Below are 49,379 nucleotides of genomic sequence, written 5' to 3'. Positions count from 1 at the left end.
CAGCAGGCCGGGATCGATGCTGATCTCGGCGGTGGCCTCGATGGGCTGTGCGGTCATGGGCTTCTCCTTCATGCGGCGTTCGCGGACGCCGGAAGGGCGTAGTGGGCGGCGGCGGTCAGGGCGTCGTTCAGGTGGCGCTCGCACTCCTCCTGCCATAGATCGAGGTCCATGGTCGAGTAGTGGTCGTCGCCGTCGTCGGCGAACAGCTCGCCTCCGGCGTAGGGGTCGGCCACTTGGCGGGCCCAGTGGGTGATCTCCTCCCACAGGTCCAGCAGCGCGGTGTCGACGGCGCTGATCTGGATGACCCCCCACTGGGCAATCCTCCGGGCCCAGGGCAGCTCGACGTCGGTCTGGCCGAGTTCGCGCAGGGCGGCCGACATCTTCTGCTCGGTGACGCCGGGGCGGTGGCCCCAGATGCGACGCAGTTCGGCCAGCAGGTCCTCCAACCGGACCGGTTCGGAGTCGATCAGCGCCTCCAAGACGGCGCGGCGGGAGGTGGTGTCCACGGTCGTTCTCCTGACTGCCGGACGTCCGCTCAACTTCCGACACATCTAATGTACGTCTACTTAGCGAGAGGGGCAAGGGGCTTCCCGGGATTCACCGGCCATGACAAGGCGAAACGCACCACCCCACCGTGGCGGGGGTGGTGCGTTTACGTCGCCGCCTCAGGCCACTGCGAGCTGACCCGACCGGCGGCGGGCCCGATCCAGCACGCTGGCGGCCAGCAACCGGGCCCGGTTCACGTCACCGGCCACCGGCGCGAACGCCGCGGCGTCAGGGTTCATCATCGGCTCGGCCTGCCCGGCCTTGACCCCGAGAACCTCGATCATCAGCGGGTCGGTGCCGCCCTCCGACGCCATGAAGTAGGTGACGACCTCGTTCTCCTGGCCCTCGCGCGCCAGACGGCCCTCACACTGGTTGTGCACGCCCGGCGACCAGTCCAGCTCACCGAACACCCCGACGTTGCACACTTCTTGCAGCCCATCCAGGCCGGCGCCGGACCGCAGCGACATGATGAGCACCCGTGAGCGGCCCGAGATGAACGCCTCGGCACTGCGCCCCTTACCCGCGGTCGTCTCGCTTCCGGTGTAGAGCACCGGGTTGAAGGCCTTCAGCCGCTCCATCCAGATGTCGTAGACCGCGCGGTGCCAGCCCCACAGCACGACCTGCCGCTCCGACTCCAGCAGCAGCCGCACGAACTCGGCCACATACGGCGCCTTGGCGATCCCGGTGGCCTCCCGCATCCGCCAGTCGATCTGACCGGCGGCGTGCCAGCGTTCCTTGGGGTCGCTGTCGGTCGACAGCAGCAGTTCCGCCATGGCCGACACGTCCCCGGCCACCTGGTCGATGATCGCCTGGTCGGTGTCGACCTCCTGGGTGACCCGGACCGGCTCGGAAAGCTCCCGTCCGACCTCGGCGCGGGTGCGGGCCACCAGCAGCCCGGCGTCACGCAGGTAGGTGCCCAGGGCGCGCGGATTGGCGACCTTCACGCGCCGGTCCTGGCCGCGCTCGCCGCCGCCCCACTCGCGCAGGAACTCCTCCCGGCTGCCGAGGACGCCCGGGGCGAGGATGTCGTAGATCTCCCACGCCTCGTCGCCGTAGTTGTAGACCGGCGTGGCCGACAGCCCGACCCGGTATCGGCTGTCATCCCCGAGCAGGGCCGCGGCCCTGCCCTTGGCAGTGTTGGTGCCGTTGCGCAGTTCCTGCACCTCGTCGAAGATCAACGTGTTGATCTTGCCGTGCAGGTGGTGCGCCCACCCGGCCAGCCGCGAATACGGGATGATCCACACGTCGGGCTGCTGGCCTCCGCTGCCGCGCCGGGTGGCCGGATCGTAGGGCTTGGTGCCGGTGACGATGTGGCCGTGCAGCCACGGCAGCGTGTTGCCCAGCTCCTTGAGCCATTGCCGCGGCAGGTGGGTGGGGCAGGCCACGATGGCGGGCAGTGCCGCCGGATCCCGCAGCACCAGCAGCGAGGTGAAGGATTTGCCGAGCCCGAGAGGGTCGCCGATCAGCACGCCGTGCATGGCGTGCACGATGTCGGCGGCCTGCTGCTGGTAGTCGCGCGCAGGGCGGGCCGGAGCCTGCCAGGAGTCCGGCGGCCGGTACCCCTCCAGGATCGCCGCGACCGTCTCCTCGGCCGCCCGGTGCGCCTCGGCCTCGGCCCGTAGCACGGCCGCGGTCTCCGGCGACAACTCCAGTGGGAAGCGTTCGAGCAGCCATTCCAGGTCGCGGGCAACCTCCTGGGTACCGCGCAGGTAGATGTCGCCCTTGCGGCCCTGCTCCACCCGCGGGAACATCCGCTTGATCCGCATCGCCACGTGCGGCTGCGCCCGGATTCCCCACAGCAGCCTGCCCTCATGGTCGGTGCCGTGCACCAGGCGGCCGTAGGTTCTCGGGGTGCTCACAGGGCCATTCCGTTGATCTGCACGATCGTCACCGGTGTGTCGTTGACCACGCCTTCGGTGCCGATGGTGCGCGCGATGATGCGGTGGGTGGCGCGGGTGGTGGCCAGCACCAGGGCGTCGATGTCCGGTGATGCGGCATACCGGGTGATCTGCCGCATCACCTCCGACGGGCGGCCATTCACCTTGATCTCGATCCCCACCCGGCCGGTCATCAGGTCGATTCGGCCGCCGGTGGACAGCGGCACCTCCTGCCGCACCTCGAACCCGCCCGCGACAAGCAGCCCGGCGATCGACTGGTGCAGCTCGTACTCGTCGGCCCAGAAGAAGCGGTTGCCGGCCAGAACGGTGACCACCTGCTCGGCGGTGGCCGCCGCACCCGGCGTCATGCGCTCCCCCAGCAGGTCGGCGAAGATCTCGGCCGCGGCCGTGGCCCGCCCGTCACCGTGTTCGGCACACGCCCAGTTCTGGGTGTAGGCGCACTGCGAATCCGGGCACACCCACCCCTCCTCGGTGGCCACCAGGGCGGGCAGCGGTTCGTCATGATCGGGCGCCTGGCAGCGGTAGAGGACGGCGTACCCCAAGGCCTGGTAGGCGTTCAGGCATCCCACGACGGCCGACGGCCAGGGCGCCGTGATTCTGTCCTGCGTCGAGCCGCTCATGCGAGCCACCCGCGGGTGTAGTGCAGACGCTCGATCAGGTTCTCCTCCACCGCCTCCAGCGGGAAGTAGCACACCTCGGCCAGCCACTTCCAAACCGGGTTGCCGAGTGTCGCCCCGGGGCGGCGCAGGATCAGGGCGACGCTGTAGCGCTGCTCGGGCGGCATGGCCGGATGGTAGGTGATGACGGCGATCCGGCCGGGGATGACGGCGTCGTCGAGGTAGATGTGCAGGCGCGGGTGCGTCTCGTCGCGGATGATCGACGTGGGCGTGCCCATGCCCAGCCTCGACCGGGTGGCCGGGCTGATGGCGTCGTAGGCCGCCTCCAGGGCGGGGTGGTCGATCGGCATGCCGCAGCCAGCTTGATCCACCAGGCGCATCAACGTCTCCCCCAGCGCTCGGGCCGTGACGTCGGCGGCGGACCGCTCAACATGCCACTGGCGTGTGGTGGGGTTGGTCTGGCCGACCTCGACGGCGTAGCGGTTGCTGGCGCCGGTGATGATGATCTGCCGGTTGATCGTGGCCGCGCCCACCCGGAACTGCATCAGGTGGGATGCGGGGTCGAAGTACGGCTCACGGGCGCCGAGGTAGGTTCGGACGCTGCGCGGGATCTGGTCCCAGAGCGTGGTGGAGGTGTCGGTCATGAGCACTCCTGGGGGTCGATGGCTTCCCCATCGATGGTACGGGTACTTAGTAGGCTGGGCAAGCTACCCTGCGACCTCGAACCACACGATCGTGCCCGTCCCCGGCGCGCGGCCGTGCCCCCACCGATCGGCCAGAAGGTTCACTATGGTCAGCCCCCGCCCGTCGAGCCCGTCGCTGTCGCCCGGCCGACGACACACCATGGGGACGCCGTCGCCCCCCGCGTCGTGTACCTCGATCCGGATCCTGGCGCTGTCGACGGGCCGGATCACCACCTCGAACCCGACCCCGGGGGTTCCGGAGGCGGTGTGCCGGACGGCGTTGGTCGCCACCTCCGAGGCCATCAGTACCGCATCGTCGCGTCGGGGGTGCACCTCCAGCGCCTGGGTGACGAGGTCGCGTACCGGGCCGACGGAGGAGGGAAGGCCGTCGAAGCGGGCGATGATGGGGGAGGCGTCCATCGATTCTCCAGATCCAGGCTGGTGTATACGAGATGTGCCAGGCACTCAGGACCCATGTGACTGTGCGCGCAGGGTGGTGTACCTACCGTAGGTCGTGACCTCTGGTCATGCTGGGTTATCCCAGAGATCCGTCAGGCTTTCTATGCCTTCAATCCCGGAGAGGGGCGGCGCCCGAAGGGTGTCGGGCGCCGCCCGCGCCAGCGTTACCTCGCTCCCCATCCGGGCCTGCAGACGGGGCAGTTCGTCTGCGTGGTCGTCCCCGCGTTCCAGACGACTCCGTTGGTGCACGCCCCTATCGGGCACGGCGGCAGGTCGGGCATAGCGCTTTCGGGCTTCATGGCGCCTCCTGGGTGAGTTGAGGCCGGTCCGCTCCAAACCGGCCACCTCCCATGGTTCGCCCCCCACCAACAGCATGGCAACCATTGGACAGATACTTAACAACACATGGCCATTCAAGATTGAACGTACAGCTACTTAGCACTTACCGTTAAGGCAGCCTCCGAGATGCAGGCGACGGTTACATCACATTGCAAGTGGTGCCCCTTCGGGCGCTGTCACCGCCGCCACCCCGATTCGGCAGGCCCTCGATGGACACCACGACGGTGCGTCCGAGATGCAGGTGACGGCTACATCAACAGGTTCGATCCCTGTACCTGCGGGGCTTTTGACGAGGAAGCCCGGGGTGTTAGTGGCAACGAGACCGCCACCGACCCTGATTCGGACGTGCCGCCGTGGCCCCCGGGGGCTTCCGGCCCTAGGAGCCACATGTCCAAGCTGAACCGCCCCACGCCCTCAGGTCCCCTGCGCGTTCTCGCCGGGCCGCCAGCCGCCACCACCTACGAAGGCGCCCCGGCCTTCACCCACGACCCCAAGGCCGCGCTGTTCCTGCTGGGCACCACCGCCTTCTACGGCGAAGGCACCCACTACGAGAGCGGCGACATGCGTGCCGACCGCTTCCGCGCCCTGGTGCGTGAACAGGCCGTCGAGGACCCCGCATGGCTGACCGCCTTCGTCGGCTGGCTGCGCGGCACCGCCAACATCCGCAGCGGCGCCCTGGTCGCCGCCGCCGAGATGGCCCGCGCCCGGCAGCTCCGCCACCTGCGCGGCTACTCCCGGCAAGCGGTACACGCCGCCCTGCAGCGCGCCGACGAGCCCGGCGCGATCCTCAACTACTACCTCACCCGCTACGCCTCCCCCCGCCCCCAACGGCGTGAAAACGGCCTGACCCTGCCCATCGCGCTACGCCGCGGCGTGGTCGACGCCGTCATCGGCCTCTACACCGAGACCGCGACCCTGAAGTGGGACCGAGCCGAGGACGCGGTGCGCTTCGGCGACGTCGTCGACCTCGTCGAGCCCACCCACGCCACCCACGGCAACACCTACCTGCGCGGCACCCCCAAGGGCGACCTGTTCAAGTACCTCATCGACCGCCGGCACGGCCGCGACACCCTAATCCCGGCCACCCTGCCCATCCTGAGCGCCCGCGCCCAGCTCGGCGCTGTTCCCCGCGAGGCCCGGCGCGCACTGCTGCGCAACCTCGGCATGACCAACGCCACCCGCCTCATGCAGCAGACGGGCATGACCCACGAGGCCCTGGCGGGCTGGCTGAAGGAACCGCTGACGGCCGCCGACTGGGAGATGATGCTGCCCACCATGGGGTACATGGCCACCCTGAAGAACCTCGCCAGCCTCGACCGGGCCGGGGTGAGCGACGAGACCGCCGCGAAGGTCGCCGCCCGCCTGTCCGACCCCGCCCAGGTGCGCCGCTCGCGCCAACTGCCCTACCGCTTCTTGTCGGCCTACCTCGCCGTCCCCTCCGACCGATGGCGCGTCCCCCTCGGCGAGGCGTTCCAGACCGCGGTCGGCAACGTCCCCTATCTGTCCGGCCGCTCCCTCGTCCTGGTCGACGTCTCGGCCAGCATGCTGACCAAGATGTCAGCTGACTCCGCCGTCTCCCGCATGATGATCGCCGCCCTGTTCGGCGTCACCCTGGCCTCCCGTGGCGCGAAGGTCGACCTGTGGGGATTCGCCAACACCACCTTCCAGCACCAGGTCCCCCCCGGCACCTCCGTGCTGCGCTCGGCCGAGCAGTTCATCCGCCGCAACGACAACGGCGCCTACGGCCACGGCACGCAGATCGCCGCAGCGATCCACGCCACCTACCGCCAGCACGACCGGGTGATCGTCATCACCGACGAGCAGACCAACGCCGACGACCACTACCAGTACGGCAACGTCACCGACGCCGTGCCCCGCTCGGTGCCCCTGTGGTGCTTCAACGTCACCGGCGAGCAGGGGGCGGTCGTCGATGCTGGCACGACCAACCGCTACACCATGGGCGGGCTGACCGACCACACCTTCACCCTCATCCCCACCCTGGAAGGGGGGCAGCAGGGGCGATGGCCGTTCGAGACGGCGGCCTGAACGGCGGTCCGGAGTCCGGGGCGCGGGTCATGACGTATCACGAGTACTTCACCCTGCAGCACTGGAACGATCTCGAACTGCGGCGCCACACCATCCAGCGTGCGCTCTATGATCTGGAGCGCTGCACCATCGACGCCGGATACCGGATCAAGGGCAGCGTCACCGTAGCGCTGACCGCGATGCGCTGGCGGCGGCACTGGAAGCGACGCAAGGCACCCGGGCCCCTGGTGTGGAGATTCTCCCTGACAACCTGCACGCCGCTGGTCGAGTGCTCCGCCGGCCAGGCACAGATCATACGGATGACGCTCCAGCTCAACGCCGCCCCGAGAACGAAGCGACGTGGCCCGACGGGGACATGAGGACATTCTGACCTCGCTGAAACACCAGGGCCCCGGGATCTCTACATCCCGGGGCCCTGATTGGGTGCCTTGTTGCGTGATCGACTACTACGCGGCCAGTCGCTCCAGGAGCCGGTTGCCTTCGGTCGCGGCCCGGCGGATAGCCTCGGCCGCCTCCTCCTCCGTTGCCCCCTCGGAGAGGGCGGCGGCCAGCGCGGCGGTGGTGAGCGTCTGGACGGCCATGTCCAGGCGGCCCGCCCGGGCGTAGGCACGGGCCTGCACACGCGCCTTCTCGATGAGGGTGGGGGCGTAGGCGTCGTTGAGCCAGAAGACCAAGGCTGGCTTGGTGCGCTCGCTCCACTCGGTGTGCTCGGGGTAGATGAATCCCCGCGCGGCGGCCAGGCGGCACCGCTCCTGGTGCGACATCGCCAGGTAGAACGTCTCGTTGTTGAACACCAGCGCCTTGTGGACGTTGGTCAGCTCCGGCGCCAGGCGCTCGTCGAGGTGCATGCCGCGGGCCTGCTCCAGGCAGTCGCGGGCAGCGATCGACAGGAGACGGACGCCAGGCTCCTTGTCGGCGTCGTCGGCCTCGTAGTCGACGATCCCTTCCAGGGCCAGCACGTATTTACGTGCCTGCTCGATCGCGTCCAAGGCGGTGGCGAAAGTGGGGGTGGGGGTGGTCATGGGCCCTCCTGAGGTAACCGGCCTCGCTCAACCGGACTACACTCTATAGTACGTCTACTTAGCATGCTGGACAAGGGGAAGGGGCGACGTACGGAACCGCCCCTCAAGGCCTCCTCCTCGCAACCGAAGGCGTCCCCAGCCCCAAAGTAGGCCGATCGTTCAAGGAGGTGCGCGAGGCGAGGGGTCACCGGGCCAGCTCGGCGCGGATGCTCTCGAACCACGCCACAGGGTCGGCCGGCGCCGACACCATCCCGCCGAGCACTCGCTGGTATGCCTGCTCCACGGTGTAGTCCATGGCGTCGAGATGGGCGTGGTCCTCCAGGACGACGGCGACGGCCAGCTGTTCGCCTGTCGACCACGCGCCGGACGGGTGGCCCTCGTTGTGCTTCAGTGCCCAGCGGCAGCGGCGCAGAATGTCGTCGGGAGTCAGGGGATCAGTCATCCCCTCTTGGCGGTACAGGTCGTTGAGGGCTTGCGCCCATGGGGTGTCGTTGGGAGCCACGGGATCAGCCCTTCCTTTGAAGTGCCGGGCCCTGCGAAGGCGGGCAGGTGTGGTCGATGGGCTCCTCGTTCCTCGTGATCACCTGTCCGGCGTGACGCGGGTCGGTGTTCACCCGCACGGCAGGGATGCACCCGCACGGATACCGGCTGATGTAGACGCCGTATATTCCCGGCTGAGCAAGCTCCTCGGCGCGGTTCGCAACGAGCTTCCGGGCACGGCGTCGTGCACCGCAGCAGACGTGATACCTAAATCAGTTCTGGCGACGATCGAACGCCGCGGAACGCCCAGAGCCACGATGGCGTCCTTGATCTGCTTTGTTGCGGTCTCCATGGTCATTCCTCATGAGTTCCTTGCGTCCGGCCGCAGCTTCGGGTGCGGGTACTGGGCCTCATCGGCGCCGCGCCGCCGGGTCGCTGGCCGCCACGTGCCGTGCCAGCGCCGCCTCGCTCGTGCGGATATAGGGCTCCAGCGAACGGAACGACGAATGCCCCGACCGCGCCATCAGCATCGGAATCGGGGTCCCCTGGTCGGAGTCGTGCGACAGCGCAGCACGCCGAAAGTCGTGCAGCGTCCATCCGGTCATCGCGTGCAGGACCTCGTGAGCGCGCCGGTAGGACAGGCGGGCCCGGCCGGTGACCGGGCACAGGTCCGCGGTGGCCACCGGCCCCCGCGGCTTACGGTCGGCCAGGAACACCGGCCCCCGCTGGCGCCCCTCCAGCAGGCGCGGCAGCAACCGGGCCGTGCCGGTCTGCCAGAACACCCGGTCGATCGTGCCGCCCTTGCGCCGCACCCGGGCCCGCTTGTTGGGCAGGTCCAGGTCCTCGACATTCAGCGTCAGGATCTCCTCACACCGGGCCGCCGTTTCATAGAGCATCCGCCATAGCGTCTTCTCCCGGAGCGGCACGTCCTGGCGCTCCCACAGCGCCTCGACCTCCTCCGTGCCGTGCACCCGCGTCCGGTCCCGCGGGATGGACGGCCGCGTCAGCCCCTGGGTGGGATCGGTGACCATCCACCCCTGCAGGCGCCACCAGCCGAACGCCGACTGCAACGCGGCGAGCTTGCCCGCCCGCGTCCGCGGCTTGGCGCCGGCGAACGCCTCCCGGAACCAGGCACGGAACCGCTCCCCCGCCGCCGGATCGTCCAGGACGCCCAAGGTAGCCTGGGCGCCGAACCGCTCGATCATCTGGTTCAGCGCGATGCGGTAGACGCGCCGGGTGCCGTCGGAGCCGATCTTCTCGTAGTTGTGCAAGAACGCCCGGGCGGCATCGTCCAGGGTGGGGGCGACGATGAGCGCGCGAACTTCACCCATGCCGACCTCCGCGCAAGGGGATGACGGCGCCGCTGCCGGCCGGGCTGGGCAGTCTGTCTCCGTGGAGCATCACCGCGGTCGTCATTGCCAAGCCGACCACGGTCCGGACGAACTGCCCACCTGGGAACTGGGCCCCGACATAGTCCTTGTCCTTCGAGATGCACCCGGCATCCGGGCCGGGCCAAAACCGGCGGGAGATCCGGCGCGGCAGGTCCCGCCGACGCTCGGCCATCCAGAACCGGCGGTCGATGTCGGCCGCCATGACGTCGCACGTCTCGATCGCATCGGCGCGCTCGCGGAACCGCCGCTCGACGCGGTCCCGCCGCATCCGCACCGCGTCGAACTCGGTCGCCGTGCGCGGGTCGTGGAGCACCTTGTGCGACTCGGACACCAGCATGAAGGCGTACAGCGTCGGCTGCTGCCCCGCCTCGATCATGTCGCGCTGCGGTTCCGTCTCCTGCCCCGCTAACCTCATCAACTTCTCGGGGATCGCATCAGGGAGAACGCTGAGGGGGATGATGTGTTTCTCCCCCGCCCACATGCGCTGTCCGTCCCAGTGCACCGCGACGAGCCCGTGCGGCAGATCCCACACCGGCTCCCCCTCGTGCTCGCGGGACCTGATCAACCGCGTCATCTCCCGCTCGATGTGCCCCGGCGGGGCGTTCCGCCGCGGGGCATCCTCCAGCCGCCTCATCCAGCCCCCTCTCATTCACCGATCTTCTCGCGGTGGCTGCGCCTATATATAGGTGCAGCCACACGTGGCGGGACCTACACTCAGCGGTTCACGGGCGGAATGGCGTGATAGTCCAGGGCGGCCCCGGCACGCGCCAGGTTGGCGGTGGCCTCCTCCAACAGCTGGGCTGCCTTCGCTACGACCGCCGCCGGAGCGAGGTGGTTATTGCTCGGCGGGGATGTTGGCAGGGCTCGGCCGGTGGTCTGCTTGGTCAGCGTGGTCAGCGACGAGCCCGCCAGGTGTAGCGCCCAGACGATGCGGGCCGTGTCGATCGGCTCGGGCGGCGGAGCGTCCTCCTGAACGTCCCAGGACGTGATCTCGTCCTGGGACAGGCCGGACCGGTTGGCCAGCGTGCGCGCCGGGATGTCGGCCAGCACGCCGGCGGCCACCGCGTCCCGCAGCTCCTGGTCGGAGGCGTTCAGCAGTTCGCGCAGCGGCTCCAGCGCCAGGGCCACCTGGCGGGCCTCGCCGATACGGCCAAGGATCGTGGTCTCGTTGGTGGGGGTCGTCATGGGTTCTCCGATCGGTCGGGGGGCGGTGCGCCAGAGGCGACGTTACGTGGGTTCAGGTCTGGATGACGGGCTTGTTGATGTCCCGGTGGATGATCTGGACTACCGGGTTCTCTTCGCGGCGACCAGGGCGAGGGCGGCGGCCACGGCGTCGTGAAGGGTCTCGCAGACCGGCACACCGTGTCGGCGGGCGACGTAGATCAGATAGCGGTTGCGCTCGGGGTTGGGGCAGTCGGGCGGGCAACCGAGCACCGCCCGGCCGGTAGTGACGTCCAGACCGAACTCCACGTTGGTGGTCATTCCCGGGAGGGTCCGCAGGTCGCGGGGAATCCAGAACAGGATCGCTCCGGCGACCGCGCGGGCCTCGGTCTCCCAGTCCACCTGGGTCTCATACCTGTCGGCGCGCTCGCCGTGCCGGGACTCGGGGCTCAGCACGGTGAGCGGCTGGTCGCCGGTCCACTGCGCGGCCAGGGCCGCTGCGGCGGCAGGGCGCCAGGACGGCACGGGGGCACTCTTGTCCGGTGTGGGCCCGGCGAGGAACACGGACAGTCCGACTGGGAGCGGTTCGCGGGCCATGACGAGATTGACGGTCACCGGGCGGCTCCGTTTTGTGCGGCGGCACGGGCGGCGTGCTGCGGGGTCCAAGGCAGCGGCAGGCCGTCGTCGGCCTCCCGGGGCACCACGTGGACGTGAAGGTGGTAGACGGTCTGGGTCGCCGCCTCTCCTTTGGAGGTGATCAGGTTCGCGGCGGGGTGCTCGGCCATCAGCTCGGCGGCGCGGCGCATCACTGTGGCGGTCACGTCCGGGTCGGTGCCGGCGTCCTCGACATGGATTCGCGGCAGGACGAAGACGTGCCCGTCGTTCACGCCGCCGCTGCGCGGGCGGACCGCGAGAGCGTCGGGCCATTCACGGACGATGACGGCCGGGGCTTCCCCGGCGGCAATGGCACAGAAGACGCAGGTCTTCATGTCAGGACTCCTCGGTCCGATCAACAGTGCGGTTCGGTTGGGTCTGCCGGATCGGCAGCCATTCACCAATGATGGTACGGTCACTTAGCATCCCTGTCTAGTTGCCGCAGAAAACACGTGCGAGTCGCCCCGGGGGGCGCTATCCGGCATCGCAGGTCGTGTGGTCACACCCGACGGGTTACCGCAGAAAATCCGGCGTTTTCTGCGACACCTCGACAGGTGAGCTAAGTACCTGTACTTTAGACGCACGGACCGACTCCCCCAGGAGGACGCCATGGAAGTCAGCACCATCCTGCTCCTGCAGATCAAGGAGGGCAGAAATAAGGGCGGCGTAACGCTCCAGATCAACGATTGGGATGTTTCGGGGGGCCTTGACAAGGAGGCGCTCCAGGAGCAGGCCATCCAAGCGACGCTCAACACGCGTGAATACCGCACCCTCGGCTACGCCCGCGAACACGTCGAAGTCAAGGGTTTCTTCGTCACCACTCGCTTTCACCAGCTTTAACCCCGGCCAGGAGGCACTTATGACACTCACTCCGATCGAGCGCACCGACCTACAGCGAGCCTTCCGCGCCGTCGCCAACGGCGGTAGCGACTTCGACCAGGCCCGACGCACCGCCGAGGAGATGCTGCGCATCCTCACGGTCGACCTCCACATCTTCGACGAGGAGACCGCGGGCCGCGTGCTGTGGTTCGCCTCCGGGCTGGTGCGGACCCTCACCGAACGGGGCCACACCCCTCCGCAGATCCACGAGGCGTTCGCCGTCGCTGCCCTCCGGCTGCTCGATGGGAATTTCTAGCCTCGCCTCCCGCTAAGTTGCCGTACATTTCTAATCGCTGACAGGAGAACGCTGGTGAATGCTGACCGATGACCACGATCTGCACGTCCGGGAACCCGGACTACACACTCATCTCTGCGGCCGATATCCCTGAAGGGGCGCTCATCGTCGACAAGTGGGTCTTTGGCCGGGGCGCAGCACTCAGCGTGGCGTTCACCCGCCGCGTCCTGGAGCCTCTGCGCCGCGGCGGCACCTTGCACGACCCCAACTGGGGCGTACGGTGCCGGGGCGATGTCTACCTAGGGCCAGGAGAGCCGCACGCTCTGCCAGTCCTCACTCTTCACCAGAGCTGACCAAGGAGAACTGCATGGCACGAGACAGTCACGAGATCAAAATCGTCCTGAGGCTCGAACCCGGTGAGCACCCTGCCGAGGGAGCGGCCTGGGACGAACTCGTCGCGCGAGTCCGCGCCCTCGTCGCCGAGGCCTCTGCCGATCCACGCCTGGCCGTCCTCGACCTCGACCCCCGATACGACCTGGAGGTGGAGGACGGCCCCTACGGGATCGACCCCCGGGTCCTGAACTTCCGGGAGGGGCAGCAGGTGACCTTCACCAGCTCGGCCACCGACCGCTATGGCACCTTCATCACGCATCCCCCGCGCAGCGGTGTCGCCACTGATGAGCCCCGGCACGGTGAGCACGGCATCATAATCGAGATCCGCACCGGGGGCGGTGCCACCTTCTATGTCCCCCTCGACAGCATCTCGGGCCCGTAGTAAGCCCACCAGATCGGCTTGGCGCGACTACCGCGCCAAGCCGATCATCGTTTAGTGGCGTTCGGATGTGTTCCCGGATGTTCACACTCGTCCACGGCGCTTGGTCGGCGCGGCCAAGGCCCGCGATACTGGACGGGCGGAGTGATATGCGGAACCGCGTAGGCGGTGTGTGCACCGCCGGGGCCGATGGGAGGCAAACCATCGGCCCCACCTTGACTTACGGTAGGTCGGTACGGTGCCCGCTCACACCCCGGAACGCACGCCGTGTTCAACACCTGGCGGTCCGCGACCCGCCGACAACCAAACGGACAGACGGCTCTCCCAGCCACACCTCCTGGTGGCCATCCGCGGTGACGGTGAGTCCGAACTCCTCATGCCCCGGCCGTCCCCGCTCGACCCACCAGCGGTAGGCGTGCTCGACCTCGTCCCACAAGTTGCGCGGCCCGCCCTGGGAGACCTGCGAGGCCGAAGGGTCGTCGGCGTTGAAGTACACCGCCGCCCACGACAGGTCACCCAGGCCGTACAGCCATACCGTCATGGTGCCGCGCGGAGAGCGGCCGTAGGTGTAGACACACTCGGGCATCAGCAGACCGAGCACGAAGTCCACCGCGGCGTAGGAATCATCGGACAAGACGTCGGACTCGGTGAGCGAGGTCGTGGACTCGCGGGTGTCGGCGGGCCAGCCGTCGGGCAGGTAGTCCCGATGCCGGGGCCAGGTGCCGCGCTGGGAACGCATGTGCATGAACCGGGTGGGGCCGACGAAACGCCCGCTGGCGGTGCCATCGTCCTCGACGACCAGCCGCACGAGGGCATTCTGATCGGTGAAGGCCGGCCCCCACGGCATCACGATCACGCCGCCGGGCCGGGCCTGCTCGATCCAGGCCCGCGGAACCTCCCGCACCCCCGCCGTTACGAGAATCCGATCGTAGGGCGCCCGCTCCGGCCAGCCGAGCAGCCCGTCACCGACGACGAGCCACGGATGCCACCCGGCGGAGGCCAGCGCCGTACGCGCCGACGTGGCCACCGCCTCATCGATCTCGATCGAGGCCACGTTGTCCTCACCCAGCCGGGCCGACAACAGGGCCGCGCACCAGCCGGTACCGGTGCCCACCTCCAACGCCCTCGCCCCGTCGAAAACTGACAGCTCCCGGAGCATGTCGAACACCACACCGGGCATCGAACTAGAGCTTGTCGCCAGCTCGCCATGCTCAGGGCCGTCGTGATGGCCGTCGTCCCACTGCGTGGTGAGGGGCACATCCGCCTCAGCCCATCGCAGCCATTCGGCGGGGTCGTCGGCCCTGGAGACCACGATGCGCTGTCCCTCGACGGAGGGCCACATCACCTCGGGTAGGAACAACTCGCGGGGGACGGCGTCGTAGGCGGGGGCCCAGTCCGGGGACATCGCGCCGGAGGCCAGCAGGCGCTCACGCAGACGCCGCCGTCCCGGCCCCAGGCCTGCGGTCATTTCGAGCTGGGCTTCGCGTGCTTACCGTCGTCGGGACGGCCGTCGGACTTCTCCTTCGTCAGCGGCGGCAGCACGAAGTCCTTCTCTTTATCGCCGGGCTTGCCCTGGTGATCTCCCATGTGTCTCCCTTTCCTCGCCGGGCTCCTGACGTGGAGCGTTGTGGGTAAGGCTAGAGATCGACAAGGCGGGGTAGTAGCTGTTCGCGGAATAGGTTCATGCATCCAGTCCCTTTATTCGCCCTTCGCGGCGCGCGGTGCGTTGGGCGTCGAGATCGGCCTGCCACTGGCTGAGGGTCTGGTTCCCCTGGAGGCGCTGGAACCGCGGGATGTTGTTGGCAGGGATGCCGACCGGCGCCGGGCCCAGCACGGCCAGCAGGTCGGAGGCGTCCTGAGAGTGCCACCCGGCGGCGTGGATCGCCTCCTCGTCGGGGAAGACATCGGCGACGCGGTCGCCGTCACGCAGGAGTGCGTCCTCGGTGCCGCCGTAGGAGTAGACCCACTTGAAGTTCGCGGGCGGGTCGGGCTCGACCAGGCGCCGGAACCGCTCGACCTCCTTGGTGTAGCAGTAGAAGTTCACTCCCGGGCAGGAGCGCATGATGCGCAGCCAGGCGGCCAGGTAGCCGTCGGAGAAGAAGTCGCCCGCGTCGTGGACGCGGATCCACCTGCCGGCGAAGCGCGTGCCGTTCAGCTCGGCCGTCATCTGCCGTTCCCAGCCGTCGGGGTCGTCCAAGACGTAGGTGAGGTTGGCGACGTGCCGGGCCCGCACCGAGGGGATGTTGTAGGTGCCGTTGCGGGCGTAGCAGACCCGGGCGCAAACGCCGGCGGCCGGGCAGGTGCGGATCGTACGGCCGTTGGCCAGCCGTGCGGCCAGCGCCGGGATCGACCAGTTCCATACGCCGATGCGTCGTAGATCGGAGTTCTGGGTGAGCAGCCGCTTGGGGCGCGGTGTCTGCTTCGCCGGGTCGGGAGGGGACGGTTCGAGGTCGCGCGAGGTGTCGGTCATCGTGCCCTTTCAGCCCAGAGGTCATCGCGGCCCCGTGGGGCCGGTGTTCTGGGGGTGGCACGGCGCGCCGGTTTCCCGGGGTGCGTGATCGGGGGTCAGCATGGCACCGGCCCGGCGTTAAGAGCGCGCCCTATGTCCTAGGGCTCCAGCACCTCGAGAGAGTGGATCTTGAATCGGGCGGGTAATGCGGTGTTGGCTAACCCTCTAACCGCCGGACACCGGAATCCGTTGACGCTCCCCACTAAGTATCTGTACCTTCACCCGCGAGGCGAAGTAGCTCACTGGAAGAGTGCACCTCTTATAAGGGTGCGGCGTCGGTTCGAGCCCGACCTTCGCCACGGGGGCCGGCCGTACGCTGCGGGCGGTCGGGCCCCTTCCAGGGGCAGGAGGACGCATGGACCTCGCGGAGATGATCGTCGGGCTCGTGGGCGGCATCGTCTCGTGGGTTCTGATCATCTACCTGGCGTGCAGCAAGCAGAGGCGGCTCCGGCGGGCGGCGGACCGGCGACGGGAGACCTACTACCGGAGGTGGTTGCAGGCGCGGCCGACCGACAGCGAGCGGCAGCTGGCCATCGTCACGATCGGGGACGCCCATCGGCTGGGGCGGATCGAGCTGGTCGAGCATGACCGGCGGGTGGCCGCGGTCCTCGCGGCGACGCGGAACGCCGAGGTGCAACGCCAAATCGAAGATCTAGAAGATATTGACCACCCGTAGAACTATCGTGGCGGTCTGTAACGTCTGGCTAGCTCAAATGGGAGAGCGCCCGCTTTAAAACCGGGAGGCCGGGGGTTCGATTCCCCCGCCAGGCACGTGATTGACACCACCACCACGGCGGCCCTGGGGCGTTGGCGTGTCCAGGTCGGCATCGACGGCCTCACCGCCGGCCAGGTAGCGCAGCTTGTCGAGCAGTCGGACCTGGTCCTCACCGGCTTCCTGGGCGATGGGCACCTGTTCGTCGCCGAGCTGGCTGCCGTGTCTGCGCCGGAGGCGGTGAGGCTCCTGGGAGGATGCATCCGGGACGTCGTGGAGGTCGACGTCGCCGACATCGCCACGGTGCTGGTGCAGCGGAGCGCGCGACCGTAGCCCCGCGACTACTCGTGGGCGCCGTCGGGTCCGTCGGCCTGTCCCGGGGAGACGGCCACCATGCCCAGGGCGCCGCCTGCCATCCAGGTCATCTCGACCAGGTCGGCGATGGTCATTTCGGGCTTCATGGGCCCGGGCGGGCCGACCATGAGCAGACACATCCCGGCCTGCAGGGCGGCCTGACACCAAACGGCGCTGGTCATTCTCCCGTCGTAGACCAGGTCCCCGTCGGGGCACGGCCACCTGACGGTGATCTCCTGCTGGTCGCCGATGGCGACGCTCCACTCCCCGCAGGCCGGTTCCAGGACCAGCGTGGCGTGTTCCTCGGGGCCGTCGAGCTTCAGGATCGGCAGGCCGTACCGTTTGACGGTAGGGATCAGGTAGTCCCGGGCGCGGCTGTCATTGGTCGAGACGTACAGGATCGGGCCGGGCAGCCCGGTCTCGCTGCCGTACAGGAGGCCGCGAAACCAGATCTCCGCTGTCTCGGCGAGGTGTGTCATGCCGCCTATCGTCTCAGGCGACGGCCCGGAACAGCCGCCGGATCTTCCACCGGCGGCGGACCTGGAGCGCGCCGACGTCGTGTAGGGCCTCGATGGCGACGCGGGCCCGGTCGGCGTCGCTGACCCGGTCGGTCCACATCTCCTCCAGGGCGCGGGTGACGACGAGCACCGCATCCTCGACGGCGTCAGCCATGGTCGGGTCGGTCGCGCGCTGCCGCACCGCCTCGTCAAAGTGGCGAAACGTCGGGCCGTGGCCGATGACAGGGCGGGGGCAGACGCGGCATTCCAGCAGTCCGGTCGAGTCGTTGACCCACGGGACTGCCACGTGACTGTAGGGCTTGTTCACGTTCATCGCATTCGGACCTCTCGACCCCTGAAACGATCTTATCAAATGCGATGGAAAATGCACCCACATATGGGCTGTCCTGGCTGGTCAGGCCGCTTTCTTGCCCTGCTGCTGGCGCTTGAGGGATGCCTTGAGGGCGCGTAGCTCTCGTACGGCCTCCTGAGGATCCATCGACGGGTCGGAGTGGTAGGCGGCCAGGATCCGCATGACCTGCCGGGCCTGCGTGGTGCAGTCGCGGCGCAGGATCGAGGTGCTGGCGCCGCCTCCCGTGCCGCCGATACCGACGAAGTGGAGGCCGACGCCGGTGCGCCACCGCTGAACCTGGGTGTCGTCAACGCCGAGCTTTTTGCCGATCGCGCCAGCCGAGATTCCCTCCTCCAAGCTGAGGCGCAGAGCCTCCAGGTGGTTGCGGGCGGTCTGCTGAAGGGCCTCCTCGCGGTCCCGGCGCGCGGCGTCCTTATCCCGTTCACGGACCGATCCGGGGAGCAGCTGCCCGGCGTTGTTGTAGCAGGCCAGGGGATGCCACCCCTGGGCACGCGCCTTCCCCGCGCTGATGAGGTCGGGCCCCCAGGTGCCCTCAACGCGTTCCGCCAGGGCGAAGATCTTTTTAGCGTCGGCGGCGTAGATGGTGCTGTAGCACCCCCGGGCCACGCCCCTGACCCAGTGGTAGGTGCGGCCGTAGTACTGGCTCTGCCACTTCGTCCCCCACCCTTGCACCTGCATCGATCGAATGAGCTGGACGATCTTTTGTGTGACCGGCACCCGGCACACCTGCTCCATCACCTGCTCGCGGGTGACAGCCCGGATCTTGCGGTCGCTGGCGAGCCGGATGCTTGGGTAGTTGCCCGCATGGATGGAGGTCACCACGGAGTTGGCGAGTCCGGCGCACTCCGCGATCACCCCGCAGGAGGCACCCGGGACCTTCAGGAGCATGCGCAGGTGCTTGCGGGCTGCGGCGGCGGAGACGATGTGCCTGGGGGATCGGTGCCGGGCCTCGAACTCCTTCGTCTGCCTGAGGTCTGCGACGGCGATCGACTTCAGGGCGTCGGCCGCGTCCCACCGGCAACCAAAGCCGCGGACGATGCGCTGCACGGTGAGCCTGGCGACCCCCGATGCAGTGCAGATCTCCTGGAGACTCCAGCCCGCCTGGAACAGCACCTGCAGGTGATCGCGCACGTCGTCGGCGGGTACGATGGCCGACGGCCAGGGGCGGCCGAGGTGGCGGTTCAGCTCGATCTGCTTGCGGCGTGTGCTCTCCGCTTGCGCGCAGGTCGGTGTGGCGGGGCAGGGGGAGGCGGTCCGGCAGCCGAGGTTGCTGCCCCGGGGGGTGCCGTGCGGGAAGTCGGAGTGGTCGAACTGGCCGTATAGGCGGTAGTTAGGGTTCACGGGGGCTCCTAGGTGTTCTTGGTGAGGTAGGTGGCCTGGGCGGCTTTCTCATCGGCCAGGCCCTGCAGCAGGTGGTGGTAGCCGCCCATCGCGTCGCGCAGGACGGCGGCCATCTGCCGGGCCTGGCCGATGCTGTAGCCGTAGCTGGGGGGCGGGCCGGGCAGGCAGTGGATGGCCGTCCAGGTGTGGTCCTTGGGAGGCGCACCCAACGTGATGGCGGGCCGGGTGAGGTAGATGGCGATCCTGCGCCGCCAGGGCCGCCAGGGCTGCGATCGGGCCTGGGTGACCCCTTCGGTCAGGGCGTCGTACATCTCCGAGACATGCATGAATCGGCTCCCTTTTGCGGGCGGCGCTACATAAACTATCGTACGTCTACTTAGCTTGTTTGGCGAGAGAAACACCTGATCAGAGTGGAACTCCCCATCCCTGGAACCCAGCGATGGCGGGCGCCTGGCGGGTCACTTTGAGGACCGGGTGCCCGTGCGAGAATCCCGGCACGCCGTCCAGGGAGACGGTGGTGCCGGTGACCGTCGTCTGGTTCGCGCCGTTGCCCGTGAGGTCAACGACGGCCTGCGTGGTGGCGTGCTGGTCGAAGACCCACATGCCGCCCGGCGCCAGCGACAACCACGCGGTCAGGCCGCCCGCCAGCGTCTCCACTTCAACGTCGGAGAGGGTCCTGCCGGTCCACGCGGCGGCGGCGGCCATCGTTCCGGCGGCGAAGTCCACTGTTTGCCACTGGCCGAACCGCCACCCGCCGGACGCGCCCGGAGTGGTGGTGCCGTTGGCGAGGGTGGACGCCCCGCTGCTGTGGGTCCACACGCCCGTGCTCAGGACGTACTTGTGATACCTCGGCGCCACGGTCCCGCTCGCTTTGCCGTACGCGATGATGCACCAGCCGTCCGCGACCGAGACGGTCGGACCGTTGCTGGCCCCCGAGTCGTTGCCCCCCTGCATCACGCCGGCAGCGTCCAGCTCCAGCGCCCACGTCACCGCCCCAGCGGAGGTGTAGGTGCCCAACAGGCCCTGCAGCTTCGCGGAATTGATCTTGTAGATGCAGGCCATGGTGCCGAACGCCGTCGCGGAGGAGAACGCCCCGATCGACGCGCGCAGGTTGTCAGAGGTGCCGTTGAACGTACGCGGCATGTCAGGTGGTCTGATACTCGACCGCGACCGTCACGACCTCCATGTCGCCCGCCGCGGTGTCGGACACCGACGCGCCGTCACGCCCCAGGTAGACAACAACGAAGTCACCGGCCGCCAGCCCGTCATCAGTGGACAGGGGCAGACTGATCTCGCCGAGCTTGCCCGCCGTAGTGGCCGGTACGGCGGTGGCCGCCGACACGTTGGCACTGGCGAACGTCTTGGCATCGACGTCGGTGGCATCTCCGACCGTGACGGCCGCGAGACGACCGTTGATGATGACGTTGCCGCTGGTAGCGCCGGTCATTTTGTACTGCACCTTCATGACCGGCGCCGATGCGTAGTCGGCCGGCATCCGGAAGCTCCAGGCCAGCCACTCCAGGTTCGCCGCGTCGAAGTTCGCCTGAAGGAGGTAGACGCCCGGCGCGGTGCCGGACGATTTCGTTCGGACGATGCCCGGGAACAGGTTGCCCGTAGTCCCGTCCGGGAGCACGGCGGCCCCGATCGGCAGTAGAACGGTACCGGTAGCGATGGCACACCCCTCAGACCCGTGGGGGTGGGCACCTCATACCGTGCCGAATAAGGCGAGCTAAGGTCGCGTCCTCAGCCGTCTTCCTGTGCGCGTAGACGCCCGACGCGGCGCCACAACACATAGGCGAAGATCTCGGCCTTTTGCGCGGCCGTCGCCGAGCTGCGGAACCCGACGGGAAGCGCGAGGTTAAAGGAGGCCATGTTGAGCTCGATCCAGTCGTCCGTCGCGGCTACGGCCAAGGTGAGGTCGTCCTTGGTGAAGGTCGTCGTGGTGAGGTTGTCGCGCATCCACTGGGCGGCCACGATGCGGCGCGCGGCGGTTCCGAGTACGGCCATGCTGCTCCTAACAGAGAACCTGGACGGTGAGGTTGGCCCCGGCGACGACGCTGCCGACCTGGTCGACGTCCACGCTGAAATACGAGCCGTCGGCGATCGAGGTGGTCGACATCGCGGTGACCTTGCCGGAGGTGTTGGTGCCGATGGCGATGGTGGGCCGGTTGGCCTGTGTCGCAAAGATCGTCGATCCATCGACGTTGATGTCCACGAGGATTGGCGCCCCGGTGGGGGCGGTGCCGACCGACGCCCGCACCGCCTTGATCGTGAGCGCGTTTCCGGTGTCGTTGTACAGCCTGTAACTGCCGATCATGACCGCGAGCGTGCCCGAGGCAGAGAACGGGAACAGAATGCCCGGCTCCACCAATCTCTCCACCCCGGCGGACGTCCGCGCCCACAACGCCCCGCCGGGCTTGGCGAACAAGCTCACCCACCCCGCCGGCGGGTTCGCCGGGGACGTCTGCTCGGCCAGCTGGAGCGCGCTGCTGAACTTGGGCACTAGGCGTCCTTCGTCTCCAGCTCCTCCGGCCGCCAGCCGATGCCCGAGCAGTGCTGGCACTGCACCAGCCGCCGGGCGGCGGCCAGGCCCCGCAGCCGGTGCGGCTGCGCACGTGGCTCATCCGTCGAGGTGGCGTAGCAGTCCTGCCCCGGCGCGACCAGGCAAGCCGGGCACATGACGTCGAGCGGATTCACCATCGCCATCACGCCCTCGCCTGCACGACGACCCGCAGCGTGCCGGACCCGTATGCGATGTCGGACTTCACGCTGATCGTGTTGCTGTCGACAACGGCCTCGTCCAGGTAGACCCGCGCGCCGCCGGTGATCTCCCGCACGTACACCTGCACGTCGGTGCTGTTCAGGCTGTGGGTGATGTTGGCGGCGACCCCGGCCGTCAGGGCGGGGGCGTCGGCGCTGTAGGCGGTGACGGCGACCAGGTTGGTGCGGGCCGCCGCCGCGGTGGTGGCGTTGGTGCCGCCCTTGGCGATGGGGACCAGGCCCACAGTGAGGTCGTCGGCGTTGACGACGATGCTGCCGTCCGCGGCGCCGACGTTGAACGTCGAGCCCGACAGGGCCAGGCCCGCGCCCGCGCTGTAGGAGGAGCCCGCGGTGTTGTAGACGGTCCAGACCATGCTCCAGGAGCCCGGGGCGCCGCTCGCGACAGAGGTTTGGATGTACTGGCTTCCGGCGTAGGTGCCCTCGCTGACGGCCACGAGCGTGCCGTCCTGGATTTCTCCCGCGGTGTCGGCATCGGTGGTGCGGGTCATGGCGGAGGCGGCGCCGTTGAACTGGTAGATGCCGTTCTGGGTGCCGGTGGACTGTCCGGCGAGCAGGACGCGGTCACCTGCGGTGAGGGTGACGCCGTCGATGGCCGCGCCAGGGGAGGCGATGGTCACGTTGGCCTGGGTCGCCACTCGCACCGGATCCTTGACACCTGCGATGCCCGCCCGCGCCGCGTCCACGTACGCCTTGGTGGCGGCGTCGGTGGACAGCGTCGGGTCGGCCAAGCTCGTGATTTTCTGGCCGTTCAAGATGACGGCCGCCGTCGGCGTGGCCATCTGGTCCAGCCGCGAGGTGCGCACTTGCGTGTCGAAGTTGGAGATCGTGGCCGCGAGCTGAGTTCCGGTGTGGTTCGCCCTGGCCAACGGATCGGTCGCGAGCTTGCTCAGGCTGATCCCGGCCGCGGCGGCGATTTTCGCGTTGGTGATCGTCGAGTCCGGGATGTCGGCGCCGTTCATCCGGACCCACGTCGAGCCATCCCAGTACTTCGGGACCGGCGTGGCGCTGGTGTCGGTCCACTGCTGGCCGTTGCCCGGGGTCGCCGGTGCGGTGCCGCTGGCCTCGGCGATCAGGCCCTTGATCGGGATTCGCTGGGTGTCGATCTGGGCCGCGAACTTGGGCATTCCTCGCCCCTTCTAGGTGGTGACCACGAGGTGGCCCGCCATCGGCCAGGCCCACTCGACTCGGACAGAGGAAGGGGTGGGATAGGAGACGTCGCCCTCGACCAAGGCGCCGCCGGAGTCGTAGCAGTACACGGAGGGAGTGACCGGTACGGCGTGGGCGGCCTCCCACACCGCGGCCGGGGCGGCGAAGGCGGTCGTCTCCTCGACGGCGCCGCCGTGGGGGCCGGGCGGCCCCTGCTCGCCCTGCGGGCCCGTGGGTCCTGGTGGGCCTGCAGGCCCCTGAACGCCGGGGACGGCCAGCTCGATCTCGTGCACGGGTGGGCCCTCGACCACCAGGACGGGACCGCCGTTGTCGACCTCGACCAGGACGGGGCCGTCGTTGTCGACCTCGATCAGAACGGTGCGGGCGAGGTCGACTTCGACCAGGATGGTGCGGGTGAGGTCGACGGTGAGGTGGATGGCGGGCTCGGTCACCGCACCACCTCGCGGTCGAGCGTGACTTCGCCTTTCAAGATCCGCTTGACCTTGCCGGCGGGCGACTCGATCTCGATGGAATAGACGCCGTAGCGCCAGGTCCATCCGCTGGTGGCGCCGTCGTCAATGGAGATCGAAATTGTCCCGGCGGGGCCGTCCACGATGATGCCGCCGGTGGGGCTGGACGTCAGGGAGACCAGCGGCTCGGGGGCGTCCACCGATTCGCGGATCTGCATCCGCACCATGTAGCCGGTGAGGTCGAGGGGGGATCCGGAGCCGCCCTGCTCGCGCAGACGCAGCAAGACGTCGAAGGACTCGCCCTGCTCCATGGAGATGTTCCAGATCGCCGCCGGCACGCAAACACCCCCGGATGGTCCCGTTGGGGGTGGGTCTCCGGGGGTGAGCGTGTCAGCGAGGCGGGGCTAGTGTCGCGCCCTAGGTCAGCGGTTTGGCCTCCCGGCGGGGCCGGTAGGTGCGCGGGGCGGCGCCTCCGTTCACAGCGATTCGGCTGACCATGGCGTCGCTGACACCCGCGGCCTTGCCGATGACGTCTAAGTTGAGGGTCCGGGCGTTGTCGGCCAGCGCCGTAATGAGTTCGTCGCGCGTCTGCCTCGGAAAGCTTTGCCCCCTGCAGAGCTTCCGGAGAGCGTCCAGCGCGAGATCGACGGCCTCATCGGTGGGGTCCTCCTGAAGTCGGGCGATCAGGTTGTCACTGCCGGTGAGGACCTCGATGAGGTCGGTCAGTGCGCGGGCTCGTGCCGGAGGAGTATCCAGCCCGTTTGTGTACGTCAAAATCGCCTCCTAGGCGGTAGAGCCTTGCCGCCCGATAAGGAGTGGGTCGAAATGCCGGAAAGGCGACATAGGGGGTATTTTTATTTTTCGGGGTAAAATGCTAGAAAACGATCGCGGTGCGGACGCTAGCCGGAATGTAGGGAAGGTGTTGCCCTCGGTCGGTGCGCGCGGCTGTGACAGCGGTAATCGTGTCGCACGCTGCCATGACGCCCCTTCGCTCATAGTAGAAATATCAAATAACGCAAGCCGAAACCGGCCATTCGGCCTGTTTGGTGACACGGGGAAGGGGTGCGCCGAGGGCGCGTTGCCCGATCCAGGAACAACGTGCGCGCCGCACCTGAATTATGTCCGACCCTTTATCGAAGGTTGACGGTTCAAGGCGTACATCACTATTTACAGTCCGGGCACTTAGCTATAGTTTACTGCCTGACCTTCGCGAATCGCTGTAGGCACGCCTCACGTCACCTCCGCCTCCCATGACGTTCTCCACGTCACCGCCCCCACCATGCCATCAACGACCAGCCCCTTTTCCTCCTGAAAGGCCCGGGCGGTCCGCTCCGACGCTCGCCCGTAGATTCCGTCCACGTCGATGGACCACCCGCGGGCACGCATCTGCCGCTGCCACCGGCGCACGTCGTTGCCCTCCATGAGCGGGGTGGCCAGGCGCAGCACGCGGCCGGGCCAGGTCGGCGCCGTTACCGTCTCCTCCTCAGCGGGAGGCTCGGCGTCCCCGAGGTACGTGTGTACCAGCGCCAGGAAGATGCCCCACGGGAAGTTGGGGCCCGGGTCGGTGTGGTCGCTGCGCTGGTAGACCTCCGAGACATCGACGTGGCTGGTGATCCCCCGGAGGCCAGCCCGTAGCTCGGCGCGCGTCAGTTGCCGCGGCGGCAGATCATGCAACCGGCACCACTCGGCGACCTGCTGGGCCCCCTGGTCCAGCGCCCCCCGGGAGTACTCATCCAGCCACTGCTCGCGGCTCTGGCGCATGTAGCCCGCCAGTTCGAGCTGCAACCCGTCGGCATTGGCCCCCGGCGCAGCCCAAGCGGTGTACACATCCGGCACGCACCGGACGCGGGAGTTGTTATCGGCGCAGACGTGCGCCGACGCCTTCGTGTCGGTGGAGGCGAAGTACTGCGCGACGTTTTCCGCGGTGAGCGGCCCCTCGGGGGCCTCCATGTCGTGAATGACGATCAGGCGGATGCGCTCGATCCGACTAGGGGTGAACCAACGGGCGGTGATGGTACGCATGCCGCCGACGGTGCATAACGGCATGGGCTACCGTCGCGCCCTTGAAACGGGGCGACAGCAGCCCATGAAAAGCGGAATTGATCTTTACCGTAAGTTTGCCGACGAGCTACTTGATCTCCAAATCCTTGGCCGACCGTGGAGCCTTCACCGGCTCCCCCAACGCCTCACGGATGGCGGCCACGGCCGAGGCCGGATCCTCCTCCGAGCACAGCCTGCGGATCTCCTCCAGAAGACCCGCGTTCCCCGTTTCCTGATCGTTCATGGCCCCCCCAGGGCAGGCGAGATCCGATAAGGCGTAGACATCGGCCAGCGCGGCGAGCCAGGCGCGAAACACCACGCTGCGGTCGTCCACGTAGGCCAGAGCGGGCACCTTGCGGTTGGTGACCAGCACCTCCCCCGGCCTCCATCGCCTCACCCGCTCCCCGAGCGGCTCGACGACCGCGCTGATGCCGGTTCGGGACCGGATCCAGGAGGCGACCCCGATGACGTCCAGGCGAGCGGTGAAGATCACCACCATGAAGTCGCGCATGAGGGCGTGCAGGGCCTCGACGGCGCCGGGCACCAGGTCGCCGTAGATGCTGCCGTCCTGGTAGCCGTGCAGGTAGTCGTGCACGACGCGGTCGAAGTCGACGGCCACGGTGTGCCGAAAGCGGCCGGCGGACATCAGCAGCCCCCGGCGGCGATTTCCTGGGCCCGGAGGACCGCCGCGGCGCACACCAGGCAGACGTCGCCGTCCCAGGCCGAAAGCAGCCGGTAGCGGGCGCTGTAGGCGCCGCACATCCAGCGGACCATGGCCCCGACCAACTGGCCGCCCTCCCAGGCGGTGTAGACCGCGTCGACCAGGTGCACCAGCCGAGCCCGGCGGTGCGTCGAGGTGCCGAAGGGCCAGGTGCGGGTCGACCGGTAGACCGTCCGGCCGTAGGCGGTGCACACGCAACCCGGCCGACGACAGCCGCGGCGTTTCCTGCGCCGCCCGTCGAAAGCGGCGGTGAAGGCCCACCGGGTCTCGCGGTCCATGACCGCGCTGCGCCCGCTCATGGACCGCCCCCGAGCAGGCGCCGCCAGGTCGTAGCCAGACGGTCGGCGTGGAGCCAGGCCGGACGCTCGTCCTCGTCCCGCTGGGTCCACACCACCAGCTCGCAGGTGTTGCAGGTCTCGAACCAGGCGTCGCAGTGGTGCGGGTCGTGGTAGCCGCGAATCCAGCAGTAGGGCCGCCACAGGACCGCCAGAGCGGGGTCGCGGTCGGTCATGGCGCGCCACAGACGGCGCCGAAGTGATCGGGCAGGCATGCCGACCACATTCGGGCACCGTCCCTGCTATGGTCGCGTCCTGCTCAGGGGCACGCCTGGCCGCAGTTGCCATGCTCGGGGGCGTCCCGGCCGCCGATGAACGTCACGCCGGCCAGGCGGTGATCGGCGTAGTCACAGGCGGCGAGCATGGCCATGGCCATGGCGATGCGGCGGGTGGCGGCGATGCGGGTGGCGTCGAAGTCGCTGGGGTGAAACGCGCCCGGCGTGGTGACGTACACGACGTCAGGCGTCGAACCGCTGTCGATGACGCGGATGGTCCAGTTCGAGGCGGGATGCCAGACAGGGCCGGGAAGGCGGTGGTCGTCCGGGTTGACATGGTCGGGGGTCGGGCGGCCGGTGGTGTCGATGTGGGCGAGCAGGCCGGAGACGTGACGACGTAGTTCGGCCATCATCTGCAGCGGGTCGGTCAGGGTGGGGGCGTTCAGGGTCGCGATGAACGTCTCCCACTCCGCGGCGGTCGCCACCACGGCGCCGCCGCCTGCTTCGCTGTCGGTGGTGTTGCGGATCGTGACGTCCCCGGTCATGGGGTCCTGGCTGTACTCAAGGCCCATCGGGGTTCTCCCGGGTGTCGGCCCATTGGCGGGGCATTGCATCACCGCCGCTCGAACAGGGCGAGGTGGACATCGCCGAGGACGTCCCAGTTGACGTGCCCGGAGCTGGCGTCCGCCGCCCGCCACCCATCGCGCAGGGCGCGGAGGAAGAGTTCGTCGCCGGCGCACGGGTCGCGCCGGAACTCGGTGCACACGATGATGTGGTCGCCGGTGTAGGCGGTGAGGGCGTCCATGGCCATGGAGGAGACGGCGGTGCCCATCGGCGGCCACAGGATCATCAGGGCGGCGTCACCAGCCTGTGCGGCGGCCTCGGGCGCCGACGTCTGCTGGACGGGGACGAACGTGCGGTGTTCCTCCGGCGGGCTGATGTCGCTCGCCTCCACGACCACGCCGAGCTGGCCGAGCTGCCATGCCCAGTAGCCGAGACCGGCGCCGACCTCTACTACCGGGCGGCCGTCGAGGACCTGGACGATCCAGGCCAGGGCGCGAGGGGCGGGGATGAGGTAGGCGAAGCGGTCGATGAGCTGGGTGCGCCAGGTGCCGTACTCCGGCAGCACCTCGATGCCGCCGCCGTAGGGGCGCTGGGTGTCGGCGTAGGTCGGCAGGCGGCGGGCGATCTCCCACATGGGGTTGATCGTGGTGGGCTCCTGGTCGGCCTGCTCGATCAGCGGGACGCCGTGGTAATAGCCCTGCACGCCGTAGGCGAGCATGCGGCGCTCGGTGAGGCGGTAGGCGTCCAGGGCAAGGCGGGCGGCCTCGTGCCAGGACAGTGTGCCGTCCTCGGTGGGCGGGATCATGGGAGGCGGCAGGGTGATCGTCATTCCGTTTCCTCCGTGGTGGGGTGTGCCGCGCGGCTTTCGCGGAGTCCGGCCAGGCGGCCCTGCAAGTGAGCGTCGGTGACCCGGCGCTCGGCGATGGCCCAGCAGAAAGCGATCACCGCCGTGATGCACCAGGGCAGGGCGAGGTCGTCGAACAGGGTCGGGATGTAGCGGAGGGTGTAGTAGGTGAGCGCGAAGGCGTAGCCGGATGCGATCACGACGATGACGCGGGAGGTGTAGTAGAGGACGGCGTTGAAGCGCTCGACCTTGGCCGCCGGGTTCTTCATCGGTCCGTCGCCCGCGCTGCGCTGACAGGGGGCGTAGAGGACGGCCTGGTCGGCGTCCCCGGCGAGGTGCTCGCGGGGTCCCGAAACTGGGTGGCCTTGATTTCGTGCGCTTTGTGGGCCATACGAGGCGCCCTCCGAGGGATTATCGACGCAGCAACCGTACATGTACTTAGTCATTTGGGATGGTGGAACACTGACGTTCACCCGCGCCGCCCTCCTGGCCCTGCGGGTGGTCGGCGCGTTCGAGGAGGACGAGCCCGACCCCGATGGCGCCGAGCGTCATCGCCAGGAAGCCGATAGCGGCCAGGATGATGTCGTCGATCCATACGGCGACAGCCAGGGCCGTCCCGCCACTCAACAGCAGGATTCGTGCGAGCAGTTCGACCGTGCGCGACAGGAGCGTGCGGCCCGGATGTGCGCTCCTCCAGCCCATCGCTGTCCTCCCGGTTGCGCCATGGTGTCTCGCCTATGGTGGCGCAGCGGCCCGGAGACCTCACGGGGACACGGCGGGGAAAGGCGTGCGGGGCGGGCTTTCGCCCGCCCCGCGAGGGATCAGATCCAGCTGATTCCGGCAGCCATCAGACACACTCTCCCGGTCATCGCATTCAACTCAGCGCCACTCTATGAGGCTCCTACTTAGCGCGAGAGGAGTTTGGTCGAAATCGCGCTGCCCACGACGCTAGGCGGCGGCGTCGGCGTGGAGGGCGCCGTCGGCGTAGAGGCGGAGGGTGACCAGCGTCTCCTCGCGACGGTTGATCAGCTCCTCCATAGCCGACCGGTAGGCCGCGGCGGCGGCCAGGTAGCCGGCGAGGTACTCGGCGGCGTGCTGGTGCGTCTCGGCGCGGCGGATGGCGAGGCCGAGGATGACGTCGGTCATCGGCTGCTCGCTGTTGTGGGCGTAGCCGGTGAGGACACGCAGGAGACCGGTGTAGCGGCGGGCGTCCTCCCGGGCCTGGGCGGCAACGGCGCGGAGATCGTCGGAGGTGGGGGTGGTGTCGACGGTGGTCATGGTCATCTCCTTGGGTGTGGCGCGAGGCGGCTCGCTCATACCGCTCGCGCCATTGAATGTACGCCTACTTAGCATAAGGTCACTGATGGACCGCGAACAAGGACCCCTGCACTCCAACCGGTACGGCGACTCCGGCGGGGTAGATGCCCTCCAGGTACTCCCGCACCCGCTCGCGCCAGGGGATCTCCATGGCCGTCGCGAGGACGGCTGCGGCGACCGGCGGAGCGACCACGTCGGCGATCTGAAGAAACCTCTTCGACCGGCTTCCCTGCCACGGGTGATCGGCCGGGAAGCCGTTCAACAGCCCGGCCTCGGACTCGGTGAGTTGCCGCCCGTCGGACACCCGCCGCCACGACCGCGCCTTCTCCGTGAGACACCAGGCGGGCCGGTCCGCGCTGAACTCGTTGCCGCCGGACGTCCTGCGCTGGCCGCGCGTGTTGATCCTCTCCCCCGACGGCCAGCCGAGCGCCATGGCCATGCTGATCGGCGGAAGCAGAGGCTCGGCGGCGGCCAGGTGAACCGTCGGGGGATCGATAAGACCGCAGCTCCAGTGCTCGCGTACCGGCAGATCGGCGATGAGGTCGGGGGTGTGGTGGCGGGTGGCGAGGAGGAAGGCGCGGCTACGGCGCGACGGTAGGCCCAGGTCCTCGCCGTGCACGGTCACCACGTGGCAGGACCGGTATCCGGCAATGGCCAGCTCCGCGGCCATCTCCATCCAGACGGGGCGGGCGGCGGGAACCTGCTCGGCGACGACCCACCGCACGTTCGGCATGCGGAGCGCGAAGCGCAGATTCTCCAGGATCAGGGCGGTGCGCGGGTCGCGGACCCGGTCGTAGGCCGTGGCGTAGTCGTCGTCGCTACGGAGGCCAACCTCGCTGTCCCCCAGGCTGCAGATGCCGGTGCTGATGATCTCGGGATCGTTGCCGGTCACCCCGGTCCGCTTACCGCCCCGGCTGAAGGTCGGGCATGGGGAGGAAATGATCGCCATTCGCGTGTCGCGGAAGTCCGCGGGGTTCAGTGAGCGCACGTCGGCCTGGGTGCGTAGAAACCCGGCCGCGCGGGCGGTGGCGCAGGCGTCGGCGTCGATGTCGAAGCCGTACACGTCGGGAAAGCTCAGGATCCAGGCGGCCATGTCCCAGCCGCCGGGCCCGGCGAACAGGTCGGCGATGAGTCGTTCGGTGCTGCGGCTCATGGTTCATCTCCTGCCAGTCAATGCGGGGGGATGGCCCCCGCATTGACTGTACGCCTACTTAGCATGCTCTTGGAAGGAGGGAGTTCAGGAAGCGCGGCGCAGACGCCGGCAGAACGGCACGACGTCGCGGGTGCCGTCCTCGCGCTCGATCAGGACATTACGGGGGCCGCCGCCCGGCCCCCAACCGCACAGGACGGTGACCGGCTCGGCGGGATCCCGCCGACCCGACAGGCGATCACCGGGGTCGAGGTAGACCCGGCCGACCATGCTGCTTTTCCTACCGGCCACCCGAGCCTCCCAGGTTCCGCAGGGCGTGGGCGAGCGCGGCGACCTCGGCGGCGGCCTGCTCCTTGTAGGCGGCGCGGGTCACCACCTGGGGCGTTCGCCCACAGGAGGACGAGGTGGTGCCCGAGGCGGCGTGCTTCCACCCCTCGACACCCCAGGCGTAGACGGCCAGGCCGCACCTGCCGCATACGTGCTCACTGGGCTTTCGGGCCATCACCGGTCCCCCTGATCCGCATCGCTGACGGCCCGGCGCGGCGCGTCACCCAGGACCCGCACAACCCGGAAGGTGCTGCTGCCGCACTGGGCGTGGTGGGCGCACAGGTCCACCTCCTTGGAGGTCGGCTTCCCGCGCCGGGAGACGATGAGGCAACGCTTGTCGGCGTGACCGTGGCACTCATACGCCCGACACCAGGTGCGGCCCTGCGGGTCCACGCACGGACTCCCACAGGCCAAGCAGTTGATCACGAGGACTCTCCTTCCCGGGCTCGATAGGGGACGTAGGGACGGATGACCGCGGTCCGGCCGCGATTGTTCGTGAACTGCAGGTCACCGCTGTCGAGGGTGCCGGCGAAAGTGCCGGTCCCCCGCCAGCCGTCAACCAACTCCTGGGCGTGGTCGCGGGTCAGGGCGTAATTCGGATCGTGGCCCGGCCTGCCCCAGGTGAGCAGGAACTCGTAGTCAGGGGTCACCGGTCATCGCCTCCCGGTGCCAGGCGGTAGCTCTCGATGCACCCGCGCACGTGGCGGCGCAGCTCCTCGGCCTCCATGAAGTGGCCGTCGCTGCGACAGACACGCGCGCCGGGATTGCAGTAGCCGATCTGGCCGAGGTAGTAGTCCATCAACTCCGTGGCCGCGCTCCGGTCGCCGTTGTGCTGCTCCAAGGCGTCCCGGTTCTCCACCCCGAACAACCGCTCCCGATTACCCCGAAGGTCGGCGTAGCGAACCAGTAGGGTGCGTTCGACCAGCCCGGCGAGGTTGGTGCGCTCGCCGTCCTCGATCGCCGCGAGCGCCTGCATCCAGAACGCGGCCGGGGTGACCGGCTCCGGGCACGGGACCGGAAGGGTCGGCGCCGCCGAGCGCCCGGGGTGGCCGACACAGGGGGCCTCTCCGCTGTCGATGTGGATCCACCAGTCCGCGCTGCGCGGACAGTTGATGGACTGGCCGCACCACACGCACGGGTACGGCTTCCACGTGCCGCTGGCGGCGTCGTAGACGGTGACGAGGATGCCAGAGAGCCTGGTGCTGGACATGTGCCCCGCGCCGCGCTCGGCCTGCTGCAGGGTCTGGCATCCGGCGTACTTCTGCGTGGGGACGCCGGTGCGGCGGGTGCAGTCCTTGTCCCACGGGTTGGGGTCGATGTACTCGATACGGATGGGATAGGCGGTGGAGTCGCCGGGAATTTCCATGGAACCTCACATGATTGTACGGGTACTTAGAAACGTTTTCCGGGGAAAAGCCACCCCGCAGAAAAAGACCCCCACCGCGCGGCGCGCCGCGAAGATCCGAACTTTTGAACGACCCCGGGGGGTCCGGGCGGGGCGGGGTGTGCGCCCCGCCCCGCCTGGGGCTAGTCGCCCAGCCGCGTCTGGGTGATGGTGATCACCTGGTAGCCGTTGCGGCACCTGGTGACGGTGGTGCGGGGGGCGAGGGTCTCGACCATGAACGAGCCGAGGTGGTCGGCGATGCCGCCCTGGAACCGCTCGCTCACGTCACCCGCGCTCGTGTCGATGGTGATCGCGATGGCCGGTGCGCCCTTGCGGGTCACCCCCGCGATCCTGATGACGTCGTCGTTGAGTGCGGCGAGGTCGAGGATGTCGCGAACCTGGCTGGTGGGGATGGTGAGCATGGTGGCTCCTTCGGTCGTCGGTGTCGCCCTACACATTTACTGTACGTCTACTTAGCAACGGCGTCGAGAGGCTTCCGCGAAGTCCGCCCCGGAAAATCCTGCGCGCCGATCACGTGTGGACCACCACCCCGGGGGGCCCGACCCTATGGGGGTTCCGGGCCCCGTAGTGGCGCCAGCCGCCCCGCACGTACCCCGGGGCGGGGGCCCCGCCCCGGGGTACGGGGTGCCCCTACTCGGCGTCCAGGGCCCGCAGGAGCGGGGCGACGTCAGACACGAAACGGCGCATCCCGTCGTGCTTGGCGATGGCGGCCTCGTTGGCTATGTGCTGGCTGGTGACCGAGATCCCGAACCGGAGGAGCGCCTGAGTGATCATGTCGTGCGTGCGTCGCACGGCCTCGATCAGGGTCTGGCCGTCGTTCTGGTAGCTGGCCACGTGGTGCCACGGGTCGGCCTCGGCATCCTTGTGGATCACGGTGCGCATGGTGGAGACCAGGTCGCCGGGGGCTCCGGTCTTGACCTGCTCGGCGATCTCCTCGGCGAGCCGCGCGCGGACCGTGGTCTGGGCGTCGAGCGCGCGCTTCATGGTGGCGGTGAGGAAGGTCTCGGCGGTCTGGGTCTCGATGGTCTTCATGGTGCGCTCCTTGTGCCGGCGGGGGCGGCCGTTCCGCCCTCGCACTATTGACTGTACGGCCACTTAGCATCGACGTCGAGGGGCTTCCGGAAGTCCGCCCCCTCCGGGACGGGGAGACCCGTCCCGGAGGGGGCGGACGCCTAGGAGGCGGCTCGCAGGATCGGGGCGACGTCGGCAACGAAACGGCGTAGCCCGTTCTGGTCGGCTATCGCGACATGGTTGCTGATGTGGTCGCTGCTGATCGAAATGCCGTGCTGGATCAAGTACTCCATGGCCAACGTGTGGGCGCACCGAACGGCCTCGAACAGGGTCCGGCCGTCCTTCCGGTAGGAAGCCACGCGGTGCCACGGGGCGGCCTCGGCGTCCTTGGCGATCACCGTGCGCATGGAGTCGGAGAGGTCGTAGATGGTCCCCTTCTCGACCTGCTCGGCGATCTCCTCGGCGAGCCGCGCGCGGACCTTGGCCTGGGCGTCGAACGCGTGGTTCATGGAGGTGGTGAAGAGGGTCTCGGCGGTCTCGACGGGAATGGTGCTGGCCATGGGGTTCCTCCTTGGCGCCGGCGGGGGCGGCCGTTCCGCCCCACACCATTGACTGTACGGATACCTAGCATCTATGTCGAGGGGCTTCCGGAAACCTCTCGTGCGGGATCCGGAAGCCCCTGGGATTACAGCGGGAGGAGGAGCCTGAGGGGCACGTCGGCGGTCTGGATGGCCGTGCGCACCGTAGCGAAGAGGAGGGCCCTGGCGACCACGTCAACCGCCGAGGCGGCCGTGCGTGCCGTTACGAAGTGGGCTGCCCCCTCGACCAGGTGCCGCATCTCCGAACGACGCTGCACGCGTCGCATGGCGTTGCTCGCGTCCGCCTGCCGGTGTCCGCGGGCGAGCGCGGCCAGGTGGAGGGCGACGCGGTCCCGCCCAGCGGGGCCCCCCTCCGTCTCGGCGTCAAGGAGGACGGGCCCGCACAGCCACAGGCGGACCATGTCGACCACGTCGCCCATGCGGGGGCGCAGCCCCTCCCGGAACGCCTCGACGAGCATCGGCGCCAGGCGCTCGCAGACGCGGTCGCGCTCCTCGGCGGAAAGGGCCTGGGCGAGCCCCTCGGCGAAGTGGAGGAGGGCGTTCATGCCCTGGCTCTCATAGCCCCAGGGGAAGTCGATCCCCTCGGCACGCAGGGCTTCGACCGGGCTGGGGGTGGTCGGGATGCCGTTCATGGGGTTCCTCCTTGACGCCGACGGGGGCGGCCGTTCCGCTCCACAGCATTGACTGTACGTCTACTTAGCATCAAGGTCGAGGGGATCCGGGAAGAATCTTGGTCCGGAATCCGGGGCCCATACGCCCCGCAGTCGCCCCCGCGCACGCCCTCGCCACCATGGGGCCTCGTGCGCCCCCGTGTGGCCTACGGGCCCGCACGGTTGGCCGTACGGGGGCGGCCTGGGCGACCGATCACCCCGTAACGGTGATGGCCCCGGGGTCCGGCACGGTGCCGGACCCCGGGGCCAAGGATGCGGAACGGGCCCCCGGGGGTGTCGGGGGCCCGTTCGGGGTGCCCTATGCCGAGATGGCCGAGATGAGCGCGCAATCCGCACCCAGACCGAATGCCGTATTGAGCGCCCGCATGGCGTCGAGGGGGAGGTGGGACGGGACGGGCGGGAAGTTCTCCATGATCACCCGGTCGCTGCCGTCGAACGTGGCGACCACACGCGGGGTAGGGGTCCCGTCAACCGACACCAGCCGGAAGTCGTAGGCGCGCTCCCCGACCTCCAGGGGGGTGCCGTGCTCGTAGCCGCACGCAACGGCCTGGACGAGCGCCGCGGCGAGGTCGGTGGCAACAGCCGGGGTCAACCGCCGGCAGAGGGGCCCCGGGTTGGCCCCGCTTATGGAGTACGTCACGGTCGAGCCGTCGACCTCGAAGGCGATGTGTATGGGGGTGGTCCGACGGCCGAGGGTCATGGGGATGGTGATGGTGGTGCCGTTCACGGTGTAGGCGCCGGTCATGTGTTCCTCCTCGCGGTTCGGGGCGGGCCGTTCCCATCGCCCCACACCATCGACTGTACGGCTACTTAGCATCAAGGTCGAGGGGATCCGGAAAGAATCTCGCCCGTCGACAGAGGGCCGGTACGGCAAACGGGCCCCGGGAACCCCCCCCGAGGCCCGTTCACCGCGCCGTACCGCCTTCCGGGGCGGACGATCCGCCCCGCATCATCTAGGGATCCCGCAGGTTCCCGGGCGCCAGCCCCATGGTGGGGATGGCGCCCGGGGCCCACCTTCTAGGCGACCCTCTCCAGGTACGTGTTGGCCGCGGCGAAGAAGTCGTGATCGTAGAGCTCCTCACCGCCACGGTTCTCGATCAGGAGCGCCATGCCCAGGTGGCGCCTGGCCGTCCACGCCTCCTCCACCTCCCCCGCGGCCTTGCGGTCGCGTGCGTCGACCACGAGCTGGGCGGTGAGGTCGTCGAGGTCGGAGGCGCGGTTGGCCATGTCGATGTGGCACCGGGCTGCCTGCGCGCGGCTGGTGTTGATGGCCACGCGCTCGGTGCTGCCGTCCCTCTCGGCGTCGGCCTTCCAGTGCTCGGCCTCGGCGACGTTGGCCTCGAACATCTCGACGAGGGTCTGCAGGGTGGCGTTCATGTGTCCTCCTGGTGGTCCGGGGCGATCCGCTCGCATCGCCCAACAACATCTACTGTACTCCTACTTAGCATTTGCGTCGAGTGGAAGACGCAGATCCGTTCACACGCGACGCCACTCGGCCGCGCCCAGACCGGCGACACCCCAGCCGAGGGGGGAGGCGGCGCCCTTCCAGTAGCGCAGGACCATCCGTACGGCCTGCTCGCGGTTCCGCGCCTCGACGGGGACGTAGAACGCCTCCCCCTCCCCGCGCATGAACGCCTCGCGGTCCCGGTAGGCGACAACCGTCCAGCCCCGCGATCCCCTGGTGATGCCACCGATGGTGACCTCCGCCGGCACGGTACGGCCGTAGAAGCACGCCGTGCTGGGGTCGATGCTCACCAGGTACACCGGCGGCAGGCCGTGTCCGGGGTCAACGGGGGTGAGGGTCGCCGGACAGGGGGCGCCGATGGTGCGCTGGTCCGCCTTGCGGACGTCGGCGAGGGTGATTGGCGCGGTCGTGGTGGTGGTCACGGTTCCTCCCGGTGGCCCGTTCGTTTCCCTACATCAATTACTGTACGTCTACTTAGCGGCGGTGTCGAGGGGAACCCCCGACACCGCCGCCATGCACGTCAGGCCTTGACCTCGCGCCATCCGTTCCGGAGGGCCCCCGCACGCCCCGCCCGGTACGCCCGGTAGGCCTCGGCGTACTCCACGAATCGGCCACGTATCGAGCCGCCCAGCGATGCCCCGTTGGCAGCCCGTCGTTCGGTGGAGACGACCCACCTCCACGCCGTGCAGTGCTCGGTCACCGGCTTTACGGGCTCGTAGACCAGTTCGATCGTCCAGCGCTCCCCCTTGCCCTCGCACTCCATGACGGCTCGGACAGCCGCCTCGTTGGGGGCGGTCATTGGGTCCTCGTCGGGGATCGGGGCGAGGGTGGCCATGTAGGCGTCCTGCGCCGCGGGGGGCAGCTCCTCCCAGTCGATCGGCGACTCGAATCGCTCCCGGTCGGCCCTCGCGTCCGCCCCCATGCCGGCGAGGATCCGGGCGGCATCGGCCAGCGACTCCACCACCTCCCCCTCGTAGGAGATCGCGAAGTTGGTGTAGGACGCCCAGGTGAATCTGGCATCTTCGTCGTAGTAGGCCGTGAGGGACTTCTCTCCGTACCGGTAGGAGACGGCGTCCGCTATGGCGACGTCACACCTCATGCCGACGGTGCGAGCGGTACGGGAGAGGATGGCGCGATCGGTGGTCACGGGGGCTCCTTGGGATCATACGGGCCTGTCTTCCAACACTTTTACTGTACGCCTACTTAGCAACAGTGTCGAGGGGAATCCACAGCCGATCCGCAGAATCCTCCCCGCGCACGCCATCGGCCCGAACCCCAGCTGGGTCCGGGCCGATGGCGACCGGTCACTCCTCCGGCATGTCGACGTAGCCGCCGAGGGTTTCCCCGACGTTCCAGCCGTCCTCCTGGATCCAGGCCACCGTGCGCCCATTGGCGCCCTCGACCTCGAATAGCGTCTCGGTGTCGCCAGCGATGCCGTGGAAGCCGAGGGTCGCGTACCGGCCGGTGAGTCGCGCACCCTGGACCCCCTCCTTGCCCATGTAGATCTCGAATGCGATCTCGGCCTGCTGGCGGGTGGCGTTCACGGGTCCTCCTGGGGTCCGGCGGGGGCGGCCGTTCCGCCCCACATCATTGACTGTACGTCTACTTAGCAGTGTGGTCAAGTGAGCACGGGCCACGAACACCCCCCGCGTCACCCATCCCCCTCCACCTCGACCGCCTCCACCACCACCGACGGCCGACAAGCCTCCAACTCGGCCTGCAACTGCTCGGCAAGCTGATTGATCACCGCATGCTGCACCTGGATCGGTCCCCCATCGGCGCCGGTCACCTCCAACCGTTCCCGGGCCCATCCACGCTCTCGGAACTGCCGGGCCAACACATCGAGACCCAGACGACCGTCGGGGGGCGCATAGTCGCGCACCGTCTCCTGGGTGCCGTCCCGCAGCGTGCGCGTCGTCTCCCGCACCACCGCGCCTCCCATTGCCGCCTTCATCACCGATCCGGCCACCAGGCGCACCTCGACCTCGTTACGCGCGCGGTTAAGGTCATGCGCAAACTGCACGAGGGCGGGATCGGCGCCGGGTTGTTCGGCCTTCTGGAGCCACTGGTAGAAGGTGCGTTCGGCGACGCCTGCGGCACCGGCTGCTGCTTGGTAGGTGGCGCCGGCGCGCACGGCGTCGATGATGCGTTTCTGGGTGTCGGGGGTGAGTTTCGTTCTGCGGCCTCCGGGGATGCGTGGTGCGTCGTTCATGGGGGGAGGGTGGCCGCTGGGGGTGGTTAGTGTCCTGGGGTGGTCCGACCGGCATGCTCCCCGGGGGCCGCGGCGTGGTGCTACGGGCCCCCGGGGGCGGGGGTCAGGCGGCCGTGTGGACGTATTCGCCGATCGCGCTGGCGCGGACGTGGAGGGCGTATTCGACGTGATGCCGGATGGCGTCCTGGGGGGTGGTCTGGGGGCCTCCGAACGTGGAGCCCTGGCGGAGGGCCGTGGCGGCGTCGTAATAGATGAGCGTCCAGTTGCGGGGGTCGCGGGTGTAGATCGCGACCTGGGCAAGGGTGCCGTCGAGGTAGATGTTGACCCCGGACCAGAGGCAGAGCGGGTCATCGTCGGCGGCGAAGTGCTCGATCACCGCGGGATAGGTGGTGAGGAGGTCGTGCAGCGTGGCGGTGGTCATCTGGTCATCTCCCGTGGGCCGGGGGCAGGTCGTGTGATCTGCCGACACCTTAGACTGTACAGTCACTTAGCTAAGGTGTCGAGTGGAGACCTGCAGAAACGCGAACAGGCCCGCGGCGCGTGCCGCGGGCCCGTGGTGGTCGGCTACTCGTCGCCCCAGCACTCCTCGCAGGTGTCATCGGCCTGCCCGGGGTGGTCCGGACAGATCTTCTTGGCTTCGGCGTGCGGGTCTCCGTTCTCCAGGTCCTGGTCGTAGCGGTCCCGGTACCCCTGGGCCGCGGCCTTCGCCTCCTCCTCGCTGTAAATGCCGTCCTCGATGCATCCCTCGTCGTTGAACACGCCCCACTCGGTGACCATTAGTCGACCCACCAGTTCCCGCTGTTGCCGAGGGTGAGCATGGTCGGCTTGTGGAGCTTGCCGTCGCGCTCCTTGAACTCCGCGATGTCGCGCGCGTCCCGCTGGGGGTTGTCGGCGGGAAGGAGGCCCGCCTGTCGGAGGGCGGCAAGGATGGCGTGGCGCGTGACGATCGGCGTCACGCCGTTCTCCTCGCGGATCATGATTGCGATGTCGCCGACCTGGGCGCCGGGGCGGTGGATCGAGTTGAGGTGGTTTTCGCTGGTCATGGTGTCCTCCTAGGGTGGCCGTGCGGTCTGCCTGACACTTTTTACTGTACAGATACTTAGCTAGGATGTCGAGTGGAGGCCCACTGCAGGTCGCGACCTGGGCTGGGCAAGGGCCCCGCGTGACCCGTCTGGGCCGCGCGGGGGCGGACTCGTCAGGTCAGCCTGAGGAACTGGAGGTACAGGACGGGGGCGTCGTTCACGGCCACCGGGACGATCCCCTTGCGGAGGCGCTCGGCGACATCGGCGTTCGTCCCGGTGGCCGCGGCCTCCAGGAAGCGCTGCGCCAGGTCCCGCACCCCCGTGAGGTCGAGGACGGTGAACGTGTCGAGGGGGAAAGTGATGCCCACGTAGGGGGTGCCGTTCCGCACGCCGTACTGCTTGACTTCGACCTTCTCGCCGATGCCGTCGCGCAGGTTCATCGCGTCGAGGATCGTGTCGAGGTCGCCGGCGGGGAGGGAGAGGATGCTCATCGTTACTCCTGAAGTTAAGAGGGTGTCGCAGAAACATGAACGGGCCTGCGGTGCGTTCGGTCTACCTGGCCGGCGCCAGGTAGTCGCTCTCCCCCCGGCGGTTGACGTCGAGGTAGGTCTTCCTGACGTCGCCGAAGTCGACGGTGACAATCCACTTGGCTATCTGGGCCGCAAGGCGGGAGCAGTGGCATTCGCATTCGCAGTCGCTGCGGTGACCCCCGAAGCCGTCGGGGGGCGGAGTCATGTAGAGCCGGCAGAAGTTGCAGGCGAATGGCGGGGCGAGTTCGCAGGAGATCACGGTGCCGGACTCCAGGACCGTTGCGCCGGTGCGGTAGACGAGGCCGCGGGCGGCGTCGCCGGGCCGGTAGGGGGCGGTGGGGGGTGCTGGGTCATCATGTCCTCCGTGGAGCGGTTCCTATACATCTACTGTACGTCTACTTAGCAACGGGGTCGAGTGGAGCGTTCAAGATTCTCCGGAACGCGCTGGCGCCCCGGATCCGGCGGGATCCGGGGCGCCGCGTCGACATCATGCCCAGGTCTGCCAGGCCAGCCGGGGAATGCTGAGGGTGTCGATACCGCGACGGCACAGCTCGGCGTAGGAGATGAGGTGGTCCCATTCGTTCCAGATGACCTGGGTCATCTGGTAGGTGCGGCGCAGCTCCTCGTCGCCCTGCGCCTCGATCGCGCGGTGCCGCACGGCGTGCGTGCACATCTGGAACTGCGGCATGCCCGGGTTCGGGTTCTCGCAGAACCAGTTGCAGCGTCCGCACGCGTAGGTCTTGGTCTCCAGCTCGTCCTGGGCGGCCCGCAGCTCCTCCTTGGTCGGCTGGGTGATCCGGAGGGTGTCCTCGCGGTTCTCGTGGCGGGTCGCGAACTGGGCGATGAGGTCGATGGCGGTCATGTGGGCTCCTTGGGCTATGCGGGCCGAACGTCCTGCCTACAACACTTACTGTACGCCTACTTAGTGGAGATGTCGAGAAGGGCCGACAAGGCTTTCGACCGGGCGGGCTGGCCGGTCGCGTTGCGCTCGCGCCATGCCGCTCGATCCCGGTCGGCCCGGGCGGCGAAGTAGCGCTCCCCCTCCCCGGAGTTGGAAACCCCGGCGTCGATCATGTCGCCGAGGATCGCGGCGAAGCGCCACGGGGAGACGCTGACCAGGTAGGCGCGCTGGGTGCCGTCGATCCGGTAGCCATCGACGTGCTTACGCCACGCGAGGACCGCGGCGAAGCCGGGGGCCAAGGCCTCCTGACGGGCAGGGGCGTGGTAACCGGGCAGCGTGGCGGCAAGGGTGACCTGTTCGAGCATGTCGTCGACCACATCGAGACCGGCGCGGCGCCGGCGCGTACGGGGGCCGATGTGCAGGGTGGCGCGCAGGGTTGTGGCGAAGGTCTGGCCGGTGGTCACGGTTCCTCCTGGTCGACATGGGCGGTTCATTCGATCCGCCCGACACCTAAGACTGTACGGATACCTAGCGTAGGTGTCGAGCGGATCGGCGGAGCTGGGCCTGACGTCAGGGGACCTCGGGGTACTCCCTGCACCCGCAGGCGTAGATCGGCTCGATCACGAAGTAGGCGTTGTCGCGCATGCGGATCGAGTGGCTCTGGAGTTCCGCCCTGACGCCGAGCGCCTTGCCGTAGCTGGTGCAGCCGTCGGTGGTCGCCAGGGTGATGCGCTTGTCGCGGTCGCCCTCCGGGGTGATGGTCTGAACGATCCGGTAGCCGGTGGCGTCGTCGATGCTGTGCCGGTGTCCGCGGTTGTAGGTGCTGACGGTCATGGGTTCCTCCCGGCGATTCGCTCTCCCAACACCATTTACTGTACTCCTACTTAGCAAACATGTCGAGGGATCCCCGGAAAGATCTGCGGCGTGCGAACGCCCCGGCGCGTCACGCGCCGGGGCGTTCGGCTGGACGGGTCAGGACAGCATCCCGCGACCCTTGGCCATGCGCTCGCAGGTGCCGCACGTCGGCAGGCGCGCCAGGAGTGACCAGGGGTCGAGCTTGTCGGGGATGATCATGCGGACCGTGTGCCCCTCCAGGGTGTGGGTCTCGTCGTCGGGGTTGACGACGTGCCGGCGCTCCAGGCTGGTGGGGGTGATGGCGTATCGGATGGCGGTCACGGTTCCTCCGGTCAATCGGTGGCGGCCGGGGCGGTCAGGCCGCGGTGAGGTCGAACCTGGCGGCGATGGCGTCGAAGTCGATCCCCTCGACGATCGCGTGGATGTCGAGGTCTCCGTCCTCGTCGGTGGGGTAGTCGCCGAAGTTGGTGGCGCCGCGCGGGCCGATGAACTCGTTCCCGCACAGGGTGACGCCGGAGGGCAGGGCGTCGTTGATCGCGGTGCGCCAGGCGGCGGCGATGGCGTCAAGGTCGTAATCGTCGGCGTAGTCGCCGAGGGCGATCATGGCGGACTGTTCGACGGTCAGCTCGTAGCGGTAGACGCGCCGGTTCCAGCTGCCGTAGTCGGTGGTGATCATTGTTGCCTCCCGAGGTGTGGGTGAGCAGCTCAACCCATCCACACTATTTATGGTACGTCTACTTAGCGCATGCGTCGAGAGAAAGCCCGACCCTTCAGCGGTGCCGGTCGGCCCAGCGGGCGACCCGGGGGTGCCGGGGGTGGCCGACCGCGGGGGCCCGGTGCCGGTCCAGGTGGTCAACGAGGTCTTCCAGCACCCAGCCCAGGCGGGCCTCCTGGGAGATGGGCTCGTGCTGGTAGGGCGCCGATGCGTTGGTCAGGTCGTCGGGGACCTCGTCGAGGGCGTCACCCTCGTCGTTGACGTCGTCGCCACGGAAGGCGCCGGCGTGGATGTACACCCGAAACTGTCCGTCCTCGGTGGTGGCCCAGCCGAGCTGGCGGTTGTTGTCCGCGCGGCGGACGACACGGCGCCCGTACCCGTCCGCCCTGTTGACGACGACTTCGACGGTGATCTCGTTGACGGTGACCGTGCGCATTTTCCGCTCCCTGGAATGTCGTGGTGCCCTACATCTCAGACTGTACGGTGACTTAGCATTCATGTCGAGACGGGCGCCCAAGATTCTCTTTCGTGAGCGGGTCACTCGCCGGTAGGGGTGCACGTGCGGCAGGTCGCCTCCATGGTCGGGTAGGACACGACCTTGCGGGGGTTCCAGTCCGAGGACACCATCATGATCTTGGAGTTGTGGCCGCACGGATAACGCCAGATCGTGACGGTCAGCCCTTGGGCGACCAGCTCCTGGACGTGCTCGACAACCAGGGCGCGCCCTTCGGCGTCGAGCATGGCGTTGGCGTCGCCGTACTCGAACCAGACCTCACGCTTGCCGGTGTCGGGGTGGATCCACGAGCACCGGGTGCGCTCGGTGCGAACACGGAACGCCTTGCGGGGAACGCCGATGGCGCGCAGGGCCCGTATGACAGTGAGGGCCTGGGGGCTCACGCCCATGTCACTTCTCCCTTGACTGGTGGCGGTCGCGATGGCGGGCGAGCGGAACCGGGGCCCGTCGGCTACTTGCGGAAGTGCTCGGCGACGATGGCGCGCAGGGTGGCCATGGCCTCACGCTTGGACGCACCCACGTAGTCGCCGGGGTTCGAGCCGGACCCCATGACCCACCCGGAGTTGCTGTAGCCCTGGGCCCTGGTCTGGCGCTGCATGGTCGCGATGAGTTCCGCGTCGCTGTTCGCGGGGTGGTGGATCGTGTCGGCCAGGCTCTGGGGGGCGGCGGCCTTGACGGGGTCGGGGGTCCACATGGCCCAGACGATGGTGCCGAAGTCGACGTAAACCACGAAGTCGGCTTCGTAGGGCAGGCGTCCCCGCTCGGCGAGCCGGACGCAGCGGCCGTACCACTCGCTGCGGAGCAGTCGGGCGCCGGCGCCCTCGATGCGGTCCTTGCCGTTGCGGAAGACGTGGATACCGCCACCGACGTGCAGGTCTATGGCCTTGTCCGTCTTGAGGGTGACGATTCCGGTTCTTTCGATGTCGTCGCCGCTGCCGTCGAATCCGTTGTCTCGGGTCAGGAAGGTGAGCCGGTCGCCCTTCAGGACCTGGTCGAACTGGATGAGTTCGCCGGGGGTGGGGGTGGTCATTCGTCCTCCTTCGGTGAGGGCGGGAAGTCCTCCCGCCCAACACCATTTATAGTACTCCTACTTAGCATCGATATCGAGCGGTTAGGAAACATCCCCGCCCTGGGCGCCACAGGTGTGGCAGTAGTCGAGGGCGAGGGCGTAGGTCACCGTCTTGCGCGGGTTGCGGCAGGTGGAAACCATGAGGTCGCCGGAGTCGTGGCCGCAGTTGCCGCGCCAGATCGTGACGGTCAGCTCCTGGCCGACCAGCGCCTGGGTGTTTGCGACCGCCAGGGCCCGGGCCTCCTTGCCCCTGAAGGAGGCATGGGCGTCTCCGTGCTCGATCCAGGCTTCCCTCTGGTTGGTGTTGGGGTTGACCCAGGATCGGGGAATGCGCTCGGTTCGGATACGGAAGCCTTCCTGGGGAATCTCCAAGGCGAGGAGGATTCCAGTGAGGGCCTGCGCCTGCGGGGTGGTGGTCATGGGTGCCTCTCCGGGTCAACCTTCAATCTTCTTACATAATCTACTGTACGTCCACTTAGCGTTGATGTCGAGGGGCCGGAAAACAGAACGGGCCGCCCCGACGTCCGGGGCGGCCCGTTCTGTGTAGATCAGGTGTTGTGGATCGCGATGGTTGTGACACCGTCTCGGCGCCCCAGGGTGGCGTGGCCGGCAAGGGGGGCCATGTCGTGCCCGTAGCGGGCAAGCGCGGCGCGGAGCTGGTCGGTGGTCTGCAGGTCGCACCGGTCGACAGTGATCACTGTATCCGGGCGCTCGGTCTGCGCCGCGGGGGCTACGTTGAGCAGGTTGTGGGCTCCGGCGACATCCAGAAGGGTGTCGATCATGACGGAAGTCAGGGCGGGGGCAGTCACGGCATACTCCTTGTGCTACGGACGATTCATGGTGAGCAGGCGGGGACCGTCGCACTCCAGGATGATTATGGTGTGGAGGCCGGGGGCGAGGTCGGGGCGTAGGTCGGCGACGACGTCGGCCAGCGCCGCACCGAGGTCGCGCACGGCCTCGGTGAGAACTCCGCGGTGCAGGCAACCGCCGAGGGTCTCCTCACCGCAGACGCAGCCAGGGACGATCACCTCTTTCAAGGCCCAGGCGGCGGGGGCGTCGTGGACGGTGACCTCGATGAGGTCGACTGCACGGGGGGTCACGTCGAATCGTGCGCCGGCGGGGTGGGCGGGTAGGCGGGCCGCCTTGATCGCTGCGCCGATGGTGTCGGCCAGCTGCTTCTGGTCGGTGACCATATCGTCTCCTGGGGGTTCGAGGATGGGCCGCTCAGCTGATCCGACACGTTTATTGTACGCATACCTAGTATGCGCGTCGAGAGGAGAAAACGAAAACGGCCCGGGTCACCAGGCCGTTTCCCTATGCCGCGGCGCGATAACGGGCCAGGGCGTTGCCGATCGCGTCCACCACGCCCTGGTCGTGTCCACCGATGCCCCAGATGACGTCCCGGCAGGGGGACGCGCGCGGGTCGTTGAGGAAGTCGCGGGGGTAGAGGGCGGCGATCTGGTTGGAGTCGTGGCGGGTGAGGTCGCGGTAAATCATGATCCCCCACATGGGCTCGACCTCGGGGACGGTGTCGGGGTCGCCGAACATCTCGACGATCTCGTCGTAGCTGGCGGTGATGGTGCCGACCAGGTGCGTTCCGGCCGTGCTGACCAGGTGGGGGCGGGGGCTGGTGGTGCCGTCGGTTTCGATGGCGGCCATGATGATCTCCTTAGCAGTGGTGGAGGGTTCCGTCGGTCTCGTACGTGACGCCCCGGCAGAGGGTGACGGGTGTGCCGCACTCGCATTCGCCGTGAACCTCGTCGCCGCGGCTGATCGGCAGGTTGAGGCTGGTCATGGTGTTAATCCTTGGGTTCGTCGTGCCCGGCGGTCGATGTTTCAACACTTATGACTGTACGTCCACTTAGCAGCATGGTCAAGGAGAAGCCGGGGCCCCGCTTGCGCGGTAGGTGACCGCGATCTCGCCCTGAACGTTCAGGCTCACGGCGATCACTCCACTCGCCCCGGCCTTCCGTGCCGCCTCGACGACGTTGAGATAGCCGTAGTTGCTGGTGAGATAGAAGCTCGCGACACCTTCCTCGGGGTAGGCGTTACTCAGGTGGCCGCGCACCGTGGGATTGTCGGAGATCTCGCGCACCCTGCGCGCGAGGCGGGCGACGGCGCGCTGGGCGGTCCGGTATTCGGCGTCGGTCGGCTCCCGATCACTCATGATCACTTCTCCTGTGCGGCGAGTAGGAGGGCCGCGACCTTGCGGCCCTTGTCGGTCCAGCAGATCCCGAGGTAGGCGTCATACACGGTGGTGGTGCTGCCGTAGACGCCCGTGCGGCGGTAGGCGGGGCGCTCGGCCGTGCCGAACAATGCCTCGGCCAGACCGCGGCGCTCCAGGGCGCCTTCGGTGTGCCGTCCGGCGTCGAAGGCGCCGGCGAAGTTGTTCTCGGCTCCGTTCAGCAGGGCCTGGACCATGGCGGGCGACAGGTCGTGCTCCTGCACGATCTGCGCCGTGGTGGCAGTCGGGGCGGTCATGGTCAGTCCTCGGTGGTGTCGAAGCGGTACGGGGTGCCCACGGGCTGGGAGTGGTCGCTTGCCGCCCAGGCCTTCCAGGCGCGCTCGGTGACGTGGCGGACTTCGTAGCCGCCGCCGGGGTAGGTGTTGGAGCGTTCCAGGGCCTCGGCGCGGGCGGCGTAGGGGTCGGGGTGGCCGCCGCGGACCAGGGCCAGGCGGCCGTCGTGGGCGTAGATGTGCAGGACGTACATGGGCTCAGACACGGGTCCTCCTGTCGGCGGTGGATCACATCCTTGACGTAATTCACTGTACGTCTACTTAGCACACGTGTCGAGAGGAGATGGAAGAAGACACATGGCGCGTGCCGCCCGGCTGGGCGGCACGCGCAGTTGCTCAGCCGGCAGGCCTCTTCGGCGCCGGGGGACGCAGGACGCCCCGGGCGACGAGGGGCGCCTGCAAGGTCTCGGATCCGTGGCGGGTTTCCCCGTCAAAGTCGGTGTAGGTGTAGGCGATGAAGACCCAGTCGCCGGGCCGGTGGATGTAGCCGACCGTACGGGCCCGGCTCCACTCGTATACCCGGTCGTAGCGGACGCGAGTGGGGACGCGGATCACGTCGCCGACGGCGACGGCGTCCCAGGTGTCGGGTGTCCAGCCGTCGGGGATGGCGCGCAGGGCGTAGGCGTTCGGGCTGTCTTCGGTGAGGGCCTCCCAGCGCGTCCAGGTCGCCTCGGCCTGGGGCGTGCGTTCGGTGCGCGCCATGACGGTGCGGGCGCTGGCGGAGAGCATCGCGATGTCGGTGGGCAGGGGGGCGCCGTGCTGGAAGCGGACGCGGTCGGCGGGAATGTGGATCATGATTGCTCCGCCGTGGTCGAACACCTCGTGACGGAGGACCAGGACGGGGTCGCCGAGGACGTCGCCCTTCCAGAGGCGAACCATCTGGCCGGGGGCGGCCTCGGCGACGTCGAGCGGCTCGTAGCCTCCGGCCTGGGCCGCCGTGGCGCGGGCCGCGATGCGGTCCTGCCTGGCCTGCTCGTGGGCGGCGAACATGGCGCGGGTGTCCACGCAGTCGACGACCCGCTGGGCGGCCTCGGTGCGGGTCGACGCCATCAGGGGGCCCATTTCCCGGTCACCGGCGACGTGCCAGCCCCAGCCGCGGCCGAACTTGGAGACGGCGCCCAGGATGACGCCGGCGCGGATCACGTTGTAACCACCGTCGTCGTTGCGGGTGAAGGTGATTTGGTTGGCCGTTGTGGCGGTCATCGCGTCCTCCTGCGTGAATTGTTCTTACACATTTGACTGTACGTCTACTTAGCAACCATGTCGAGGGGAAGACGCAGACGGCCCGGGCAATCGCCCGGGCCGTCTGCGATGCGTTCAGGCGTCAGGGTCCTCCCAGGCCTGCAGCTGCTCGACGGGAATGACGTAGGTGCACTCCCACCCGGTGCCGGCGTCCTGGTGGCACCCCGGGTAGCCCTCCCCTTTCAGGTCGGCGCCGCAGGTAGGGCACGAATCGGGGAGTGCGGCGGCGTAGGCGTCGGCGGGGATCGTGAACAGGTGGAATCCGGTGGAGGTGTAGAGCGGGGCGAGGGCGCGGCCGTCGGGGGTGATGGCGACCTCCAGGACCTGGCGGGCCGGGAGGGTGCCGTAGCCGTCCAGGTGGACATCCTCGGTAAGGATGATCTGCCCCTGGTAGGTGGCCTGGTCGAGGGTGGCGTTTGTCATCACGGTCTCCGTAGGAACGGGGCCGGGCCCCGATCGGGCCCGGCGATCGGTTCAGGCGTCCGGGGACTGCGCGGCGCGCTGGAGGTCTTCCCACTCGGCCTCGGCGGCGAGGATCAGGGTCTCGATCTCGCCGGGCTTCAGCATGGGGTAGCCGTGCCGGCCGCGGTTCAGGGCGCGCCGCAGGACGCTGGTCGCCCACTCCCAACCGCGCTCGTCGATCAGCCGCTTGGACTTGGCGGCGGCCTCGGGGGCGACGAAGGGGCTGGCGGCGGCCTGCCTGCGGCCCTCGACGTCGAGGGCCGTCAGACGTTCGGGGGTGAGTGTGGTGCGCATCGCTTGCTCCGATCGCGTCGGGGGGCGGGGTCAGTGGCGGTGGTAGTAGGCGCTGACAACGGTGTCACGCTCGAACACGAAGACATGGAAGCCGAACTCGTGCTCGCGGCGGCGAGCCTCGCACAGGGCGAGGATTGCATCGCCGGTGGCGCGGGCGGCCGGGGAGATGAGGTCGGGGTGCAGGCATCCCTCGGGGGTCTGGGGTCCACAGGAGCAGCCGGGCACGATCAGGTCGTGGCGGGCCCATTCGGCGGGCGCCTGGTCGAGGTTGATGTCGAGGGTGTCGCCGTCGCGGCTGCGGACGCTGATCTTCAGGGCGTCGGGGAGGTCGCCGAGGGTGCCGGCGGTACGGGCGGCCTTGATGTCGGCGCGGACCTGCTTGGCGATGGTGGCGATGGTGCTGGACATGGTCGGGTCTCCTGGTTCCCCGGGGGGCGGGTCGCTCCTCCCGCCCCCCGGTTGGTCGTGGGGTGGGGTCAGACGGTGGGGGCGGGCAGCGAGCAGGTGTAGACGCGGAAGGCGATCTGCGTCTGGATGCCGGTCCCCGCGCCGCGGTCGTCGTAGCGGGAGAACCACACGGTGCCGGGGCGGCGCTCGTCGGTGAGGGTCAGGGTGTCCGCCGGGACGGACTGGTAGAGGGAGCCGTTGCCCATCTGCACGTAGCCCTCGCCGAGGTAGTAACCGCAGCCGGTGTCGCTGGTCTGCACGGTGCCGTCGAAGATGCTGCTGACGCGGCGGGTGACGCCGTCGGCGAAGTCGACGAAGTCGCCCTCTCGGAGGTCGGTGTTCAGGTCGAAGTTGGCGGCCCGGGTGGTGAGGGTCTCGCGGGCCTGCTCGTCGAGGTCAGCGGGGTCGTAGTAGCGCATTTGTGGGCCCTCCTTGGGGATCCGCTTTGCTTTACAGAATTTACTGTACGCCTACTTAGCATTGACGTCGAGAGGAAACCGCGGTCACCTCGAAGATCGTCCGGAGCATGACGGTTTCGCTCAAGGAGCGGGAGTTCATCCAGGCGGCCAG

86 protein-coding genes and 2 tRNA genes (1 of these 88 running past the window's edge) are annotated in these 49,379 nt (G+C 68.6%); 9 read left to right on the top strand and 79 right to left on the bottom strand.

Annotated elements, in window-relative coordinates; genetic code table 11:
* The 6 genes from AB0395_RS35190 to AB0395_RS35165 all read right to left on the bottom strand — a co-directional run.
* Window positions 1-57 carry the 5' end (the start) of a hypothetical protein gene (locus AB0395_RS35190; protein ID WP_366288421.1) on the bottom strand. The gene continues 312 nt to the left of window position 1, outside the view, so 57 of the gene's 369 nt are visible here — the first part of the coding sequence; the start codon lies at window positions 55-57; the stop codon falls past the left edge of the window.
* Window positions 58-68: 11 nt separating this feature from the next.
* Window positions 69-506: a hypothetical protein gene (locus AB0395_RS35185; RefSeq protein WP_366288419.1), complete on the bottom strand. Its 438-nt coding sequence runs from the start codon at window positions 504-506 to the stop codon at window positions 69-71.
* A gap of 159 nt (window positions 507-665) precedes the next feature.
* Window positions 666-2,405 carry a DEAD/DEAH box helicase gene (locus AB0395_RS35180; RefSeq protein ID WP_366288417.1) on the bottom strand — a complete coding sequence of 580 codons (1,740 nt, stop codon included), beginning with the start codon at window positions 2,403-2,405 and terminating at the stop codon, window positions 666-668.
* On the bottom strand, window positions 2,402-3,064 hold the full coding sequence (locus AB0395_RS35175) for a hypothetical protein (protein WP_366288415.1): 663 nt from the start codon (window positions 3,062-3,064) through the stop codon (window positions 2,402-2,404). The genes AB0395_RS35180 and AB0395_RS35175 overlap by 4 nt, the downstream gene beginning before the upstream one ends.
* The gene (locus AB0395_RS35170; protein ID WP_366288413.1) at window positions 3,061-3,705 is read right to left on the bottom strand and encodes a hypothetical protein; all 645 of its coding nucleotides are present in this window, start codon (window positions 3,703-3,705) and stop codon (window positions 3,061-3,063) included. The genes AB0395_RS35175 and AB0395_RS35170 overlap by 4 nt, the downstream gene beginning before the upstream one ends.
* A gap of 63 nt (window positions 3,706-3,768) precedes the next feature.
* Window positions 3,769-4,164: an ATP-binding protein gene (locus AB0395_RS35165; protein WP_366288411.1), complete on the bottom strand. Its 396-nt coding sequence runs from the start codon at window positions 4,162-4,164 to the stop codon at window positions 3,769-3,771.
* A gap of 765 nt (window positions 4,165-4,929) precedes the next feature.
* Here AB0395_RS35165 and AB0395_RS35160 point away from each other — a divergent pair.
* Window positions 4,930-6,588, top strand: coding sequence for a TROVE domain-containing protein (locus tag AB0395_RS35160; protein WP_366288410.1), 1,659 nt, complete (start codon window positions 4,930-4,932; stop codon window positions 6,586-6,588).
* Window positions 6,564-6,947 carry a hypothetical protein gene (locus AB0395_RS35155; protein WP_366288408.1) on the top strand — a complete coding sequence of 128 codons (384 nt, stop codon included), beginning with the start codon at window positions 6,564-6,566 and terminating at the stop codon, window positions 6,945-6,947. The genes AB0395_RS35160 and AB0395_RS35155 overlap by 25 nt, the downstream gene beginning before the upstream one ends.
* An 87-nt stretch (window positions 6,948-7,034) precedes the next feature.
* On the opposite strand, the gene AB0395_RS35150 is transcribed toward AB0395_RS35155, so the two are convergent.
* From AB0395_RS35150 to AB0395_RS35120, 7 genes are all read right to left on the bottom strand, one after another.
* Window positions 7,035-7,610 carry a hypothetical protein gene (locus AB0395_RS35150; RefSeq protein ID WP_366288406.1) on the bottom strand — a complete coding sequence of 192 codons (576 nt, stop codon included), beginning with the start codon at window positions 7,608-7,610 and terminating at the stop codon, window positions 7,035-7,037.
* A 184-nt stretch (window positions 7,611-7,794) separates the two neighbouring features.
* Window positions 7,795-8,112, bottom strand: coding sequence for a hypothetical protein (locus AB0395_RS35145; RefSeq protein ID WP_366288404.1), 318 nt, complete (start codon window positions 8,110-8,112; stop codon window positions 7,795-7,797).
* 388 nt (window positions 8,113-8,500) lie between these two features.
* Entirely contained in the window at window positions 8,501-9,421 is a 921-nt protein-coding gene (locus AB0395_RS35140; RefSeq protein ID WP_366288402.1) for a site-specific integrase, read from the bottom strand.
* Window positions 9,414-10,115: a hypothetical protein gene (locus AB0395_RS35135; protein WP_366288400.1), complete on the bottom strand. Its 702-nt coding sequence runs from the start codon at window positions 10,113-10,115 to the stop codon at window positions 9,414-9,416. Before AB0395_RS35135 ends, AB0395_RS35140 begins: the two co-directional genes overlap by 8 nt.
* Before the next feature lie 80 nt (window positions 10,116-10,195).
* Window positions 10,196-10,666: a hypothetical protein gene (locus tag AB0395_RS35130; protein WP_366288398.1), complete on the bottom strand. Its 471-nt coding sequence runs from the start codon at window positions 10,664-10,666 to the stop codon at window positions 10,196-10,198.
* 99 nt (window positions 10,667-10,765) lie between these two features.
* The gene (locus tag AB0395_RS35125; protein ID WP_366288396.1) at window positions 10,766-11,257 is read right to left on the bottom strand and encodes a nucleoside 2-deoxyribosyltransferase domain-containing protein; all 492 of its coding nucleotides are present in this window, start codon (window positions 11,255-11,257) and stop codon (window positions 10,766-10,768) included.
* The gene (locus AB0395_RS35120; protein ID WP_366288394.1) at window positions 11,254-11,631 is read right to left on the bottom strand and encodes an HIT domain-containing protein; all 378 of its coding nucleotides are present in this window, start codon (window positions 11,629-11,631) and stop codon (window positions 11,254-11,256) included. Before AB0395_RS35120 ends, AB0395_RS35125 begins: the two co-directional genes overlap by 4 nt.
* A 274-nt stretch (window positions 11,632-11,905) precedes the next feature.
* Between AB0395_RS35120 and AB0395_RS35115 the strand changes: the two genes are divergently transcribed.
* The 3 genes from AB0395_RS35115 to AB0395_RS35105 all read left to right on the top strand — a co-directional run bounded on the left by AB0395_RS35115 (window position 11,906) and on the right by AB0395_RS35105 (window position 13,185).
* Window positions 11,906-12,136: a hypothetical protein gene (locus AB0395_RS35115; RefSeq protein WP_366288392.1), complete on the top strand. Its 231-nt coding sequence runs from the start codon at window positions 11,906-11,908 to the stop codon at window positions 12,134-12,136.
* A gap of 19 nt (window positions 12,137-12,155) precedes the next feature.
* Window positions 12,156-12,431 carry a hypothetical protein gene (locus tag AB0395_RS35110; protein ID WP_366288390.1) on the top strand — a complete coding sequence of 92 codons (276 nt, stop codon included), beginning with the start codon at window positions 12,156-12,158 and terminating at the stop codon, window positions 12,429-12,431.
* A gap of 346 nt (window positions 12,432-12,777) precedes the next feature.
* Window positions 12,778-13,185: a hypothetical protein gene (locus AB0395_RS35105; protein WP_366288388.1), complete on the top strand. Its 408-nt coding sequence runs from the start codon at window positions 12,778-12,780 to the stop codon at window positions 13,183-13,185.
* A gap of 268 nt (window positions 13,186-13,453) precedes the next feature.
* Here the strand turns inward: AB0395_RS35105 and AB0395_RS35100 are convergent, their stop codons facing one another.
* The 3 genes from AB0395_RS35100 to AB0395_RS35090 form a co-directional block, all read right to left on the bottom strand.
* A complete protein-coding gene (locus AB0395_RS35100) occupies window positions 13,454-14,650 on the bottom strand; it encodes a protein-L-isoaspartate(D-aspartate) O-methyltransferase (RefSeq protein ID WP_366288386.1) in 1,197 nt (398 codons plus the stop codon).
* Window positions 14,647-14,769, bottom strand: a complete 123-nt coding sequence (locus tag AB0395_RS35095) for a hypothetical protein (protein WP_366288384.1) — start codon at window positions 14,767-14,769, stop codon at window positions 14,647-14,649. Before AB0395_RS35095 ends, AB0395_RS35100 begins: the two co-directional genes overlap by 4 nt.
* A 94-nt stretch (window positions 14,770-14,863) precedes the next feature.
* The gene (locus AB0395_RS35090) at window positions 14,864-15,652 is read right to left on the bottom strand and encodes a hypothetical protein (protein WP_366288382.1); all 789 of its coding nucleotides are present in this window, start codon (window positions 15,650-15,652) and stop codon (window positions 14,864-14,866) included.
* 267 nt (window positions 15,653-15,919) lie between these two features.
* On the opposite strand from AB0395_RS35090, the gene AB0395_RS35085 reads away from it, so the two are divergent.
* The 4 genes from AB0395_RS35085 (at window position 15,920) to AB0395_RS35070 (ending at window position 16,736) form a co-directional block, all read left to right on the top strand.
* Window positions 15,920-15,990: transfer RNA gene (locus tag AB0395_RS35085), tRNA-Ile, on the top strand.
* A gap of 56 nt (window positions 15,991-16,046) precedes the next feature.
* Window positions 16,047-16,367: a DUF1707 domain-containing protein gene (locus AB0395_RS35080; protein WP_366288380.1), complete on the top strand. Its 321-nt coding sequence runs from the start codon at window positions 16,047-16,049 to the stop codon at window positions 16,365-16,367.
* Window positions 16,368-16,389: 22 nt separating this feature from the next.
* A tRNA-Leu gene (locus tag AB0395_RS35075) sits at window positions 16,390-16,462 on the top strand.
* 1 nt (window position 16,463) lies between these two features.
* Window positions 16,464-16,736: a hypothetical protein gene (locus tag AB0395_RS35070; RefSeq protein WP_366288378.1), complete on the top strand. Its 273-nt coding sequence runs from the start codon at window positions 16,464-16,466 to the stop codon at window positions 16,734-16,736.
* A gap of 8 nt (window positions 16,737-16,744) precedes the next feature.
* Here AB0395_RS35070 and AB0395_RS35065 read toward each other — a convergent pair whose 3' ends face one another.
* From AB0395_RS35065 to AB0395_RS34755, 63 genes are all read right to left on the bottom strand, one after another.
* Entirely contained in the window at window positions 16,745-17,236 is a 492-nt protein-coding gene (locus AB0395_RS35065; RefSeq protein WP_366288376.1) for a hypothetical protein, read from the bottom strand.
* A gap of 13 nt (window positions 17,237-17,249) precedes the next feature.
* Window positions 17,250-17,588, bottom strand: coding sequence for a hypothetical protein (locus AB0395_RS35060; RefSeq protein ID WP_366288374.1), 339 nt, complete (start codon window positions 17,586-17,588; stop codon window positions 17,250-17,252).
* 81 nt (window positions 17,589-17,669) lie between these two features.
* Window positions 17,670-18,968 (bottom strand): hypothetical protein, encoded by a 1,299-nt coding sequence (locus AB0395_RS35055; RefSeq protein ID WP_366288372.1) that lies wholly within the window; start codon window positions 18,966-18,968, stop codon window positions 17,670-17,672.
* A gap of 8 nt (window positions 18,969-18,976) precedes the next feature.
* Window positions 18,977-19,294, bottom strand: a complete 318-nt coding sequence (locus AB0395_RS35050; RefSeq protein WP_366288370.1) for a hypothetical protein — start codon at window positions 19,292-19,294, stop codon at window positions 18,977-18,979.
* Window positions 19,295-19,373: 79 nt separating this feature from the next.
* A complete protein-coding gene (locus AB0395_RS35045) occupies window positions 19,374-20,111 on the bottom strand; it encodes a hypothetical protein (RefSeq protein WP_366288368.1) in 738 nt (245 codons plus the stop codon).
* Between the two features lies 1 nt (window position 20,112).
* Window positions 20,113-20,601 (bottom strand): hypothetical protein, encoded by a 489-nt coding sequence (locus tag AB0395_RS35040; protein ID WP_366288366.1) that lies wholly within the window; start codon window positions 20,599-20,601, stop codon window positions 20,113-20,115.
* 110 nt (window positions 20,602-20,711) lie between these two features.
* Entirely contained in the window at window positions 20,712-20,975 is a 264-nt protein-coding gene (locus AB0395_RS35035; protein ID WP_366288364.1) for a hypothetical protein, read from the bottom strand.
* Between the two features lie 7 nt (window positions 20,976-20,982).
* Window positions 20,983-21,471 (bottom strand): hypothetical protein, encoded by a 489-nt coding sequence (locus AB0395_RS35030; RefSeq protein ID WP_366288362.1) that lies wholly within the window; start codon window positions 21,469-21,471, stop codon window positions 20,983-20,985.
* The gene (locus AB0395_RS35025; protein WP_366288360.1) at window positions 21,471-21,674 is read right to left on the bottom strand and encodes a hypothetical protein; all 204 of its coding nucleotides are present in this window, start codon (window positions 21,672-21,674) and stop codon (window positions 21,471-21,473) included. The genes AB0395_RS35030 and AB0395_RS35025 overlap by 1 nt, the downstream gene beginning before the upstream one ends.
* Window positions 21,674-22,873 (bottom strand): hypothetical protein, encoded by a 1,200-nt coding sequence (locus AB0395_RS35020; RefSeq protein ID WP_366288358.1) that lies wholly within the window; start codon window positions 22,871-22,873, stop codon window positions 21,674-21,676. The genes AB0395_RS35025 and AB0395_RS35020 overlap by 1 nt, the downstream gene beginning before the upstream one ends.
* A gap of 12 nt (window positions 22,874-22,885) precedes the next feature.
* Window positions 22,886-23,347: a hypothetical protein gene (locus tag AB0395_RS35015; RefSeq protein ID WP_366288356.1), complete on the bottom strand. Its 462-nt coding sequence runs from the start codon at window positions 23,345-23,347 to the stop codon at window positions 22,886-22,888.
* Window positions 23,344-23,703: a hypothetical protein gene (locus AB0395_RS35010; protein WP_366288354.1), complete on the bottom strand. Its 360-nt coding sequence runs from the start codon at window positions 23,701-23,703 to the stop codon at window positions 23,344-23,346. The genes AB0395_RS35015 and AB0395_RS35010 overlap by 4 nt, the downstream gene beginning before the upstream one ends.
* Before the next feature lie 79 nt (window positions 23,704-23,782).
* Window positions 23,783-24,139 (bottom strand): hypothetical protein, encoded by a 357-nt coding sequence (locus tag AB0395_RS35005; protein WP_366288352.1) that lies wholly within the window; start codon window positions 24,137-24,139, stop codon window positions 23,783-23,785.
* A gap of 456 nt (window positions 24,140-24,595) precedes the next feature.
* A complete protein-coding gene (locus AB0395_RS35000) occupies window positions 24,596-25,387 on the bottom strand; it encodes a peptidoglycan-binding domain-containing protein (protein WP_366288350.1) in 792 nt (263 codons plus the stop codon).
* Between the two features lie 106 nt (window positions 25,388-25,493).
* The gene (locus AB0395_RS34995) at window positions 25,494-26,051 is read right to left on the bottom strand and encodes a hypothetical protein (protein ID WP_366288348.1); all 558 of its coding nucleotides are present in this window, start codon (window positions 26,049-26,051) and stop codon (window positions 25,494-25,496) included.
* Complete coding sequence (locus tag AB0395_RS34990; protein WP_366288346.1) at window positions 26,051-26,425, bottom strand: hypothetical protein; 375 nt, start codon at window positions 26,423-26,425, stop codon at window positions 26,051-26,053. The genes AB0395_RS34995 and AB0395_RS34990 overlap by 1 nt, the downstream gene beginning before the upstream one ends.
* A complete protein-coding gene (locus tag AB0395_RS34985; protein ID WP_366288344.1) occupies window positions 26,422-26,676 on the bottom strand; it encodes a hypothetical protein in 255 nt (84 codons plus the stop codon). Before AB0395_RS34985 ends, AB0395_RS34990 begins: the two co-directional genes overlap by 4 nt.
* Before the next feature lie 44 nt (window positions 26,677-26,720).
* A complete protein-coding gene (locus tag AB0395_RS34980; protein WP_366288342.1) occupies window positions 26,721-27,248 on the bottom strand; it encodes a hypothetical protein in 528 nt (175 codons plus the stop codon).
* A gap of 41 nt (window positions 27,249-27,289) precedes the next feature.
* Window positions 27,290-28,069 (bottom strand): hypothetical protein, encoded by a 780-nt coding sequence (locus AB0395_RS34975; RefSeq protein ID WP_366288340.1) that lies wholly within the window; start codon window positions 28,067-28,069, stop codon window positions 27,290-27,292.
* Window positions 28,066-28,353, bottom strand: a complete 288-nt coding sequence (locus tag AB0395_RS34970; protein WP_366288338.1) for a hypothetical protein — start codon at window positions 28,351-28,353, stop codon at window positions 28,066-28,068. The genes AB0395_RS34975 and AB0395_RS34970 overlap by 4 nt, the downstream gene beginning before the upstream one ends.
* 169 nt (window positions 28,354-28,522) lie before the next feature.
* The gene (locus AB0395_RS34965) at window positions 28,523-28,786 is read right to left on the bottom strand and encodes a hypothetical protein (protein ID WP_366288336.1); all 264 of its coding nucleotides are present in this window, start codon (window positions 28,784-28,786) and stop codon (window positions 28,523-28,525) included.
* A gap of 246 nt (window positions 28,787-29,032) precedes the next feature.
* A complete protein-coding gene (locus AB0395_RS34960) occupies window positions 29,033-29,362 on the bottom strand; it encodes a hypothetical protein (protein ID WP_366288334.1) in 330 nt (109 codons plus the stop codon).
* Between the two features lie 79 nt (window positions 29,363-29,441).
* Window positions 29,442-30,554 (bottom strand): DNA cytosine methyltransferase, encoded by a 1,113-nt coding sequence (locus AB0395_RS34955; protein ID WP_366288332.1) that lies wholly within the window; start codon window positions 30,552-30,554, stop codon window positions 29,442-29,444.
* 84 nt (window positions 30,555-30,638) lie between these two features.
* Entirely contained in the window at window positions 30,639-30,842 is a 204-nt protein-coding gene (locus AB0395_RS34950; RefSeq protein ID WP_366288330.1) for a hypothetical protein, read from the bottom strand.
* A complete protein-coding gene (locus tag AB0395_RS34945) occupies window positions 30,832-31,053 on the bottom strand; it encodes a hypothetical protein (RefSeq protein ID WP_366288328.1) in 222 nt (73 codons plus the stop codon). Before AB0395_RS34945 ends, AB0395_RS34950 begins: the two co-directional genes overlap by 11 nt.
* A 247-nt stretch (window positions 31,054-31,300) precedes the next feature.
* Window positions 31,301-31,528 (bottom strand): hypothetical protein, encoded by a 228-nt coding sequence (locus AB0395_RS34940; RefSeq protein WP_366288326.1) that lies wholly within the window; start codon window positions 31,526-31,528, stop codon window positions 31,301-31,303.
* Window positions 31,525-32,244 carry a hypothetical protein gene (locus tag AB0395_RS34935; protein ID WP_366288324.1) on the bottom strand — a complete coding sequence of 240 codons (720 nt, stop codon included), beginning with the start codon at window positions 32,242-32,244 and terminating at the stop codon, window positions 31,525-31,527. The genes AB0395_RS34940 and AB0395_RS34935 overlap by 4 nt, the downstream gene beginning before the upstream one ends.
* 161 nt (window positions 32,245-32,405) lie before the next feature.
* Window positions 32,406-32,684 (bottom strand): hypothetical protein, encoded by a 279-nt coding sequence (locus AB0395_RS34930; protein ID WP_366288322.1) that lies wholly within the window; start codon window positions 32,682-32,684, stop codon window positions 32,406-32,408.
* A gap of 229 nt (window positions 32,685-32,913) precedes the next feature.
* Window positions 32,914-33,315 (bottom strand): hypothetical protein, encoded by a 402-nt coding sequence (locus AB0395_RS34925; RefSeq protein ID WP_366288320.1) that lies wholly within the window; start codon window positions 33,313-33,315, stop codon window positions 32,914-32,916.
* Window positions 33,316-33,455: 140 nt separating this feature from the next.
* The gene (locus AB0395_RS34920) at window positions 33,456-33,854 is read right to left on the bottom strand and encodes a hypothetical protein (protein WP_366288318.1); all 399 of its coding nucleotides are present in this window, start codon (window positions 33,852-33,854) and stop codon (window positions 33,456-33,458) included.
* A gap of 125 nt (window positions 33,855-33,979) precedes the next feature.
* Window positions 33,980-34,525 carry a hypothetical protein gene (locus AB0395_RS34915; RefSeq protein ID WP_366288316.1) on the bottom strand — a complete coding sequence of 182 codons (546 nt, stop codon included), beginning with the start codon at window positions 34,523-34,525 and terminating at the stop codon, window positions 33,980-33,982.
* Window positions 34,526-34,862: 337 nt separating this feature from the next.
* Window positions 34,863-35,354 carry a hypothetical protein gene (locus AB0395_RS34910; RefSeq protein ID WP_366288314.1) on the bottom strand — a complete coding sequence of 164 codons (492 nt, stop codon included), beginning with the start codon at window positions 35,352-35,354 and terminating at the stop codon, window positions 34,863-34,865.
* A gap of 227 nt (window positions 35,355-35,581) precedes the next feature.
* The gene (locus AB0395_RS34905; RefSeq protein WP_366288312.1) at window positions 35,582-35,941 is read right to left on the bottom strand and encodes a hypothetical protein; all 360 of its coding nucleotides are present in this window, start codon (window positions 35,939-35,941) and stop codon (window positions 35,582-35,584) included.
* A gap of 99 nt (window positions 35,942-36,040) precedes the next feature.
* Window positions 36,041-36,451 carry a hypothetical protein gene (locus AB0395_RS34900; protein ID WP_366288310.1) on the bottom strand — a complete coding sequence of 137 codons (411 nt, stop codon included), beginning with the start codon at window positions 36,449-36,451 and terminating at the stop codon, window positions 36,041-36,043.
* Window positions 36,452-36,549: 98 nt separating this feature from the next.
* The gene (locus AB0395_RS34895; protein ID WP_366288308.1) at window positions 36,550-37,176 is read right to left on the bottom strand and encodes a hypothetical protein; all 627 of its coding nucleotides are present in this window, start codon (window positions 37,174-37,176) and stop codon (window positions 36,550-36,552) included.
* Window positions 37,177-37,333: 157 nt separating this feature from the next.
* Entirely contained in the window at window positions 37,334-37,573 is a 240-nt protein-coding gene (locus AB0395_RS34890) for a hypothetical protein (RefSeq protein ID WP_366288306.1), read from the bottom strand.
* Between the two features lie 107 nt (window positions 37,574-37,680).
* Window positions 37,681-38,241 (bottom strand): helix-turn-helix domain-containing protein, encoded by a 561-nt coding sequence (locus AB0395_RS34885; protein WP_366288304.1) that lies wholly within the window; start codon window positions 38,239-38,241, stop codon window positions 37,681-37,683.
* 103 nt (window positions 38,242-38,344) lie between these two features.
* A complete protein-coding gene (locus tag AB0395_RS34880) occupies window positions 38,345-38,662 on the bottom strand; it encodes a hypothetical protein (protein ID WP_366288302.1) in 318 nt (105 codons plus the stop codon).
* 143 nt (window positions 38,663-38,805) lie between these two features.
* On the bottom strand, window positions 38,806-39,018 hold the full coding sequence (locus AB0395_RS34875; protein WP_366288300.1) for a hypothetical protein: 213 nt from the start codon (window positions 39,016-39,018) through the stop codon (window positions 38,806-38,808).
* Entirely contained in the window at window positions 39,018-39,284 is a 267-nt protein-coding gene (locus AB0395_RS34870; protein ID WP_366288298.1) for a hypothetical protein, read from the bottom strand. Before AB0395_RS34870 ends, AB0395_RS34875 begins: the two co-directional genes overlap by 1 nt.
* Window positions 39,285-39,436: 152 nt before the next feature.
* Window positions 39,437-39,754 carry a hypothetical protein gene (locus AB0395_RS34865; protein WP_366288296.1) on the bottom strand — a complete coding sequence of 106 codons (318 nt, stop codon included), beginning with the start codon at window positions 39,752-39,754 and terminating at the stop codon, window positions 39,437-39,439.
* A gap of 61 nt (window positions 39,755-39,815) precedes the next feature.
* Complete coding sequence (locus AB0395_RS34860; protein WP_366288294.1) at window positions 39,816-40,052, bottom strand: hypothetical protein; 237 nt, start codon at window positions 40,050-40,052, stop codon at window positions 39,816-39,818.
* A 228-nt stretch (window positions 40,053-40,280) separates the two neighbouring features.
* Entirely contained in the window at window positions 40,281-40,655 is a 375-nt protein-coding gene (locus AB0395_RS34855; RefSeq protein ID WP_366288292.1) for a hypothetical protein, read from the bottom strand.
* 56 nt (window positions 40,656-40,711) lie between these two features.
* On the bottom strand, window positions 40,712-41,158 hold the full coding sequence (locus tag AB0395_RS34850; protein WP_366288290.1) for a hypothetical protein: 447 nt from the start codon (window positions 41,156-41,158) through the stop codon (window positions 40,712-40,714).
* Window positions 41,159-41,264: 106 nt separating this feature from the next.
* Window positions 41,265-41,528 carry a hypothetical protein gene (locus AB0395_RS34845; RefSeq protein ID WP_366288288.1) on the bottom strand — a complete coding sequence of 88 codons (264 nt, stop codon included), beginning with the start codon at window positions 41,526-41,528 and terminating at the stop codon, window positions 41,265-41,267.
* A 138-nt stretch (window positions 41,529-41,666) separates the two neighbouring features.
* Complete coding sequence (locus AB0395_RS34840) at window positions 41,667-41,870, bottom strand: hypothetical protein (protein ID WP_366288286.1); 204 nt, start codon at window positions 41,868-41,870, stop codon at window positions 41,667-41,669.
* A gap of 34 nt (window positions 41,871-41,904) precedes the next feature.
* Complete coding sequence (locus AB0395_RS34835) at window positions 41,905-42,225, bottom strand: hypothetical protein (protein ID WP_366288284.1); 321 nt, start codon at window positions 42,223-42,225, stop codon at window positions 41,905-41,907.
* Window positions 42,226-42,319: 94 nt separating this feature from the next.
* Window positions 42,320-42,700, bottom strand: a complete 381-nt coding sequence (locus AB0395_RS34830; RefSeq protein WP_366288282.1) for a hypothetical protein — start codon at window positions 42,698-42,700, stop codon at window positions 42,320-42,322.
* A gap of 101 nt (window positions 42,701-42,801) precedes the next feature.
* Complete coding sequence (locus AB0395_RS34825; RefSeq protein ID WP_366288280.1) at window positions 42,802-43,167, bottom strand: hypothetical protein; 366 nt, start codon at window positions 43,165-43,167, stop codon at window positions 42,802-42,804.
* A 62-nt stretch (window positions 43,168-43,229) separates the two neighbouring features.
* Complete coding sequence (locus AB0395_RS34820) at window positions 43,230-43,808, bottom strand: hypothetical protein (RefSeq protein WP_366288278.1); 579 nt, start codon at window positions 43,806-43,808, stop codon at window positions 43,230-43,232.
* An 81-nt stretch (window positions 43,809-43,889) separates the two neighbouring features.
* Complete coding sequence (locus tag AB0395_RS34815) at window positions 43,890-44,267, bottom strand: hypothetical protein (RefSeq protein ID WP_366288276.1); 378 nt, start codon at window positions 44,265-44,267, stop codon at window positions 43,890-43,892.
* 128 nt (window positions 44,268-44,395) lie between these two features.
* The gene (locus AB0395_RS34810) at window positions 44,396-44,656 is read right to left on the bottom strand and encodes a hypothetical protein (protein WP_366288274.1); all 261 of its coding nucleotides are present in this window, start codon (window positions 44,654-44,656) and stop codon (window positions 44,396-44,398) included.
* A gap of 15 nt (window positions 44,657-44,671) precedes the next feature.
* Window positions 44,672-45,040, bottom strand: a complete 369-nt coding sequence (locus AB0395_RS34805) for a hypothetical protein (RefSeq protein WP_366288272.1) — start codon at window positions 45,038-45,040, stop codon at window positions 44,672-44,674.
* A 121-nt stretch (window positions 45,041-45,161) separates the two neighbouring features.
* Window positions 45,162-45,506: a hypothetical protein gene (locus AB0395_RS34800; protein WP_366288270.1), complete on the bottom strand. Its 345-nt coding sequence runs from the start codon at window positions 45,504-45,506 to the stop codon at window positions 45,162-45,164.
* Window positions 45,507-45,516: 10 nt separating this feature from the next.
* Window positions 45,517-45,642, bottom strand: a complete 126-nt coding sequence (locus AB0395_RS34795) for a hypothetical protein (RefSeq protein ID WP_366288269.1) — start codon at window positions 45,640-45,642, stop codon at window positions 45,517-45,519.
* A 78-nt stretch (window positions 45,643-45,720) separates the two neighbouring features.
* Entirely contained in the window at window positions 45,721-46,014 is a 294-nt protein-coding gene (locus AB0395_RS34790) for a hypothetical protein (protein WP_366288267.1), read from the bottom strand.
* A 2-nt stretch (window positions 46,015-46,016) separates the two neighbouring features.
* Window positions 46,017-46,328 (bottom strand): hypothetical protein, encoded by a 312-nt coding sequence (locus AB0395_RS34785; protein WP_366288265.1) that lies wholly within the window; start codon window positions 46,326-46,328, stop codon window positions 46,017-46,019.
* A 2-nt stretch (window positions 46,329-46,330) separates the two neighbouring features.
* Window positions 46,331-46,570, bottom strand: a complete 240-nt coding sequence (locus AB0395_RS34780; protein WP_366288263.1) for a hypothetical protein — start codon at window positions 46,568-46,570, stop codon at window positions 46,331-46,333.
* Window positions 46,571-46,700: 130 nt separating this feature from the next.
* Entirely contained in the window at window positions 46,701-47,567 is an 867-nt protein-coding gene (locus tag AB0395_RS34775; RefSeq protein WP_366288261.1) for a hypothetical protein, read from the bottom strand.
* A 114-nt stretch (window positions 47,568-47,681) separates the two neighbouring features.
* A complete protein-coding gene (locus AB0395_RS34770; RefSeq protein WP_366288259.1) occupies window positions 47,682-48,029 on the bottom strand; it encodes a hypothetical protein in 348 nt (115 codons plus the stop codon).
* A 51-nt stretch (window positions 48,030-48,080) separates the two neighbouring features.
* On the bottom strand, window positions 48,081-48,362 hold the full coding sequence (locus AB0395_RS34765; RefSeq protein ID WP_366288257.1) for a hypothetical protein: 282 nt from the start codon (window positions 48,360-48,362) through the stop codon (window positions 48,081-48,083).
* A gap of 30 nt (window positions 48,363-48,392) precedes the next feature.
* Complete coding sequence (locus AB0395_RS34760; protein WP_366288255.1) at window positions 48,393-48,770, bottom strand: hypothetical protein; 378 nt, start codon at window positions 48,768-48,770, stop codon at window positions 48,393-48,395.
* A 68-nt stretch (window positions 48,771-48,838) separates the two neighbouring features.
* Window positions 48,839-49,228, bottom strand: a complete 390-nt coding sequence (locus AB0395_RS34755; protein WP_366288253.1) for a hypothetical protein — start codon at window positions 49,226-49,228, stop codon at window positions 48,839-48,841.
* Between the last annotated feature and the right edge of the window lie 151 nt (window positions 49,229-49,379).

It is taken from the genome of Streptosporangium sp. NPDC051023, from assembly GCF_040689595.1.
Taxonomy (GTDB): domain Bacteria; phylum Actinomycetota; class Actinomycetes; order Streptosporangiales; family Streptosporangiaceae; genus Streptosporangium.
Note: the sequence above shows the minus strand (reverse complement) of the source record. Positions and strands in the feature narration are given on the sequence as shown.

Bases quoted from the DNA above. Each gene is read 5' to 3' on its own strand.
- AB0395_RS35175 (WP_366288415.1), bottom strand. From the start codon at position 3,064: ATGAGCGGCTCGACGCAGGACAGAATCACGGCGCCCTGGCCGTCGGCC.
- AB0395_RS35170 (WP_366288413.1), bottom strand. From the start codon at position 3,705: ATGACCGACACCTCCACCACGCTCTGGGACCAGATCCCGCGCAGCGTC.
- AB0395_RS35165 (WP_366288411.1), bottom strand. From the start codon at position 4,164: ATGGACGCCTCCCCCATCATCGCCCGCTTCGACGGCCTTCCCTCCTCC.
- AB0395_RS35160 (WP_366288410.1), top strand. From the start codon at position 4,930: ATGTCCAAGCTGAACCGCCCCACGCCCTCAGGTCCCCTGCGCGTTCTC.
- AB0395_RS35155 (WP_366288408.1), top strand. From the start codon at position 6,564: ATGGCCGTTCGAGACGGCGGCCTGAACGGCGGTCCGGAGTCCGGGGCG.
- AB0395_RS35150 (WP_366288406.1), bottom strand. From the start codon at position 7,610: ATGACCACCCCCACCCCCACTTTCGCCACCGCCTTGGACGCGATCGAG.
- AB0395_RS35140 (WP_366288402.1), bottom strand. From the start codon at position 9,421: ATGGGTGAAGTTCGCGCGCTCATCGTCGCCCCCACCCTGGACGATGCC.
- AB0395_RS35135 (WP_366288400.1), bottom strand. From the start codon at position 10,115: ATGAGGCGGCTGGAGGATGCCCCGCGGCGGAACGCCCCGCCGGGGCAC.
- AB0395_RS35130 (WP_366288398.1), bottom strand. From the start codon at position 10,666: ATGACGACCCCCACCAACGAGACCACGATCCTTGGCCGTATCGGCGAG.
- AB0395_RS35120 (WP_366288394.1), bottom strand. From the start codon at position 11,631: ATGAAGACCTGCGTCTTCTGTGCCATTGCCGCCGGGGAAGCCCCGGCC.
- AB0395_RS35115 (WP_366288392.1), top strand. From the start codon at position 11,906: ATGGAAGTCAGCACCATCCTGCTCCTGCAGATCAAGGAGGGCAGAAAT.
- AB0395_RS35110 (WP_366288390.1), top strand. From the start codon at position 12,156: ATGACACTCACTCCGATCGAGCGCACCGACCTACAGCGAGCCTTCCGC.
- AB0395_RS35105 (WP_366288388.1), top strand. From the start codon at position 12,778: ATGGCACGAGACAGTCACGAGATCAAAATCGTCCTGAGGCTCGAACCC.
- AB0395_RS35100 (WP_366288386.1), bottom strand. From the start codon at position 14,650: ATGACCGCAGGCCTGGGGCCGGGACGGCGGCGTCTGCGTGAGCGCCTG.
- AB0395_RS35095 (WP_366288384.1), bottom strand. From the start codon at position 14,769: ATGGGAGATCACCAGGGCAAGCCCGGCGATAAAGAGAAGGACTTCGTG.
- AB0395_RS35090 (WP_366288382.1), bottom strand. From the start codon at position 15,652: ATGACCGACACCTCGCGCGACCTCGAACCGTCCCCTCCCGACCCGGCG.
- AB0395_RS35080 (WP_366288380.1), top strand. From the start codon at position 16,047: ATGGACCTCGCGGAGATGATCGTCGGGCTCGTGGGCGGCATCGTCTCG.
- AB0395_RS35065 (WP_366288376.1), bottom strand. From the start codon at position 17,236: ATGACACACCTCGCCGAGACAGCGGAGATCTGGTTTCGCGGCCTCCTG.
- AB0395_RS35060 (WP_366288374.1), bottom strand. From the start codon at position 17,588: ATGAACGTGAACAAGCCCTACAGTCACGTGGCAGTCCCGTGGGTCAAC.
- AB0395_RS35050 (WP_366288370.1), bottom strand. From the start codon at position 19,294: ATGCATGTCTCGGAGATGTACGACGCCCTGACCGAAGGGGTCACCCAG.
- AB0395_RS35045 (WP_366288368.1), bottom strand. From the start codon at position 20,111: ATGCCGCGTACGTTCAACGGCACCTCTGACAACCTGCGCGCGTCGATC.
- AB0395_RS35035 (WP_366288364.1), bottom strand. From the start codon at position 20,975: ATGGCCGTACTCGGAACCGCCGCGCGCCGCATCGTGGCCGCCCAGTGG.
- AB0395_RS35025 (WP_366288360.1), bottom strand. From the start codon at position 21,674: ATGGCGATGGTGAATCCGCTCGACGTCATGTGCCCGGCTTGCCTGGTC.
- AB0395_RS35020 (WP_366288358.1), bottom strand. From the start codon at position 22,873: ATGCCCAAGTTCGCGGCCCAGATCGACACCCAGCGAATCCCGATCAAG.
- AB0395_RS35000 (WP_366288350.1), bottom strand. From the start codon at position 25,387: ATGCGTACCATCACCGCCCGTTGGTTCACCCCTAGTCGGATCGAGCGC.
- AB0395_RS34995 (WP_366288348.1), bottom strand. From the start codon at position 26,051: ATGTCCGCCGGCCGCTTTCGGCACACCGTGGCCGTCGACTTCGACCGC.
- AB0395_RS34990 (WP_366288346.1), bottom strand. From the start codon at position 26,425: ATGAGCGGGCGCAGCGCGGTCATGGACCGCGAGACCCGGTGGGCCTTC.
- AB0395_RS34985 (WP_366288344.1), bottom strand. From the start codon at position 26,676: ATGCCTGCCCGATCACTTCGGCGCCGTCTGTGGCGCGCCATGACCGAC.
- AB0395_RS34980 (WP_366288342.1), bottom strand. From the start codon at position 27,248: ATGGGCCTTGAGTACAGCCAGGACCCCATGACCGGGGACGTCACGATC.
- AB0395_RS34975 (WP_366288340.1), bottom strand. From the start codon at position 28,069: ATGACGATCACCCTGCCGCCTCCCATGATCCCGCCCACCGAGGACGGC.
- AB0395_RS34970 (WP_366288338.1), bottom strand. From the start codon at position 28,353: ATGAAGAACCCGGCGGCCAAGGTCGAGCGCTTCAACGCCGTCCTCTAC.
- AB0395_RS34965 (WP_366288336.1), bottom strand. From the start codon at position 28,786: ATGGGCTGGAGGAGCGCACATCCGGGCCGCACGCTCCTGTCGCGCACG.
- AB0395_RS34960 (WP_366288334.1), bottom strand. From the start codon at position 29,362: ATGACCACCGTCGACACCACCCCCACCTCCGACGATCTCCGCGCCGTT.
- AB0395_RS34955 (WP_366288332.1), bottom strand. From the start codon at position 30,554: ATGAGCCGCAGCACCGAACGACTCATCGCCGACCTGTTCGCCGGGCCC.
- AB0395_RS34945 (WP_366288328.1), bottom strand. From the start codon at position 31,053: ATGGCCCGAAAGCCCAGTGAGCACGTATGCGGCAGGTGCGGCCTGGCC.
- AB0395_RS34935 (WP_366288324.1), bottom strand. From the start codon at position 32,244: ATGGAAATTCCCGGCGACTCCACCGCCTATCCCATCCGTATCGAGTAC.
- AB0395_RS34930 (WP_366288322.1), bottom strand. From the start codon at position 32,684: ATGCTCACCATCCCCACCAGCCAGGTTCGCGACATCCTCGACCTCGCC.
- AB0395_RS34925 (WP_366288320.1), bottom strand. From the start codon at position 33,315: ATGAAGACCATCGAGACCCAGACCGCCGAGACCTTCCTCACCGCCACC.
- AB0395_RS34920 (WP_366288318.1), bottom strand. From the start codon at position 33,854: ATGGCCAGCACCATTCCCGTCGAGACCGCCGAGACCCTCTTCACCACC.
- AB0395_RS34915 (WP_366288316.1), bottom strand. From the start codon at position 34,525: ATGAACGGCATCCCGACCACCCCCAGCCCGGTCGAAGCCCTGCGTGCC.
- AB0395_RS34905 (WP_366288312.1), bottom strand. From the start codon at position 35,941: ATGAACGCCACCCTGCAGACCCTCGTCGAGATGTTCGAGGCCAACGTC.
- AB0395_RS34885 (WP_366288304.1), bottom strand. From the start codon at position 38,241: ATGAACGACGCACCACGCATCCCCGGAGGCCGCAGAACGAAACTCACC.
- AB0395_RS34880 (WP_366288302.1), bottom strand. From the start codon at position 38,662: ATGACCACCGCCACGCTGCACGACCTCCTCACCACCTATCCCGCGGTG.
- AB0395_RS34875 (WP_366288300.1), bottom strand. From the start codon at position 39,018: ATGGTCACCGAGTGGGGCGTGTTCAACGACGAGGGATGCATCGAGGAC.
- AB0395_RS34870 (WP_366288298.1), bottom strand. From the start codon at position 39,284: ATGACCAGCGAAAACCACCTCAACTCGATCCACCGCCCCGGCGCCCAG.
- AB0395_RS34865 (WP_366288296.1), bottom strand. From the start codon at position 39,754: ATGAGCATCCTCTCCCTCCCCGCCGGCGACCTCGACACGATCCTCGAC.
- AB0395_RS34855 (WP_366288292.1), bottom strand. From the start codon at position 40,655: ATGACCGCCATCGACCTCATCGCCCAGTTCGCGACCCGCCACGAGAAC.
- AB0395_RS34845 (WP_366288288.1), bottom strand. From the start codon at position 41,528: ATGACCGTCAGCACCTACAACCGCGGACACCGGCACAGCATCGACGAC.
- AB0395_RS34835 (WP_366288284.1), bottom strand. From the start codon at position 42,225: ATGATCACCACCGACTACGGCAGCTGGAACCGGCGCGTCTACCGCTAC.
- AB0395_RS34830 (WP_366288282.1), bottom strand. From the start codon at position 42,700: ATGCGCACGGTCACCGTCAACGAGATCACCGTCGAAGTCGTCGTCAAC.
- AB0395_RS34825 (WP_366288280.1), bottom strand. From the start codon at position 43,167: ATGGGCGTGAGCCCCCAGGCCCTCACTGTCATACGGGCCCTGCGCGCC.
- AB0395_RS34820 (WP_366288278.1), bottom strand. From the start codon at position 43,808: ATGACCACCCCCACCCCCGGCGAACTCATCCAGTTCGACCAGGTCCTG.
- AB0395_RS34815 (WP_366288276.1), bottom strand. From the start codon at position 44,267: ATGACCACCACCCCGCAGGCGCAGGCCCTCACTGGAATCCTCCTCGCC.
- AB0395_RS34805 (WP_366288272.1), bottom strand. From the start codon at position 45,040: ATGGTCACCGACCAGAAGCAGCTGGCCGACACCATCGGCGCAGCGATC.
- AB0395_RS34800 (WP_366288270.1), bottom strand. From the start codon at position 45,506: ATGGCCGCCATCGAAACCGACGGCACCACCAGCCCCCGCCCCCACCTG.
- AB0395_RS34795 (WP_366288269.1), bottom strand. From the start codon at position 45,642: ATGACCAGCCTCAACCTGCCGATCAGCCGCGGCGACGAGGTTCACGGC.
- AB0395_RS34790 (WP_366288267.1), bottom strand. From the start codon at position 46,014: ATGAGTGATCGGGAGCCGACCGACGCCGAATACCGGACCGCCCAGCGC.
- AB0395_RS34785 (WP_366288265.1), bottom strand. From the start codon at position 46,328: ATGACCGCCCCGACTGCCACCACGGCGCAGATCGTGCAGGAGCACGAC.
- AB0395_RS34775 (WP_366288261.1), bottom strand. From the start codon at position 47,567: ATGACCGCCACAACGGCCAACCAAATCACCTTCACCCGCAACGACGAC.
- AB0395_RS34770 (WP_366288259.1), bottom strand. From the start codon at position 48,029: ATGACAAACGCCACCCTCGACCAGGCCACCTACCAGGGGCAGATCATC.
- AB0395_RS34765 (WP_366288257.1), bottom strand. From the start codon at position 48,362: ATGCGCACCACACTCACCCCCGAACGTCTGACGGCCCTCGACGTCGAG.
- AB0395_RS34760 (WP_366288255.1), bottom strand. From the start codon at position 48,770: ATGTCCAGCACCATCGCCACCATCGCCAAGCAGGTCCGCGCCGACATC.
- AB0395_RS34755 (WP_366288253.1), bottom strand. From the start codon at position 49,228: ATGCGCTACTACGACCCCGCTGACCTCGACGAGCAGGCCCGCGAGACC.